The sequence below is a fragment of the Marinomonas sp. TW1 genome, from assembly GCF_001625355.1.
Classification (GTDB): Bacteria; Pseudomonadota; Gammaproteobacteria; order Pseudomonadales; family Marinomonadaceae; genus Marinomonas.
This window is the reverse complement of the sequence record NZ_JSEE01000021.1, coordinates 1-53,170: the sequence shown is the minus strand read 5'-3', so window position 1 is coordinate 53,170 and position 53,170 is coordinate 1. Positions and strand designations below refer to the sequence as shown.

Here is a 53,170-nt window from a genome sequence, read left to right as displayed (position 1 = left end):
CCGAACTCAGCAGTGAAAAGCGCCATCGCCGATGGTAGTGTGGGGGATCCCATGTGAGAGTAGGTCGTCGTCAAGCTTTAAATTAAGAAGCCCTGATAGGTTATCCTGTCAGGGCTTTTTTACGTCTATAGCAACATCAACATGGACTTGATGTTAATTAGGTCGTTGAACCACCTAATCCCACCTCGAACTCAGCAGTGACTCTTTATTCGCCGCAGGCGCTCGCCATGCCGATGGTAGTGTGGGGGATCCCATGTGTACCCAAAGGGCATAAATATCGTCAAGCTTTAAATTAAGAAGCCCTGATAGGTTATCCTATCAGGGCTTTTTTACGTCTGGCGTAAATGTTGGTCGTCGTTAAATCCCAACCTCTGAAATCCTCACACACAACACGATCCCAACCAGCGACGCCTTGCGTCACTGCCGTCGTCAGCGGCTTACGCTGCTTGGGATCTTGCTCATCTAGTTACATGCATGTCAGATGGGCTCAAGCTATCCGATATGATGTTTTGTCGACAAAGCAAGTCTCTTTGTTCCTTCCCCTTATGTCTTCAAGGGGAAGGGATGGGGTTAGTTCAGCAACCTTTATCCAATCACATTAACTGCAAGGCTTGCTTATTTTGTTAGCCTAGCCCGTTTTGTTCTTTTACCCGATCAAATACTGTACTAGTATCAAACAGATAGAAAATTTGTTACCGAAATAACGCGCAAGGTAAAAAGTACAAACGCGCACGCTCGTTTTGATCGCTCACTTTTTCGGGGAAGGTGAAAAACTTAAACCATTTCAATGTATTAAATAGTTTTGAAAAATATCCCATCAGCGTCAACACGCATGCGCACTATTAAAAATGTTAAGCATCACGCAGAGAGGATTACATGTCCGAGGGATTGACCGAATCAGAAAAATTTGTGAACTCTATTAGTGAGAGAGCTTTTCTTAATCTTTGGACTCATCCAAATCCAATTGGGAAGAAAGGAAAAGAGCTCTGTGATTGTTTAATCGTCTGCGGAAACCATATCGTTATTATTTCTGTGAAGGATATTAAGTACAAAGATACAGGGGATGAAGCGGGCTGGAAGAGGTGGACTAAGGCAGCAATAGATAAATCGGCTTCTCAAATATGGGGTGCTGAAAGGTGGCTAGACTCTTCAGTAGAGTTCACGAGGCACGATGGCCGAAAGGTCGAATTGCCGCCAAAAGAAGATCGAATTGTACACCGTGTATCTGTATCACTTGGAGCTCAGCGAAGAATACCCACAAAGTCAGGAGATCTGGGTTATGGAATCGTACATGTTTGCGATGAGTTTAGCCTTGGAGCAATTTTTGGCCTGCTGGATACGATCACGGATTTCGTTGGTTTTCTGAACGAAGTTGAGGCTCTAATAAACAGAGCCAATATAGTTTTCAACGAGGGTGGGATCGAAGACTTATTGGCAATCTATTTATTAAATAATCATTCACTCCCTTACGAAGAAGCTGAGTTACTAATAATAGATAATACGGTTTTTCGAGGGTTCGTAGACTCTGATGATTATAAAGCTATCCAGAAGTCCTATAAGGATTCATATTTTTGGGACAAGCTGATCGAGCATTTTGTTAGTGACCTTCTTACTGATGGAATGTTTGAATATGGCACAAATCAGGTCACTGATAATCAGCTGGCTCTTGTTCAAATGGCCCTCCAGCCGCGTGGTCATAGAGCAGATCTAGTCGATGCCTTTTCTGAGTTTTTACAGAAACCAGAGTTAAAAATTGCTGCAAGAGTATTATTGGCGCACAAAAACACGGCATTTGTATTCCATGTAGGGCCAAGTAGTGATCGAGAAGCTAGAGTCCAAGAGCTAGGTTTAAGGTGTTTAGTGGTAAGAGGTCGTGTCCCTGATGTCAAAATTGTAGTTGGTATATCGAGAGATAAGCTGGGGCCATCAGAGGTTGGCTACTCTCATGATATTGTTTATGTAGACATCCCAGAGTGGAATGATGATTTTGAAGAACAAGTAACTGGAATACAAAAGGAGCTGGGTTACTTTGAAAACGCATTCTGGGCTAAGAGGCCAGAAAATGCCTAACAAGACGCTGCTGTCGGAAAAATTTTCCGCTGCGCTCCAAATTTGCCGTAGTACGCGGCGTTATGTAATACAGGAAGTATTGTGGAAAACTGCAAATATTGCTTGAAAGAAGAAGCTATTGAAAACTCTCATATCATACCTTCATTCGTGTTTGAATGGATTAAAATGACATCGGCCACGAAAGTTATGAGGAGTGCTGATAATCCGAACCTTAGGGTCCAAGATGGCCAGAAATCTGCTCTTTTGTGTTCTGTTTGTGAAGGGAAGTTCGCAAAAGTGGAAGAACTCTTCAAGAAAGAGTATTTCTCAAAGGTGGCAAATTACAGGAGTCTATGCCCAGAGGAGTTGGATATAACTCCCAGCATAATTAAGTGTATTTATATCATTGCATGGCGTTCGTTAGCTGATGCTGTTTACTTCCCTAGAGATCATCAATATACAGATGAGGAGTTTCTACAATTTCCATCTTTACTTGATGAAATTAAAGACGCTATTGAAACAGGAAGCTTTTCTAAGTTCAAAACACATGTAATCCCTTGTACTAAGGAAGTTCTAACTAAGTTAGGGTTACCTCAAGTTCCTTGGCATCATTATGAAAGAAGTGTCACTGCAGAGCCGAGAATTTGGGATAACTGGGAGCGTTTTATTTTATATATTCAGATACCTTTCAGTATTATAGTTTTCGAAATAGTTCCTAATGAAGATGATGCTTGGGTAGGAACGCAGCTTGAGGGAAGAAGTAAAATAAAACTAAGTGAAATTGAGTCTGTCCCATCGTATCTTGCTACTCAGGTAGAGCATTTCTATCAAGCTTTTGTTGATGCAAAATCCAAGCTTTCTGATACCCAATTAAAGAAAATACAAGACGATGTTAGTAATGCAGGTCCAAACAATGGTTCCTTCAAAACGATGAAAAAATCTTGGTAGTGTTACATCACAAACTGTCAATTATTCGGGCCTTATGACCCCCTATCTCTCTAAATCTGAACAATGGCTTTAATTACAGGTGAAAGCCGTTCTGTTTTCACCTTCTTTCGATCTGTTTCCTTCTCAACTTATGAAACTTACGTTCTAGTGCCCCTAGCTTATTCACAAGGATAGGTTGATCACGGGAGTGTCTGATTTTAATATCATGGCTCTTTGACGAAAATGAATAGGGTACGGCGAATGGTTTTGTTCTTTCCGGCGCAGCAAGATTTGGACTGCATCAGTCAGCAAGGTCTGATTCTTGGCAAGATTAAGTTTGATGGTGTGAAGGAGGAATATGCTTTTCATCCCGATAATGCGTCTGTGTCGTTAACTGAGTCGGAAAGGCTGAGTATTGCGCAACGGCTGTCGATACTTTGTTCTGGTGCCAGTTCGATTCCCATGCAGGACGATGATTGATTGGTTATTGGTTGGTTCCGCGTAAGATAGGTGCTTGAGGCGTTTTATGTCCCCAGAAATATTTGTTAAGCGCAGCTTGGCGGCTAAGTCTGTCGTGCGTGCTGAGGTAATCCAATCCTTGTGGAGTGGCTATGGTGAGATTGTGCGCTACCAAGTGTCTGGGGCGCAGGACAATCTTACTTCGGTGATTGTGAAATCGATTCGTTTAGATCAAGTCATGGCGCATCCGCGAGGCTGGCAATCAGACTTGTCCCATCAACGTAAACAAATCTCTTATCAGGTGGAAGCAAGGTGGTATCGCCATTGGGCGCCTCGTCTGTTAGACGCGGCGCGAGTGGCGGAATGTTATGCCGTGCAGGAGTCCGATACTGAAATATTGCTGTTACTGGAGGACTTGGATACATCGGGTTTTAGCCATCGTCATCATCAGCTGACTTGGTCCGCTTGTTTGCCTGTTTTAGATTGGTTAGCGAGCTTTCACAGTACTTTCATTTCAACCGGAATGGCTAACAATGACGAACGGGTGGACGATAAGGGGTTGTGGGCGCGAGGCAGTTATTGGCATCTGGAAACTCGCCCAGATGAATGGCAAGCCATGGCGGAAGGCGAGTTAAAACGTCAGGCCAGCGTGATAGATGAAACATTAAGAAAGGCGAATTTTCAGACCTTAATACATGGTGATGCTAAGGTGGCGAACTTTTGCTTTTCGGCGTCAGGTTCAGAAGTGGCGGCGGTAGACTTTCAATACACGGGGCAAGGAATTGGCGTGCAAGATGTGGCGTATTTTCTTGGCAGTTGTTTGGAGGAAGTCAGTTTGACAGACCATTTCGCTTTTTTGTTAGAGCACTATTTTGCCGAGTTAACGCGCTGCTTAGTTGCACAAGGTGAATCGCCCGATTTTGCCTCTAAGGTTGAAGCGGAATGGCGATCTTTGTTTGAGCTTGCGTGGGCTGATTTTCATCGCTTTATTCTGGGTTGGAGCCCAGATCACATCAAGAACACGCCGTTCAGTCAAATGATGACCGAACGAGCTCTGGCCTCATTACGAACGTCGTAAAGCGCGATTCGTCTTGGCTGTGGCTTGGGCCGCTAAAGGATCGTCAGGCCAAGGGTGCTTAGGGTAACGACCGCGCATTTCCTTTTTAATCTCTGGGTAAGCGTTTTGCCAAAAGAAAGGCAGATCGTGTGTCACAGCCAAAGGCCTTTGGCCAGGGGACAGTAATTCTAAGGTGAGGTTTTGTCCTAATACTTGCGGTGTGTGTGTCATGCCAAAGGCTTCTTGCAGCTTCACGCTGAGCTTAGGAGGCGATTGTTGATAATCAATTTTATGCTGATGGCCTGATGCCACGGCGAGGCGTTCTGGAACCATCTTCTGGAGGCGGTTTTGTTGTTGCCAGTCTAAGGTGTTTAATAAAATGCTTTTGAGATCCAGCTTATCCAGTGCATGTTGTGTCGTCACGTTCGCTAAATAGGGCGCGAGCCATTCCTGCAATGTTTGCAATAATACTTCATCGCTCAAATTTGGCCACTCGGCTTGATGATCATGTTGGGCGGCAAAGTGGATTCTGGCTCTCAGTTGATCACAGTCTTGGTGCCAGGGTAACACCGCCAGTCCTGCTTGTTTGATGTATTGGCAAACGGCGGTGGTGACGGCCTCTGCAGGAAGTTGTGATGACGCTTGGCGTTGCACACAGAGTTTGCCAATCCATATTTGTTGTTCACTGATCAAACGAGCGTCTTTTTTCGACCAAGCAAGGTGGCTTCTCTCTTGCAATAGGGAAGGCTGATGCTCAGCCAAAGCCGCTAAGTTTAGAGGCTGAGACAAGTAAATTTGGTCCTCTTCATGGCCTTGATGCCCGCCAATGTCGAGCGCCACTAGATAGTCGGATTGCGCATTGCTATCGGTTTTGTCCAAGTTGGCGAGACGACCATTGGCCAGTTTGTAGCGTACTTTTTGATCAGACTTCCCTTTAGCGTCGCCTTGGCGCTGTGCGATGCGATCAAAAAACGCCGCGGCCAAGAGCAAACCTAATGCGTCCTCTTCACTGATGTTTTTCGTTCGAGTAGACACGTTTATTGAAGCGCAGCGATGACGCCATTGTTTAATTGATTGTTGGTAAAAATGTTTTGGCTTGTGAGCGGTCAGCTTCGTGTCGCTCTGAGTCAGCCACTGTAGACGCATGGTAAAGTCGCTGCCTAGGTTGGACATAGGGTCGCCTTCGCTAAGTAATGCGCATGCTTGGCAAGCTAGGTCGCTGTGCCCCCATTGTTTCGCTAAGAGTAGCAGGTGCGCCAAGCGCGGCTCTAGGTTGAGTTGACTCATGTGTTCGCCATGGGCGGTGAGCGTTAGCGCCTCTGCCTCAATAGCGTGTAATTGGCGCAAGGTATCTAATGATTGCTGGAAATGGCCTTCTGGTGGTGGCGAGATCCAGTCGAGTTCTAACCTGTCTTGAATGCCCCATTGGGCTAGATTTAAGGTCAAGGAACTGAGTTCCAAGCATTCAATTTGTGGTTGAGCTTGGGCCGCCAATCTATGTTGTTGCTCTTCGCTCCACCAACGATAACAAACCCCAGCCTGGGTGCGCCCAGCACGACCGGCACGTTGAATGGTTTCCGCTTGGGTGGCTCTTCGAGTGTGCAAGCGAGTGGTGGCGGTATTGGCATCAAATCTGGCTTCACGGCTCAGTCCGCTGTCGACCACGACACGAATGCCCTCAATGGTTAAGCTGGTTTGTGCAATGGCCGTGGCTAAGACTATTTTGCGTTCAGGCTCATTGGTCGGGGAAATGACTTTTTCCTGCTCCTGTAGGCTTAAATCTCCATATAAAGGCAAGATAGATAAATGGACTTGGTCTTTTAGTTCTTTGTTCAAACTCTGATGAACTTGGCGGATTTCTTTTTGCCCTGGCAGAAACACCAGAATATTGCCGCTTTGTTGGCGGTATGCGCGTAGGACTAAGCGGCTGACTTCATCAGTGACTTCGGCGATTTTCAGCGCTTTATTGTCATATATCACCTCTACTGGGTAACTGCGCCCAGCACTGCTTAGGGTTGAGCAGCCAAGGCGTTGTTCGAGAAGCGGGGTGTCTAAAGTGGCAGACATCACCAGAAGCTTGAGAGGGGCCTCATCACGATAGAGTTCGCGGGTTTGCAGGCACAAAGCAAAGGCCAGATCAGAGTGGAGGTTTCTTTCGTGAAATTCGTCGAAAATAACCAGAGCAATGTCACTTAAAGAGGGATCGTCCTGCAACATGCGAGTGAGAACGCCTTCAGTCACCACTAAAACTTGTGTGTCTTTGCTTTCTTTGGTGTCGTGACGGATACGATAACCAATGCGTTTACCAAGGGGTTCTTGCAAGCTGTCCGCTAGACGTTTGGCAGCGGCTTTCGCGGCCAAACGACGGGGCTCCAACATGATGATTTTACGTCCTTTCCGCCAAGTTTCATTCATTAAAGCAATCGGCACTACTGTGGTTTTGCCGGCACCGGGAGCCGCTTCCAAAATAGCTTGATCTTGCTCGGCTAAGGTTTGCAATAAGTCCGGCAGAATGGCGTGAATGGGTAAAGAAGATGTCATGTTAGAACCTTTGTAATGGTGGCCACATCATAGCGATTTTTACGTTGCTTTTCAGCTAGGGGGTGAAGGCATCTTCTGAGCAGAAGAATGAAAATCTTTTGTATTAAAATATTTCACGCGTTTCTAAATTTAATTAATTTTACTCAAGTTGTTGTGCAGGTATAAGATGCGTCTTGTTCTGAGATTAAACAACATCGCAATGGATGCTTAATGAGGCCATTAAGCAAAATACAAAACAGGATTCGATCACCATGAGTAAAGACATTATTTTTACGATTAACAGCGAATGTCTCGATGAAAATTATCAGCCTTCTGACAGCACTCGAGTCACGACGAATTTTGCGAATTTGGCAAGAGGTGAGCGCCGTCAAGCGAACTTACGTAATGCGTTAAAGATGGTGAATAATCGCTTTAATGCGTTAGCACATTGGGATAATCCTAATGGCGATCGTTATGCTGTTGAGTTAGACATTGTCTCGGTTGATATGGACATTGCCAATAATGGACACGCTTTTCCGGCGATTGAAATACTGAAAACGACCATTTTTGATCACCAGACGAATAAACGTATCCAAGGCATTGTCGGCAATAATTTTTCTTCTTATGTGCGTGATTATGACTTTAGTGTCTGGCTATTGGAGCACAATAAGCATCAGCCCCAATTTAGTATTCCGAAGAATTTTGGTGAGCTGCATGGCAAGCTCTTTCAGTGCTTTGTGAATTCAAGTGATTACAAGGCGCATTTTAATAAACCGCCGGTGATCTGCCTGAGCGTGTCGGACAGTAAAGTGTATCGTCAAACGGATAACCAGCATCCTATTTTGGGGACGGAATACTTAGCCAATGAGGCTTCCTTGACGGAACAGTATTTTAAGCAGATGGGTCTGCAGGTGCGCTATTTCATGCCGCCAAACAGCGTTGCTCCTTTGGCTTTTTATTTCTTTGGTGATCTGCTGAATGACTACACGCATCTTGAACTGATCAGCACCATTAGCACCATGGAAACCTTCCAGAAAATCTATCGTCCTGAAATTTATAATGCGAATTCGGTGGCGGGGAAATGCTATCAACCCAACCTGAACAACGCAGACCATTCAGTTACTCAGATAGTGTATGACCGAGAAGAACGAAGTCAATTAGCCAATGAACAAGGCAAGTTTGCGGAGGAGCACTTCATCAAACCTTATCAGACAGAACTTGCCCAATGGTTGGCTCAATAATCTGGTTTTAAATTTACGTCTACAATACGGCCGCTTTTATTATGAACACAGACACGAAAAAAATATTACTCCCTACGTCCACTGCTGGCAGCTTACCAAAACCTGCTTGGTTAGCTGAACCTGAGACACTCTGGTCACCTTGGAAGCTACAAGATGAGTCATTAATTGAGGGCAAACTCGATGCTCTGTGCGTGTCATTACAAGAGCAGCAGCTGGCGGGCATTGATATTGTCAGTGACGGCGAGCAAACACGCCAACATTTTGTCACCACTTTCATAGAGCACCTTAATGGTGTTGATTTTGAAAAACGTCAAACGGTTCGAATTCGTGATCGTTATGATGCCAGCGTGCCGACCGTGGTTGGACCAGTGAGTCGTCAAAAGTCGGTTTTTGTTGATGACGCTAAGTTTTTACGTCAGCAAACCAAACAGCCGATTAAATGGGCTTTGCCTGGCCCGATGACGATGATTGATACACTGTATGATGATCATTATAAAAGCCGTGAAAAACTTGCTTGGGAATTTGCCAAAATCCTCAATCAAGAAGCCAAAGAGCTTGAGGCCGCTGGCGTTGATATTATTCAGTTTGATGAGCCAGCCTTTAATGTGTTTTTTGATGAGGTCAATGAATGGGGCGTGGCGACATTAGAAAGAGCCATTGAAGGGCTAAAATGCGAAACGGCGGTGCACATTTGTTATGGCTATGGCATCAAAGCCAATACTGATTGGAAAAAGACATTAGGGTCAGAGTGGCGACAATATGAAGAGGCTTTCCCTAGGTTACAGCAATCGAACATCGATATTATCTCATTGGAGTGCCATAACTCACATGTACCAATGGATTTACTGGCACTGATTCGTGGCAAAAAAGTCATGGTTGGTGCCATTGATGTGGCAACCGACACCATTGAAACCCCTGAAGAGGTTGCCAATACGTTACGAAACGCTCTTCAGTTTGTCGATGCCGATAAACTTTATCCTTGTACCAATTGTGGCATGGCACCGTTATCTCGATCCGTAGCAAGGGCTAAGCTAAAGGCGTTAAGCACCGGTGCCGACATCGTTCGAAGAGAGCTTTTAAATTCAGATAAATCGGTTTAATTACGCTTAGCGAATACTATTACGTCGCTTTGGGATGGCGGCCAATCGTGAGGTTAAATCGGCGTCTTCACGTTCGCCCAAAATATCGCTGACTCGGTGAGCAATGCCTTGATAAGGCTGAGCAAAGGTGGTGAGTTGATAGGCCTGCCAGGCGGATTGAGGAATATCGTCAAAGCCAAGAATGCTTATGTCATCAGGGATCGAAAGATTGAATTGATGTCGGGCGGTATCCATAAAGCCGCAGGCGACTAAATCGGTAATGCAAAAATAGGCATGGTTAGGCTGGTGGTTGGGCAATAAGGCTTGGGCTGCCTGTTGTCCATCTTCGTAGTTGGTGTTATCACCTCGCCAGATCGTCACTTCGAATCCTTTGGCCTGAGCCGCGCTAATAAAAAAGTGTTCTCGGGCTAACAGACTAGGCGTGCCCTTGTTCGAGCTAACCAAGGAAAGCGTTTGGCAACCTGCTTGTTGGAACAGTGTAACGGCTTGTTGCATGGCATCGGCATAGTCGATTTGAATGTGGTGGGCGTTTTCGACTTCATCATTACAGTTGATCATGATGACTTTTTGACCTGAGTCGACACAGGTTTGAACCAGTTCTTGTGGAGGGGTTCCCGACATAACCACACTGGCGGATGCTCGATAATGCAGAGCGCGACGCATGGCGTCATCGGCACTGCTGGGCTCCGAACTGGCGTTGATCACCATCACCATACGTCCGTCTTGCTGTAGTTGCTTAGTGAGGGCGTCGAGCAACAGGTTGTGGTAGGGCTTGTCTAAATTGGCGGCCAGTAGGCAAACGGGACGACTTTGTTCTTTCGAAATGCTGCGGGCTAAATGGTTGACGTGATAATTCAGTTCCGCCGCAGCGGCCAGCACTTTTTCTCTGGTTTTGGCAGAGACGCTGGCGCCGTCGGTAAAGGTCCGAGAAACGGCTGAACGAGATACGCCAGCCAGACGAGCGACTTCGGCAGCCGAGGTGGCACGACTTTTTTCAGGGCTTTTGTTTAGGGGCATTCACGAGCTCTCTTTGGGCAAATATGGCTGCAAACGTTTCACTTGTTCTGCGGCCCAATGAGCAGCATCGACCAATACTTGTTTGGGTGCTTCGGGCCATTCTTCTTTAATCAATTGTCTGGTTTCACGTATGTGAGCGATGGCGGCTTCTAAACTGGGATAAGTTTCCGTTTCATCCAAATGCAGCAAAAGCGCCGTTAACGTCACTGAACGGCTGCGTCCACCGCGACAATTGATCAGTATATTACCAGTTTCGTTCCACGGGTAGCTTTCTTTCTTTGGCAGTTCTTGGTCAATCAAACTGCGCAATTGATAATAACCTGCCAGCATCATTGGGTAAGGGTTGCCTGGACCATCGACAATCCCTAGTTTGTAGTAACGAACGGGTGACCAGCCAAAAGGTAAGGCCTTGCTGACAGGGTCTTGTTTGGTGACTAGGTTAATGTCCAGATTGACGGCGCAATTAAACACAGTACCAATGCCATGCTGGCTTAATAACTCAGGGTCGGAAGCGGCCTGTTTATTGCCAATATAAAGGTCGATGTTACGGCCAAGAAAGTTTTTATGGATTAGATGAAGAGGGGCTCGTTGTGCGTCGGCCTCACGAAAAATTTGTTTTATATCTAGGGCGTTTGAAGTGGTCATGATGGATCCTTTAACGTTAAATTTGGAAAGTTAACTTGCTGTACCTGTTTCGCGATGGTGGGGGCGCAAGCGAGCACGGGGCCGGTTTCTAATAGGTGAGATAAGCGGTTTGGCCAAGTACCGACTTGCCCACCCGCTTCTTCGACCATCAACATACCGGCAATGCAGTCCCAACTGTTCATAGAGGGTTCCAGATACGCATCGGTTCGCCCTTCAGCTACCCAAGCTAAGGCCAGTCCACCAGAGCCGCCTCGGCGAATGCTGGCACCTTGTGACAGCAAAGTCTCTTGTGCCGCCAAATACGCTTGAGTGGGTATTCTGGTTGACCAACCAAGCTCAACATGGGCTTGAGTCATATCGGGCGTGGTGGCAACCGAAATGGGTTGGTCGTTCTTCGTGACACCTCGACCGCGCTGGGCAAAGTACCGTTCTTGTGAAACCGGTTGGGCAATGGCCGCCAGCTGAGCTTCACCGTCGAGGCAAAAACAGACAATCACGCAAAAATGGGGAATGCCACGAGCAAAGTTAGCGGTACCATCGATGGGGTCGATGACCCAAGTGGCCGGTCCTGGTGTGCCGCCACCTTCTTCACCTAGAATGGCATCGTCAGGAAAATGGTGTGCTATTTCGTTACGAATGAGACTTTCCACGGCTAAGTCTGTTTCGGTTAGAAAGTCTTGGTGGCCTTTTAGATCATAGACACCGGCGGCCCGATTTAAGTAGCCTTCTAGTGCTCGTGCAGAGGCTTTTTGAATCAATTCTTTTAAAAAATTGGCGCGTTGTTCGATATCGTTAAATGTGTTCAAGGTAATCCTTTATAAAGTTGACACAGGCTCAATCATTGGCCTGTGCCTTACAGGTGATGCTAGATGAACGTGGGCTCATCGTTTCTTAACAGTGTTTACAGTTGTCCGGCACGTGCCAGCGCCCAAAGATCTTGCCAATCTTGGCGGCTTGCCCAGTCCTGTTGTGCCGTCGCTGGGTTGTATTTCATCAGTTGATCAAGGTACGCCGCGACGCCAGAAGGCTCGACAGATGGGATCTCATTGTCCACATTGGTGGAAATTTTGCCGTCGATGGCTTGAGGGTTAAAACCTTCACTGGTCAACATGTAATGCACAAATAACTTAGCGGCATTAGGGCTATCTGTCCCTTTGGTGATCATCATGAATTTAGGGTAAAGCAGGCCAACCATGGGTTGCATTGACGCGCAGATGCCCAATTTCATGCCATTTTTGTTTTCACGATATTTCGCTGAAGACATGATGCCAATGAAGTTTTCTTTGGTGTCTGGTGCGCCTACTGCGGAGGCGACATCACCGTCAGAATTGGTCAGTAGTGGCTGGTTTTTTGCCAGCGCCACGACGAAGGCCGCTGTGGCACTATCTAGATCCGTTTTTAGGGGCTTTCCATAGTGAGCTTGATAAGCGTCGGCAATCACCTTGTCATGGTGCATAGCAAATTGGTTGAAGAAATCCGTGTACATGGATTTGTTAAGAGGGTCCGGCATGGTGACATGACCTTTCCACTTAGGGTCGGTCAGAGCCCAAATGTTATCGACCGGGCAGCTGTCGTTTAGCGCGGTGTTGTAAGACCACACAACGGGCGAGTTGGAAACCACCAAAGGGTCACTAAACGGAGCAGGGATCTTAGTTTGCATGTCTTTTGGTAAATAGCTGTAGGTATAACCCGTTGCCAGTAATTGCGCGTCGGCTGCAGGCACATCTGAAATAATTACCACGTCAGATTTGACGTTATTGGCTTTGGTTTCGCTTAGTACCATTTTGATGCTGGCACCGGCTTTGATCTTGGTGCCTGTGGTTTCAATGCCGTATTTTTTAGCAAACGCCGCCGCCTGTTTTTTGATTTTACCGGTCGAATCGTAGACAGAAAGCGCAGGTTCTGACTTTGCCGCTTTGATTAAGGCATTAAGATCGAAATCGTCCGCGATGGCTGACGTCGAAGCAAGCGTGCCGACTAATAGTAGGCTAGGGATGTTGCGAATCATGAGATGTCCTCAATTTTGGGTTGATTAAAAACAGGCGAAATTCGGTCCGCAGCAGTGCGGTAGGTCTTAGCCTTAGGGGTTAGGGTTAAGGTTAAGGGTTTACGTTTGCCATCGGTGTCGAATAAATGCATCGCATGGCTGGCAACATTCAAATAGGCTTGTTCTCCACGTTGCCAACGTGGTGGTATTTGGGTGGTATGAACTAGGTGAGAAGGCATGGTGCTCGTGTCATCTTGGGCCATAGTGAGTTCAATGATCCAAGCACCGCCAGTTGGTAATATGTCGCTTATTGTCACAGGAACACCGGACAGTGAAGCCTCTTTACTCAGTAGCAAACCTTCTGGGCGCAAGCCAAGTAACGCGCCTTCAGTGAGTGACGTTGAAAAGCCAGCTTGCTGCATTAATTGCTGTGCTGGTTTGGTCTCTGCCGAGATCATATTAATGGGTGGGTTACCAATAAATTCCGCCACAAAACGATTAGCAGGGCGTTCGTAAATGTCATCCGGTGTGCCGATTTGCTGGAGTGTGCCCTTGTTCATAACCGCGATCTGAGTCGCCAAGGTCATGGCTTCCCACTGATCATGCGTTACGAAGACAATGGTGGTACCGAACTCCTGATGCAGGCGTGTTAACTCAGCACGCATGGACAGTCGAAGTGATGCGTCGAGGTTGGATAAGGGCTCATCTAATAACAAGATGCCTGGGTTCATGGCAAGGGTTCGTGCTAGGGCAACACGTTGTTGTTGACCGCCAGATAGTTGCGCCGGGTAGCGGTCTTCTAGCCCTTCTATCTTGAGCATCGTGATCATCTCAGCAACGAGTTTTTTACGTTCGTGGGCAGGCAACCCTTTTAAGCGCAAACCAAACTCAATATTGCGTGTGACCGTCATATGAGGCCATAAGGCATAAGATTGGAAAACCAACCCAATATGGCGCTTTTCCGCCGGAATAAAGAGGCCTTTCGCGACGTTATCTAGGACTCTGCCATCCGCCACAATTTCGCCATCGGTTAGGTGTTCTAGCCCTGCAATCATGCGCAGTATCGTAGATTTTCCACAGCCAGAAGGTCCCAGTACACACATAAACGCGCCATCTTGAATCTCCATAGACACCTGATCTACTGCCGGTGGATGACCCTTGGTGTAGTATTTCGAAATATTGTTTAAAGTAATATTTGACATAGTATTAGCTCTCCAGACCTTGAGCTAAGCCTGTCCCAGTGAGGCGATTGATGAGGATGGTGCCGAATAGGGCAATCAAGGCAATCATCAAGACGACAGCATTAGCGGCTTGGGTGTAGTTGAAATCAATAAGACGGATTGAGAACGTCGTAAGTACGTCGGTCGCAGGCACCGCCAGGATAATGAACAGACTGACGCCTTTAATACCGGAAATAAAAGGCATTAAAACGGCCGTCACTAAGGCATTACGTTGAATGGGCAGAATGATAGAGAACATACGTCGTAACCAGCCTGCGCCAGCGACTCGTGCACTGTCTTCCACGTCACTGCCAAGTTGTGTCATGGCGGAAATGCCTGCTCGACTGGCAAACGGCATTTGGTCAGCGATTAACGCAAGGAAGAGGATAATCGGTGTACCGTATAGCGCTGGAATAGGGCCATGAGGGACGGCGAATAAGGTGAGAAAAGCCGCTGCAAAGGCAATGCCGGGTACCAAATAAGGGAAAAAGGTGATTTGGCGCAATGATACGGAGACAAATTTTAAAGGTGAGCGCAACACAATATAGCCGGTGAGTAGCCCTAGAATTCCAGCGCAGATAGAGGCACTGCCGACTATGCTGATGGAGCTCCAAGCGGCGTTCCAAAACTCGGATGACAAGAGAATACCGTTGCGTAATGCCACCGTGTCTAGGTTGGTGCCGATCCAATAATCTAAAGTAAAGTTTGACAGTTCGAAGCGACCTGGCAAATGCATGACGGTTGATAATGCCAGTGCGCCCAATGGTGCAATGACACCAATAAAGACCATGATTAATGCCAATAGGGTGGCAGGCCACTGTAGCCAGCCGAGTGATTGACGACGTTCCATGGCCCCTTTTGAGCCGATAATAGCAAAGCGTCTGGCTTCGCGCATCATCCAAGTATCCAGTGCTAAGGTGGCAATACCGACCACTAAAATGACGCCAGCAAACACCGCCGCCACACCATTTTGTTGGGTGCCTATGGCGCGGTACAGTGAGGTGGCGAGAGTATCAAATTGCACCGGTAGACCAAGCACGTAGGGGACGGAGAATTCACCAATGGCGTCGGCAAAAATCAATAAGGCCGATGACATCAATGCCGGACGCATTAAGGGGAAAACAATCGATAGGGCCACTCTGCCTCGACTGGCTCCGAGCATTTGTCCGGCTTCTTCTAATTGGCTGTCTAGGCGTCTTAAGGCATTGCCGACTAATAAGATTACGAACGGAATGTAGTTGAGCGTCATAATAACGATGGTTGGAAAAGCCCCATAGGACACCCAATCCGGTAACTGATAGCCCATGGCTTCGGCCCACCCCGGCTGACCACCAATCGTGGCGTTTTTAAACAGAGTGGTCCATGCCAAAGCAAAGGTCCAAGCCGGGAGCATAAAAGGGATGATCAAGGCAGTTGATAACCAGCGACGTCCCATGAGATTGGTGCGTACGAGCAGCCAAGCCAAAATGGAACCAATGACCATGGAAAGCAGCATTGAGGTAATGGAAACCAGTAAGGTATTCCATAAAGGCTTCCAGAAAATAATAGAAGACATTCGCGAGGCGAAGACGCGTTCTAGGTAGTACCCCGTCATTTGACCTGCGTCACTGCCAGTGCGCATTTCATCACCAGTTTGGACGGTGAAGACTTCAAACAGGATATTGATGATGGGGGCTGCAATTAACCAAGCGAAAACAAATAATAGTCCCAGACCAATCAATAAAGTCGGGTCGCATTTTGCGATCACAAGTCGATGTCGCCATTTTTGCAGTGGTGATAAATGGGGCGAATGGGATATCTCGGTCATGTCATACTCAAGTTCAAAAAACGAATGTTGAAACCTAAGATAGAGACCTTCTATGTCAAAAAGATGACATTTTGCAACTATGTGCAAAATAAATATAAATAGCGTTAAGAGACGTGTTTAAACGATATAAAGCGAGATCAATGAAACAGGGATGGCGCGGAAAGTAAGGCGAGAAAAATGGGCAATGTTAGTATGGCGGATGTTAGATTAGCTTATTAACGAAGCTTAACTTTAGGTTGTGCAATGCTAATGTCTGTTTGACAGGTAGCGATACAGGGTAAAAAATAACCTTCTGCCTGCTCTTTGGTGGTGAGGCCTCGTGGTGTTTTCGTGCCATAGTCTATTTCTCCTGTTAACAGCCTTGTTAAACAAATGCCGCAGACGCCGTTGTCACAGGCGTGTCTAATGGGCACTTGTTGAGCCAATAAGGTTGTGAGAATAGTGTCTTCTAAAGCACACTCTAGGTCGCGAGGAGGATGCAAAAAGCTGAGCTTAATGTGTTTCATCTGGGGCAAGATGCTTTTCCTTCTGTTAATCTTCTATTAACTTTAACATGATAACAGTACTGCAGCGGTGCCGTGAGGCAATTGTGCATCAAACAATAATGACAACGGATCCTAATCAATACAATGACAGAGCCAAGTAAAAAAACCTTATTGGTGGTTGATGATGACCAAGATATTCGTCAACTATTGTGTGATGCGTTATCACAGAAAGGCTATCAAGTGAGAGAAGCCGAAGATGGCCGTCAAATGTGGGCGCATTTAGAAGCGGAAACGGTCGATTTGGTATTAATGGATTTGTACTTGAAAGAAGAAGATGGTCTGAATTTAGCGCGTGAGGTTCGTGAGCGCTTTGTCATGCCCATCATGATGCTCACTGGGAAGGGAGATGAAACCGATCGGATTCTGGGATTAGAACTGGCCGCGGATGATTACATGATGAAGCCCTTCAACTTGCGTGAGTTGACCGCTCGTATTCATGCTTTATTGCGTCGTTCTTTTCAAGCGCCTCCCGCCGACGTTCATGCGGTTAATCAAGATCATGAATGTTTGCGTTTTGGTTCATGGGTATTGGATCTCACTGCGCGTTTGTTACAAGATCAAGAGGGCAAATTGGTCACTTTGACGTTGGGGGAATTCTCTTTGCTGGAAGTGCTGGCACGTCACCCAGATCGAATTTTCACTCGTGAGCAATTGATTGAACAAAGTCGAGGGTTAGAAACCGAGGTGTTTGATCGTACCGTCGATGTGTTGATTTTGCGCCTTAGACGTAAAATCGAATCCAACCCGAAAACCCCTGAATTTATTAAAACACAACGTGGTCTTGGGTATTTCTTTCAAGGCCCAGTGCGAGCCAGCTGATGCGCTTTGTCAGTATCCGTCAAAAAGCCTCTTTGTCTATGTTGGCCATCAGTGTGGTGGCTTTTTTCATGATAGGCATAGGTTGGCAATCCATGCGAGTCAGTGAAGCCACTTTATCTGAATTTGAATCTGAGACCCTTCCGGAAATTAGTACCTCGCTCACCTTAGCGGAGGGCGTGGCTCAGCTAGCTGCGATTGCGCCTTATACCGCAGGTTCTGGGCGTCCTTTTCAACTGCAAACGGAATCTGAACGAATTCATCGTCGTATTGTTGAGTTACGTGGCGTCGCTGATAGCTTGATGGATTCAGAGTTTCAGGTGGACATAGATAAGCGCTTAGATGACTTACAGGCGACCTTAGAGGAGTTGGTTGCTTTAGTCAGAGAAGAGCTGTATCTACGAGAAGACGGCTTAGCGCAGCAGTTTCGTATTCGTCAGTTATTGCCCTCTACCAACAGGGTCGATATCTCCAATCAACAGGGGTTAACTTGGTTATTGCAATTATTAGAAGCGCCCAGCTTGTTGCCCGAGCGCATTGCCAATACCTTGAAACTGTCTCAGCAAGGTGCGGATGTGACGCGCATTACACAAGATTTATTGCGGGCTCATCAACGCTTAAATGATATACAGGAAAGGAAGAATTACCTGCTTATTGCTATTCGGGCAAAGTCCGAGCAGCTGAGTCAGCAAGTGAGTGATTTTGTGGGCGGTTTACAGAAAAAAGTGAGTCGTCAGCGTCAGGATGTTTCGTCTTTTGTGGCCACTGGGCAAAATTGGATCATTGGGATTTCACTGTTTCTATTGTTAGGTCTGGCACGACTTTATTGGTACAGCCAGCGTATGACCAAAGACTTAGGTGTGGTGACCAACAACATGGAACAATTGTCTTTAGGAAAAGTGGATTCTAAGCGGGCTTTGATTCGCCGCAATGATGAAATTGGCACCTTGGCGGATACCTTTGATGTTTTTCGCCAAGATGCCTTGCGACGCATAGAGGTGACGGCCGAGTTATCAGAGCAGAAGCATTTGCTCGAAACCATTTTTGACAATATGAATGATGGTTTGAGTGTGTTCTCAGCCAAAGGTCAGCTGGTGGCTTGGAACCTAGGCTATCAAAAGTTATTTGATTTATCCGATGACGATTTGCACATTGGTATGCCGATCAATGAGGTGCAAAACCTGATCAATCGCGGGGAGCATAAAAACCTTAACCTAGAAAACCAGCAAGTACATATGGATGAAGTGAACCAGTCACGTCATCTCAAAGTGCAAAGTTTTGAACGTCATTTTGATTCCGGCAAGATTATTGAATTTCGCTCTAAGCCTATGCCGGAAGGTGGTTTTGTGACCCTGTATACGGATTTAACAGAGCGTAAAAGTGTGGAAAGCCAGTTAAGACAGGCTCAGAAGATGGAGATGCTTGGCCAATTGACAGGCGGCGTTGCCCACGATTTTAACAATCTTCTGGCGGCGATCATGGGCAATTTACAAATGTTGTCCGATTCTCAACCACAATCGGCTGATCAGGCAAGGTACATAGACAGAGCCTTGGTGGTGGCAGAGAAAAGCAGTAATTTGGTACAGCGGTTATTGGCATTCAGCCGGCGTCAGCAACTCTTTCCTGTGTCGATTGCTGTGGATGATTTGATTGAAGGTATGTTGGATCTGGTGGAGTACAGTGTTGGATCTCATATTCAGGTCGACCGTGAGTTGCAATGCCCCAATGTGTTCAGTTTGATAGACCCATCGCAACTTGAAAATGCACTTTTAAATCTGGCCTTAAACAGTGCCAGTGCCATGCCGGACGGCGGGCGTTTGGCCTTTTCGACCAAAACATGCACTTTGCCAGATAGTGATACGCCTGCTATCCGTATTCGTGTCGAAGACTCGGGCGAGGGGATTTCCGAAGACGTAATAGGTCGTATCTTTGAACCCTTTTTTACCACTAAGCCGGTGGGCAAGGGCAGTGGTTTAGGTTTGAGTATGATTTACGGCTTCGTAAAGCAAAGCGGTGGTGAAATTAAAGTCACCTCGGAACCTGGTAAGTGGACTCGAGTGTGTTTATTTCTACCGCAACAATTGCAGCCTGTGGCGATTGCTGATCAAACCATAGAGCCGCAGGTGGCAAGAATCCGTCTACTAGAACAGAGTTTAGTTTGGCTAGTGGAAGATGATGAAGAAGTGTGTCGAGTGATGCGCGAGCAATTGGAAAAAATGGGACTCATCGTGCAGACGTTTGATTGCGCTGAAACCGTGCTAATGGCACTACAGAAAGCGATTTTACCTGAAGCCATCGTGTCAGATGTGAATTTATCGGGCACGATGAATGGCGTGGCGTTAGCGCATCACATAAAAGAGCAAGAACATGCTTTCCAAGGGGATATTTTATTAATGTCTGGTCTGCCAAAAGATGAGTTAGAACAAAAATATCATCTAAAAAGTAATGATTTGTTTATTTCTAAACCCTTTACAATCAAAGAGTTAGAGAAAATCTTTCAGATCAGTCAATGAAATATTACAAATATTACAATAAAAATTGAAAATTGAAATTATTCGTTAGTTTTTACACTTCATATTATTGGCAAGGAATCAAAGGTTCCTGAGTGGCATCAATGCCAATAATAAAAACAAAAGATTGGAGTTACAGAACAATGAAATTCATGAAGCAATTTTCTGCTAAGAAATTGGCGTGCTTGATCGCTGCAACCAGCTTATCCAGCGTAGCGGTAGCCGAAACCCCTATCATAGGTTTGATCACCAAAACCAATACCAACCCATTCTTCGTTAAAATGAAAGAAGGCGCACAAGCCAAAGCACAAGAGCTTGGTGTGGAATTGCGTACTTTTGCTGGCCGTTACGACGGCGACAATGAAACCCAAGTACAAGCTGTTGAGAATTTAATTTCAGCGGGTGCGAAAGGCATATTGATCACGCCAAGTGATACTTCTGGCATTGTCCCTGCTATTCAAAAAGCTCGTGATGCCGGTTTGTTGGTCATCGCTTTGGATACGCCTTTAAGCCCTGCGAGTGCCGCGGACATGACGTTTGCCACTGATAATTTTAAAGCCGGTGAAATGATTGGTATGTGGGCAAAAGCGAAAATGGGCGATAAGGCCAAAGACGCGAAAATTGCTTTATTAGATTTGAATAGCAGTCAAATTACTGTTGATGTAGCGCGTGACCAAGGTTTCTTAAAGGGCTTTGGTATTGATCTAAAAGACCCGCGTCGTAATGGTGATGAAACGGATTCTCGTATTGTTGGTAATGATGTGACTCAAGGGTCAGAAGAAGGTGGTCGCCGAGCGATGGAAAACCTACTTCAAAAAGACCCTGAAGTGAATTTGGTATACACCATCAACGAACCAGCTGCCGCTGGTGCTTATGAAGCGTTGAAATCATTCGGTCTGGAAAAAGACGTGCTGATTGTTTCTGTCGATGGCGGTTGCCCTGGTGTAAGTAACATCCGTGATGGCGTGATTGGCGCAACCTCCATGCAATTCCCTCTAAAAATGGCCTCTGAAGGGGTGACTGCGATTGTTGAGTTCGCTAAGTCGGGCTCACGTCCAACCGCTTCTGATGGCTTGGACTTCTTCGATACAGGGGTTCAGCTTATTACAGATGAACCAGTCAAAGGCGTGCAATCAATCAGCTCGAAAACGGGTTTGAGTATGTGCTGGGGCTAACCCCGTTTCAATGGTAGTTGGGCAAAAAGAAGGTGCCCGCTTTTGCCGTTAGCCGTCATGGGCTAACGGCTGTTTTCCTGTCTGGAGTAGTCTATGAGTTCAACCGACACAAAACCCTCATCGCCTGTGCTTGAGCACGATAAGGTGGCGGATCAAGCGCAAACGTATGTCGCCAGTTTCGAACATCGTGCAACCTTATTAGAGCGTTTTAAAAAGTTTCTGCATCATTATCCTGTTGCCGCACCAAGCATTGTACTGATCCTTGCTATTGTGGCCTTTAGTATGATCATTGGCGGCCGCTTCTTACACCCATTTAACTTGTCACTGATTTTGCAGCAAGTGACCATCATTGGTGTGATTGGTGTTGCACAAACCCTAATTATTTTAACCGCGGGTATCGACCTCTCAGTTGGTGCCATTATGGTGTTGTCGTCTGTGGTGATGGGACGGATGGCAATGGACTATGGCTTTGAAGCCTGGTTGGCATTATTGATTGGTATTGGTGTGGGTGCCGTTACTGGATTTATCAATGGTTTGCTGATTACTCGTATGAAATTGCCGCCATTCATTGCCACCTTGGGTTCTTGGAATGTGTTTTTTGCGTTGAATCTTTGGTACTCCAAAAGTGAAACCATTCGTTCACAAGACATCAGTGCTGCGGCGCCTTTATTACAGTGGTTAGGCGAGACGGTTAACGTTTTCGGTGCCAGATTAACTTATGGTTCTCTGCTGATGTTGGCACTGTTTTTTGTCATTTGGTATGCCTTAAATTGGACCTCTTGGGGACGTCATGTATATGCCACCGGAGATGATCCAGTCGCGGCGAAATTAGCCGGTATTCGCACGGACCGTATTTTATTATCTGTATACATCTTAGCGGGTGTTGTGTGTGCGATTGGCGCTTGGGTATTAATTGGTCGTATCGGATCGGTCAGTCCACAGGCAGGTTATACCACTAACTTAGACAGTATTACCGCCGTGGTGATTGGTGGCTGTAGTTTATTTGGTGGGCGAGGCTCTATTTACGGTACGCTGATCGGAGCATTAGTTGTTGGTGTGTTTCGTAACGGATTGGCGCTCGCTGGTGTGGATGTTTTATGGCAAGAATTCACCGTGGGTATCTTGATCATCGTCGCCGTTGGTGTCGATCAGTGGATTCGAAGAGGGACAGCATAATGACAGTCGATTACAACCAAACACCGGTTTTGCAAACGAAAAACTTAGTGAAACGCTACGGCAGTGTCACTGCAATCGATCATGCGGATTTTGAACTTTATCCTGGTGAAATTCTGGCCGTCATTGGGGACAACGGTGCGGGCAAATCGTCTTTGATCAAAGCCTTGTCAGGGGCTCTCACCCCAGATGAAGGGGAAATTTTCTTGGATGGTAAACCAGTGCATTTCAATTCGCCGATGGAAGCCAGAGCTCTGGGTATCGAAACGGTTTATCAGAACTTAGCCGTGTCACCTGCGTTGAATATTGCCGACAACCTTTTTCTTGGTCGTGAGTTGCGTAAACCAGGCATCTTGGGGTCAGTGTTTCGCATGCTGGATAAGAAAGAAATGGAAAAGCGCGCCCGAGAAAAAATGGCCGAGCTAGGTTTGATGACCATTCAAAATATCAGCCAAGCGGTTGAGTCACTATCGGGTGGCCAGCGTCAAGGTGTCGCGGTAGCTCGATCCGCGTTGTTTGGTAGCAAGGTGGTGATCATGGATGAGCCGACGGCAGCGCTGGGTGTTAAAGAATCACGCCGCGTACTCAATTTGATCAAAGAGGTACGAGACCGTGGTTTACCGATTATCCTGATCAGTCATAACATGCCTCATGTGTTTGAAGTCGCGGACCGTATTCATATTCACCGTTTGGGCAAACGCACTGCGGTGGTGACACCCGAATCACATTCCATGTCGGATGCCGTTGCGATTATGACTGGGGCTATGGAAGTCGATGAATCCGAGAGTGCGGCTTAATTTGGCCTCATTGGCTTTGGCGTGATTTCGTGATGACAAAGGACATAAGGTAAAAGCGTGCCAGATTAACATTAAGCCTCTGTTTTGTTCTTATGGTGAGTAAGGCAAAATAGGGGCTTATTTTATCTGCCATGTTAGAGGGCATTTCATGAAAGCAATCATCAATCTTATTCGCTGTGGTTTTGTGCGGCTGCGTACAAGCTGGATGGTGCGTCGTGTACTGCCTAGTGGTATAGCTGTGTTGCTTTGTGCGACCTTAGCCTTACCTATTTCGTCTCAATCTTCTGAACCACAACCTCTTAGATCCATCGGCATTAGTGTGGCGGATTTAGGTAACCCTTACTTTGTTAAGTTAGTGGATTCCGCAACCAGCAAAGCTCAAGCTTTGGCGAACGGTCCGGTTAAAATGCTGATTCGTTCCGATGCTTATGATTGGCAAAGACAGATAGAGCAACTCAACGATTTCATTGAACAAGATGTGGATTTAATTGTGTTAACCGCCGCCGATGAGTACAAGGTGGCGCCGGTTGTCGCTAAGGCTCAGCGTGCGGGGATCAAAGTCATTGCGGTGGATGTGAATGCCGATGGCGCGGATGCCACCATCACAACGGACAATGTTCAAGCCGGTGTGATTGCATGTGAAAGGCTAGCGAAGAAAACCGGTTATCAAGGCAATTTTGTGATCATCAATGGCGTGTTAGTGTCGTCTGTGATTGAGCGTGTGGCGGGGTGTAAATCCGCCTTGAATAAGTACCCTAATATTCGTCTGCTCAGTGACCGCATGAATGGTACGGGCAGTGTAGAGGGCGGAATGGAAGCCATGACTTATCTAATGGAAGAGTACGATCATATTGATGCGGTATTTACTATTAATGACCCAACTGCTCTGGGGGCACTCAGGGCGGCAAAACAAGCTCAGCGTGATGAATTTGTATTGGCCTCGGTCGATGGGGCCCCTTTCGCTGAAGATCTGATTAAGCAGCCAGGCAATCCTTGGATTGCGACAGCGGTTCAGCGACCAGTGCAAATGGCTGAGACCGCCATTGAAATTGGCATGGACTTGTTAGCCGGTAAAGACGTTCCTCAACGGTTTATTTTGATCCCAGCGGTATTGGTCGAGAAAAACTAGCTTACGACCTGATTGGCCTTTCCATGTAACAATAGTAAGCTATTGTTCTTCATCATAAAGGGCAAAAAATGGACTCCTCATCTGTCGTTACGCAAATATTTAATACGGTCTTTCCTCTGACCTGTATTGTTGTCATTGCTTTTCTGTATGCGCGAGTCCGTCCAACGGATATGACGGTCGCTAATCGCCTTAACATCAGCGTGTTTGCACCGGCGCTCATCTTCTCTGTTATGGCTTCCAAAGAGTTTCATATTGCTCTCTATTTAGATTTGATGCTGGCGGCAGCCGTGGTGGTACTCGGTTCAGGGTTATTGGTGTGGCCGTTGTGTAAGTGGTTAAACGTGTCGCCAAAAACCTTAGTGCCACCAATGATGTTTAATAACAGTGGTAACTTAGGAATTCCGCTGATTTTATTGGCCTTCGGTGAGTCTGCTTTGCCAATTGCCGTGGTGCTATTTCTAACCGAAAACTTACTGCATTTTACCGTGGGCATATACCTCCTGAATCCAAGATCCAATCCGCTCAATATACTGAAAATGCCGATGATCATTGCGACCATGTTAGGCCTAGTTTGGAGCCTACAAGGTTGGCAAGTTATGCCTGCCATGAAGGTTACAGTGGATATGCTAGGGCAAATTGCCATCCCATTAATGTTGTTTGCATTGGGTGTACGCATGACCAGTGTTGATTTTAGCCAGTGGCGATTAGGGGTCATTAGTGGTTTTTTATGCCCATTGAGTGGATTGATTGTGGCTTTTGTATGGCAAGCAACAGTGGGCGTGTCAGAGGAATACTTTGGTTATTTACTCCTGTTCGCATGTCTACCGCCTGCGGTTTTGAATTATATGGTGGCTGAGTTATACCAACAAGAACCCCATAAAGTGGCGTCGATCGTATTAATCAGTAATTTAATGAGCTTAGCGATTGTGCCATGCGTGTTGTTTTATGTGCTTTAACAGAAGAGCCCACTACAGAAGATAAGCTGAAATAAGAAAAAACAGCGCATTTGGCTAAAAAACGTTCAATTTTTTATGCTTGAGTTGGTTTTGTGTCATACTTAGAGGCTTTCAGCTTATCGTAAGGAGGCTCAAGTGAAATCCGATCCTGAAACCTTGTTAAAGAGTCACGGAGAGCTTGTACAGTCTGATACCTTAAAAGTGAAGTCCCATGTGCAACGATCACAGGAAGATTGGATTCTCCATACTCTGATGATTGAAGGTTATGACGTGCCATTTCGCTTTAAACGCCAAGGGAAATATCGAACCTTGCGCGGTGCTCGTGTCAACTTGACCTACTATCCGGCACAGGAGATTGTGGCTGGTATCCCCGTTGAAATCATGAAAGTCGTTCGTGTTAAACGGACCTAATTTGCTCGTGTGAGCGCTTATTTCTGCTTTAAATCCTAATGATATGAACTTAATATGACTGCGCCTGTCTTTGAAGCGGGTACATAAGATTGATTATTAGGTGAAATTGTCATGGGAATGAGTCGTTCAAGTAACTGGCTAGCTTTGATGAAACGCGTTGAACGCAGTGTTTGGTTTCAAGGTTTTATCATCAGTATTATTATTGTTGCGGCATTAACGGTTGGGGCGAAAACCTATTCGTTACCCTATGGTGTAGAAGCGGCCATCAATTATTTAGATGCCTTTATTACCGTTTTTTTCCTCGTTGAGATCAGTTTGCGTTTTATTGCATGCGACGATAAGAAACGCTTTTTCCGTGACCCTTGGAACATTTTTGATACCATAATTGTGGTGGGCAGTTTAGTCCCCGTATCTGATACGGAAATGATCTTGGTAGCGCGTCTATTGCGTGTATTTCGTGTTTTACGTTTGGTTTCCATCATTCCGGATTTACGCTTTTTGATTAATGCCTTATTAAAAGCCATTCCGAAAATGGGCTACATTGCCTTGCTGATGTTTATTATCTTTTATATTTTTGCTGCGGTTGGTTCCATTTTCTTCCATCAAGTGAATGAAGATTTATGGGGTGATATTGCGATTTCCATGTTGACCTTGTTCCGCGTTGCGACGTTCGAAGACTGGACAGATGTGATGTACGAGACGATGACTGTGTACCCATTCAGCTGGATCTTCTATATTGTCTTTATCTTCCTAATGGCCTTTGTGTTCTTAAACATGATGGTGGGTGTGGTGTTGGATGTAATGACTCGGGAAACCGCGCAAGAAGAGCACGAGAACCAGGAAAACCATCATCAGGCTTTGGTGACACAAATAGCCGAATTGCAGGCTCAAGTCGCTCGCTTGGCGGATAAAATCGACGAGCAACAAGATCGAAAAGATTAGACGTTCATTTCAAGGTGATCGTTAAGTGGCGCGCTGGTTAACTTTCTTGAGCCAGCGGCCACCGAATGTATTGAGCATTAATCCAAGCAGTACAATTAAAATCCCCATCCATTGCATCATACTGACGGTTTCAGACAGGAAAATCTCCGCTGAGGTGAGGCCGACAACGGGTACGCCTAAGGTTAACGGTGCCACGGTTGCCGCAGGGTAACGAGACAGTAAATAACTCCATAGACCATAACCCGCTAAGGTTGCAAACAGCGATAAATACGCCAGCGTCGCAATGGTTTTTAGATTCAGATTGACGATATTGCTCCACATAACATCGCTGCCATCGATGAAATATGCACAGATAAAGAAAGGCACTGGCGGCACCCAGCTAGACCAAACAATCAGGTTTAAATTGGCATCGTAACCTTTTCGACTGATGATTTTGGTGAATATATTGCCCAGCGCCCAGCTGGATCCCGCGGCTAAGGTCAAGCCAAAGCCAAGGGCCGTCATGGTGGAGTCTTCATTGTCTAATCCGATCACCGCTAAACCACCAATCGCAATGCCAATCGCAAGTACTTGGTAGGGGCGAACGGTTTCTTTCAACAATAAAATAGCGAACAGCAGTGTGAAAATGGCCTGAGATTGCAGGACCAAAGATGCAAGCCCTGCAGGCATACCAAATGACATGGCGCTGAATAAAAACGCAAATTGTCCGAAGTTCAATGACAAAGCATAACCAATACACCAAAGCAGTGGCGTGTTGGGGCGAGAAAAAAAGAAACAGCCAATCATACCGATGACGAGGAAACGCAATCCGCCTAACATCATCGGTGTGAGTTCATCTAACCCCCAACGCATGACGATAAAGTTAAAGCCCCAAGCGATGATAATAATCAACGCCAAAAACATATCTTTGCGAATCATGTTGTTCCCTTAATCGTACCATGGTGAGGCGAAAAGTAAGCCAACCACTTTACGTGTTTTCGATACGCTTGCACATGGACAGATCAAGGAAGAATGAAGGACACAGATTGGGAGTGCTTTCTTGAATGGCAAAAGGCACCGTATTCATTTTCCATTTTATGTATTGATAGAAGAGATACCCCATTCTTTCACACCGGAATATAGGCTAAATTGACAGAGTTCCGAGCAAGAAGCCGAATGTCACACACATTCAATTTGCCTTATAAAAATAAAGACGTCACAAGAGCATCAGTATTATGCGTATTTTAGTAGTAGAAGATGACCGTATTTTAGGCGAAGCCATTAGCCAAAGAATTAGTCGAATGGGGCATGGTCTTGATCTTGCCCAGACCGGTTTACAGGCAAATCAGATGTTGGCCTTGCAAGAATACGACCTTATTTTATTAGATCTAAATTTACCGGATATGACAGGCCATCAAATTTTACAGAATCTGCGCAAAAAGCACTCTAATACGCCTGTGATTGTGTTAACTGCGCGTGACGGAATTAAAGATCGTATTGAATTATTGGATTTAGGTGCTGATGACTATATGACGAAGCCAGTGGACTTTGGCGAGCTTGAGGCTCGTTGTCGTGCTTTATTGCGTCGTAGCCAAGGACAAGCGCAAAACACTATAGAATACGGCAATGTCAGTTTAGATCTTCAAGCATGTTCGGTAACCGTTGACGGTAATCTAATTGACCTAAAACAACGAGAGTTTCGTTTATTAGAGGTGTTTATCAGCCACACTGGGCGGGTGTTAAGCAAAGAGGCCTTGATTGAACATATTTATAATTTTAATGAAAACCCAAATCCAAGTGTGATTGAGATCTACGTAGCACGCCTACGGAAATCGTTGCAAGACAGCGACATTAATATCAGAACCATTCGCGGCTTAGGTTATTTGTTGGAAAAACATCATGACTAAGGCGACCACATCGATTCGTCGGCAATTGATCCTAATGGTTGCGACGGTGCTGATCGTCATTAACGTTGTGGCTCTTTGGGGCGCACACATTTATGCAAATAAAGCGGCAAAAGAGTCTTATGACAGGCTTTTATATGGTTCCGCTTTGCAGATGGCTGAAAACATCACTATTTTAGACACGCAAGTTTTTATTGATTTGCCCGTTTCTGCTTTTGAAACCTTAGCGTTGTCTGCCTCTGATCGTGCGTTTTATGCCATTATGAATGGGCAGTATCAGGTGCTAACAGGCTATAAAGACCTTCCCAATATTCCATTTACCCAGTTACTTCAGCAATCCAGTGAAAAAGAAAAGTTCATCCCCATTTATTATGAAACCATGTATCACGGTGAAAAGGTGCGTTTCGTTGCGTTAGGGAAGCGTTTGTTAGAAGCGGACAGTGTAAACGATGTGTTTATAATCGTCGGGCAAACATTGGACGCACGCCGTGCAGCTGCGACGGAAGTCAGCCAAATGGCACTACAGTTTGTGGCCTTATTTTTCGTTATTACTTTGCTCTTATTGCTTTTCGTTATTTGGCGAATATTGCAGCCATTACAAGCGATCAAACAAGCGATTACCGAACGCTCTCCCCAAGAATTATCGCCGTTGGAAGCCAAGGTGCCCAGCGAAATAGCGCCTTTATTAAAGAGCATTAATTACTTTATGGCTCAGTTGGATAATACCTTAAGCCGTTTACAACGTTTCACCGCAGAAGCCGCTCATCAGATACGAACGCCTTTGGCTGGTCTGAATTCGCAGGCGCAAAATGCGATAGATGAAACCGATGAAACGCTGCGTCAAAAACAACTGCAACATATTTTAGAAAGCAGCAATGTATTGACGGGTACGGTCAATCAGCTTCTTAGTCGTGCAACCTTGACTCATCGTTATCAGAGTCATCCTTTTAGCCCTGTGTCATTGGACCATGTGATCAAAGAGACTTGTCGCGAGCTGGTGGTGTGGGCACTAGAGCGACAGGTTGAAATTGAATATTTAGGCGACATCCAGGTGACGATTAACGGTGATGAATTTGCACTAAAACAGATGCTGCAAAATATCATTGAAAATGCCATTAAATACAGTCCGAAGGGCAGTGTTGTGGAAGTTGAGCTAATGGCGATAAACGAGCGGCCTGATGCTTCGATTAGGTTACAAATTCGAGATCAAGGTGTTGGTGTTCCAGATAAAGATAAAGAACACATTTTCGAGTATTTCTATCGTAGTCCTGATAATTTTGCCTCTGGTTCCGGAATTGGTTTATCCATTGCCAGAGACGTCGCAGAGCACCATGATGCTAGATTTCATTTAAAAGACAACCAGCCAACCGGATTGATTGTAGAAGTGATTTTTCCCCAACAAAAAGGGCTTTCTTATGAGAGTTAGTTGTCTACTGGGGCTTTGTTTAATCTTGTTTAGTCACATGGTATTGGCTGGTGCGGCACAATCAGGAACGTCTATTATTTTTCCAAGTTTGAATAAACAACCAAACTTGGAAGGCGAAGTGCTCACGGTTTATGGTGCTGTAAATCATCGGGTAATCTCACCTTTGTTTCAGGCATATCAAGAGACATACCCGAATGTAGCGATACACTATATCGAATCGAATACTCGTGATCTCTATGAGCAATTTCTTTCAGAGCCGAATACTCGACCGGACGTGATGCTTAGCCCAGCCATGGACCTGCAGTTTAAGTTAGCAAATGATGGCTACGCCTTGGCTTATGATTCGCCAGAGCTTAGTCATGTCCCTAAGGATTCACATTGGCGAAGTGAGTTGTTTGGCTTTACTTACGAACCCATCGTGACGGCGATAAACACAGATATTTTAGCTGGGGAAGCATTGCCGCAGAGTCGCGAACAGTTATTGAATTTGATCCGCAGTAAGAATCATCTTCTAGACGATAAAATTGGTTTGTTTGATATCCAGCAGTCAGGTTTAGGGTATTTAGCGTGGGCCTATGATGGACAGCAATCTCGCAGTTATGGGCGATTGTTAGAAGCGTTTGGAACGCATCAAGCTCAGCTTTATACAGACACGGCATCTATGCTCGACGGGCTTTTGAAAGGCCAAATTTTCATCGCTTATAATCTGGTTGGTGCTTATTCCTATCAATGGACACAAAAGTATTCATGGATAAAAACCATCATGCCGACGGATTATACGACGATCATTATGCGCACGGCATTCATTCCTCGTGATGCTCAACAAGTGACCTTGGCGAAACGTTTTATCGACCTTTTATTATCTCCAGAAGGGCAGCATATACTGGCGAATCAATCCGCTCTTACGCCAATAAGTACAAAGGTTGAAGGCCCATTTAGTCGTGATGAGCTGAGTAAGTTACCGCATGGCATTTTTCGTCCAATTCCTTTAGGACTCGAATTGCTGATTCAAACCGACGATGCGAAAAAAAGGCTTATTTACTCAGAATGGCGTGATGCTATCCAGCCAGTATTGAATCGAAAAAAATAGAATTCATTGTGTTGTTGCTAGCTATGAAAGGTTCATGAAAGGTTTGTTGATTAAAGTGCTAATGCAAACAACAAAAATAACAATGGAGAATCCCATGTTGAGAAAAATCTTTGTAGCAAGTGCTTTGTGTGCCACTCTGGCGTCGACTTCTGTTGTTGCCGCTGAGCGTGTCTCGATCGGAACGGGTGGAACGGGCGGTTTATTCTATGTGATTGGCGCAGGTATTTCTGAGACGCTGAACAAGCACATGGGGAACACCACCGCACGAGCGGAAGTAACGGGTGCCTCCGTTGAGAACAACCATCGTGTTGCAGCAGGTCAGATGACACTTGGGTTGTCTTCTTCCTCTACTCTCTTTGAAGCTCAGAGTGGTGAAGGCCCATTTAAAGTGAGCGGTCCATTGGATGTTGCCGGTATTGCGTATTTATATCCTGCTGTACTGCAAGTGGCGACGATCTCCGGCAATGGCGTTGATTCTTTTGAGCAGTTAAAAGGTAAGCGTGTCAGTATGGGCCCTCCGGGCAGTAATGCGGCTGTATTAGCCACACGTTTACTACAAGAATACGGTGTCTTTGAGGACATTACTCCGCGCTTCCTTTCTTATAATGAAGGTGTCAAAGCCTTGGTTAACGGCCAAGTAGATGCAACGGTTGTACTCGCGGGTGCACCAACTTCCTCCTTGATTGATCTTGATTCGCAAACAGACATGAAACTCTTGTCTGCAAGTGTTGAGAAGTTAGATCATTTGATCCAGAAGTACCCCTTCTATCAAGCTTACTCCTTACCTGTCGGAACCTATCCAGATCAGACGAAACAAGTGGTGATGATTAATGATCCGGCGATCTTGTTTACGAGTGGTAAAGAGGATCAGAGTAAGATTTATGGCATCACCAAAACCATTTTTTCGAATCTAGATGAGTTAGGTAAGATTCACCCGCAGGCAAAAGCAATATCATTAGACACTGCAAGGCATACTCCTGTTGCCTTGCATCCAGGTGCGAAAAAATATTATGACGAAGTAAGTGGCAAATAGGAGCGTCATTATGTTGAACTCAGGTTCCAGCAATGGCTTTCAAAGCTTGCTCCTTGAATCAAAATTCGCTGGTGGTAAGGAACGTCTAGCAGTCTCTTTATTGTTTAGTGTGATCGCCGCTGGAATCGCGGGTCTTGTACTTTACGGCGCGTATTATGGTGGCATCACCGCGCTGCTATTGAGATCGTCGTTTTTCTCTTTAGTCGCAGCCGCAGCCATGCTGTTTTATGCACTGAAATACAAAAGTGTCGCGGGTCGTGGAGCGTTTTATCTATTGGCTCTATTGGCGTTAATTCCAGGGCCTTACTTGTGGCATTACTACATTGATATTGTCATGCGTGGTGCTATGTCAATTGAGCAAGATAGGTTTGTCTTTATTGCTCTCATTGTGGTGGTGTTTGCCTTTGTTCGTATCGCGGTAGGCCGGGCGTTGATTATCTTAATGGCGCTGGCTTTTCTCTATGCGTACTTTGGCTATTTGATTCCCGGAAAATACGGCCACGGTGGCTATGACATTAGCCGTTTAACCTCAACCCTGATGTTATCGACGGAAGGCGTTTATGGTGTGCCAATGGGCGTCGCCGTTGAGTATATTTTCCTATTTGGTTTGTTTGGAGCCATTTTAACTAAGATTGGTACGGGTGAGGTTTTTGTTGATTTAGCCCGTGGTTTGACGGGGCGCGTGCAAGGTGGCCCAGGTCTGTCTGCGGCTTTGTCTAGTGCCTTGCTTGGTTCGCTTAATGGTAGTGCTGTCGCGAACGTAGTGACCACAGGTACCTTTACCATTCCATTGATGAAACGTGTGGGTTACAGCGCAAAATTGGCTGGTGCGATTGAAGCGGCCGCGTCTTCGGCGGGGCAGATTATGCCGCCAGTTATGGGCGCTGCGGCTTTCCTGATGGCGGAAATGATTGGGATTCCTTATGCCGAAGTTGCAATGGCGGCCTTGGTTCCCGCGCTTTTGTATATTTTAGCCTTGATGATTTCGGTCCGCCTTGAAGCTGGACGTCTTAACTTAGCAAGAGACACAGAAGCGGGCTTACAGTTGTTACTAAGAACGCTCAGAACGAAGAGTTATCTTTTGCTTCCATTGGTGGTTTTGATCGGTCTGATGATTTCAGGCAAGTCGCCGACTCAAGCGGCTGTTATGGGGATTCTCGCTGGTTTGTTAGTATGTCCTTGGAAAAAAGCCACTCGTATAAATGCACTAGAGCTTATCGCTGCTTGTAAAGACACCTTGTCTTCCACGTTACCAATCGTGGCTGCCGTGGCTGCCGCAGGGGTGATTATCGGCATATTGAATCTTACTGGCATGGGCTTGATGTTGTCAGGTTTGATCATTGAGCTGGGCGACGGTAATTTGTGGGCTGTATTGTTGCTGACCGCATTGGCCTCTTTTGTTTTAGGGATGGGGTTACCGACATCGGCGGCGTATTTATTGCTCGCAGTATTGGTTGCGCCTGCGATGACGCAATTAGGCATGGAAACCTTGTCAGCACATATGTTTATTTTCTACTTTGGTTTGGTGTCAGCAATAACGCCTCCTGTTGCGTTAGCCGCCTATGCCGCTTCTACTATTTCTGGAGCAGATCCTAATGAGACGGCGATTGAGTCCATGCGCTTGGGTTTTGTGAAACTCTTGGTGCCGTTCTTGTTTGTCACCATGCCGGGAGTGTTGTTGATCGGAACAACAGCCAGTGTTATCGCGGCGATCTCGTTTGCGACCTTGGCAACCACCTCAATGAGTATCGGCTTTTCTGGTTGGTTACGTGAGAACTTATCTTGGCCTACTCGGTTAGGCTATGTGGTCGCAGCGGTATTAATTGCTTGGCCTGCGTCCGCAACGGATACGTCTATCGCAATAATGGGCGCTCGTACCATCGGTATTGTATTGTTTGCAGGGTTGTTGTTGAAAGCAAGCCTGCAAACAAAGCCCAACGCCATGAAAGCCAACGCTTAATAGTTAAGGGTATTAAGTAAACGACATAAAAAAACGCCCATTTATCTGAATGAAATGTGCGTTTTTTCAACCGTTCTTATGATGATTTTGGCTGTTTAAGGCAACCCAGTCATCAGTAGTTTAATGCCATATGAGACACTGACTAAGGTCACAAACCCGACTAGGTAGAAGAGCAAAAACCATTGCCACGATTTGAGTTTGGCGATTTTGTCTTTCAGGTTTTTTAATGGCATTAGTAACCCTCCTGATAATCTTCCACCTTGCCAGAAAAAACACGATAACCCCATAAGGTATAAGCACAAATTAATGGTACGAAGATGCAAATACCGGGCAGCAAGAAGAGTAAGCTGCTGTCTGGCGATGCGGCTTCCATAAAGGTGAGTTGTCTTGGTATCAAATATGGAAACAAACCGACGACAAGACCAGCAAAGCCCAGTAAAAATAGGGTAGCGGCATACCAAAAAGGTCGACCTTCATGATGAAGGGTTCCGGTAGCGTGACTGTTCAGATCTTTCCAAGCCAAAACCGCGACCACCAAGGTGATGATAGGTAAGGGCGATAGCCACAAAAAATTCAAACCAGAAAACCACCGTTGACGAATGTCTACTTGGCTCGTTACTGTCCATAAACTCACGATTATCATGGCTAAAATAGTGATCAACAAGAGTTGTTTGCCGAGTTTCGCGGCGTGCTTTTGAATGCGTCCACGACTTTTCATAAACAAATAACAAGCGGCTAATAGAGCATACCCCGCCATGACTGCAAAACCAGTTAATATAGAGAAAGGCGTTAACCAATGCAGGCTGGATAAGCTGTCGACACCGACGGGTGCGCCTTGAACGATTGAGCCTAGCAGCATGCCTTGGCAAAATGCCGCGATGGCAGACCCCGCGCTAAAAGCGAAATCCCAATAAGGTCGAGAGGTATCGGACTTAAAGCGATACTCAAACGCCACGCCTCGAAAGATCAACGCAAACAGCATGAGCATGATAGGCAAGTAAAAGGTTGAGGTAATGCCAGCATAGGCGGCTGGAAACGCCGCAAACAACACCACACCACCAAACACCAACCAGGTTTCGTTGCCATCCCAAACGTGTGAAATAGAACGCATTAAATGGTCGCGCTCGCCCTCTTGGTTAAACCAAGGGTAGAGAATGCCAATCCCTAGGTCGAAGCCATCGAGTAACACGTACATAAAGATGGCAAAGCCTAAGACAAGGAAGTAGAAAAGAGCCAAATCCATCATTTATCTCCTTGCTCTATTGTTGGTTGATCTTTTGTTTTCGGTTCAGTCGATTGCTGTTCTTTCGTTTTTAGCGACTTCACCCAAGCCAATGCGTAGCCCGGTGCTTTCATACCAATCAGTTGCTGCTCTAATGTTTCCATTGATGGTGGCCCTTTCTTAATCAGCTTGCGCATGAAATAGAGGTAAACGCCAATGAGCAAACTGTAAATGATGACAAACATGGTTAAGGTAAAGAGCACGCGTTCTGCAGGAAGCGGCGATACAATCTCGGATGTTCTAACAAGGTTGTAGACAATCCAAGGTTGACGACCGATTTCCACCACATACCAACCAGCTAACACCGCTATGACACCCATAGGGGTAAATAATGTTACAAGAGACAGGAAGGCTTTGTTTTCATACAAGCGACCTTTACGACGTAATAACAGGGCGAGTAACGCGATGCCGATCATGCCGAACCCAATACCGACCATGACACGGAAAGACCAAAACACTAATGGCACGTTCGGTCTGTCTTCTGGTGGTACCGCTTTTAGGCCTTGCACAGCGCCATCCCAAGAGTGAGTCAGGATCAAGCTACCTAGGTTTGGAATACCGACTTCATAATCGTTCGACTCGCTTTCCATATTTGGCATGGCGAATAACAATAAGGGAACGTTTTCTTCTTCTGCTGGCCAAATGCCTTCCATCGCCGCCAATTTAGTTGGCTGATGTTCTCTTACGTTCAAACCGTGCATATCACCAATCCAAGCTTGCAGAGGCGTTAACACCAAGGCAAACCACATACACATGGACAGACCTTTTTTCGCAAAAGGAATGTTTTTCTTTTTCAACAAATAATAAGCGCTAATACCAGCCACCACGAAAGTCGCGGTAATGAGTGACGCCACCACCATATGAGTAAGGCGATACGGCATAGATGGGTTGAAGATCACTGATATCCAGCTTTCGACTTCAAACTTGCCGTCGATGATCTTGTAGCCTGTTGGTGTTTGCATCCAAGAATTCGCCACAATGATCCAAAAGGCTGAAATCCAAGTACCTACCATCACGGTGAGTGTCGCGAAGAAGTGCAATTTTCGACCCACTCGTTGCCAGCCGAACAGCATGACCCCAAGGAAACCAGCTTCCATGAAGAACGCGGTCAGTACTTCGTAAGCCATCAATGGCCCAAGCACCGCACCGGTAATTTCCGAGAATTTGGAGAAGTTAGTACCAAATTCATAGGACAAAACAATGCCAGACACCACGCCCATGCCAAAGGTAATCGCAAAGGGTTTGATCCAAAACTTGGCCAGCTGTAAGTAATAAGGGTTGTGCGTTTTAAGCCATAAGCCTTCCCAAATGGTGATCAGCGTCGCCAAACCTATGGTGATGCTGGGGAAAATAATGTGAAAGCTCACCGTAAAAGCAAACTGTATGCGAGATAAGATGGCGACGTCGAGGTCCATAATGGCTCCCTTAGGTGTAAGTCAGTGTTAAGAGATATTGGTGAAAATTAGGCGTTTCTCTTAACGCTTCGCGTACGTATTTGCTGTAAAGCCAGAGGCAAGAGTGCCAAACCTACAATGCTAAAAAGTGCGATGATTTCGGTCATGAAAAAAACAGTATTCATTGTGTGTGCCCCATTAATGCGAAAAAGATTGAGATAGATCAATTTGATTGTCTTTTAGATAGCAATCCGTGGGCCAGTTTTTGATTATATTTAAGCTTATGATTTTAAAGGATTATTTTTTAATTTTGCACGAAGTGTAAAATAGGTTTACGATTTTTATCTCTTTAGGTGTAAACGAGGTTTACGATTTGACCCTTTCTCTCATGTTTGAAGTGGCCATGCTGATTTCCAGTGTGTGTGGTGTGCTGGTGGCGGCTTGGTTGTTATGGCGCGCTCGTAAACAGGGTGATTTACAGGCCTTGGCCGGTTTTGCCATTATGATGGCGATATGGTGTTTTGGTCATGTTGTGCTGTTTCAAGGTTATGAACAGATCGGGATTTATATCATTTTGGCGAATCCTCTTATGCCAACTTTCTTTCTGCACTTTGCCATTCGATTTGTGAATTCCGGTTCGGTGCATGAGGTCATGTTAGATCGATTACTGCAAGTGATACCTTGGTTTTATCTCACCAGTCTTGCGGTGGTGTTACAAAGCTGGTGGATGGAAGCGGGCGATGCCATTAGTACGTTAGACACACGTTCGTTCTTCATTTTTACCGAGGCAGGTACTTGGAATCTTGCTTATACCGTATTGATTGGCATGTTGGCCCATGGTGTTTTGTTATTTGGTTGGTATTGTCATTCCGGTAATAAAAAGCGCTCTATCTTAGCCATGTTTGGGGTCGGTGCTTGGGGCTTGCTGCTAGCGACAAGTTTTGTGTTTCCTTCCTTTGGTATTAGCTGGTTTCCTTACCCTATGTTACTGCTGCCGACCTATTTGTTGTTGTTGGTCTACGCCGTGGTGCGTTATCAAATTTTATCGGTGAATGCGTTTGCCAATCGGGCCTTGCTTTGGGTTGCCATGATGTTGGTGATTCTCTGTGTCATCGCGGTAATCAGCGTGGTGTCTGGACGTATAGGTTTACAGGCGTTAGCGAATGTACCAAGTTGGCAATTGTGGTTATATTCTTTGCTGATGTTGTTGGTTGCCGCTGTGATTTACCAGCCACTAAATCGAGCCATTTCACGTCTTATTTATCCTGGTACACAACTGAATGAAGCGGTATTGGAAACCTGGTCAAGTCAATTAAAAGAAGCGCAAAGCTGGCCTCATTTGATCAGCATTGGTGAGCGCTTACTAGCAAAACAGATCCGCCAAAGTATTCACATTCAGCTGGTTATCGAGGATGAACAGAATTCGCAGGAATCGTCTTCACAGAGCAAGGCTAGGTTGGCAATACAGGTTTATAAAGTGGCGTCGGACTGGCGTTTTGTTTTATTAGGTTGGGAAGATGCTAGTCCTGGTATGCGACTAACCGCTGAAGTCTTTGGCTCATTGCTCTCAACCAGCTGTGGTTTATTAGAGCATTCCTTAGCCTTGGCAAAAGCTGAGCGAAAACGCCTAGATCAACAGCATCTTGTTGAATTGGGAAGCCTATCAGCCGCGATGGCTCATGAGTTACGGAACCCATTGAACATTATTGCCATGGCCGCCTACGATGCGCCTGCTGAAACACGACAACACATTCAAACCCAATTACAACGAGCGGATCGTTTGGTCAGCGACATGTTGGTGTATTCGGGGGGGCTGACGTTACAAAGGAGCAAGGTGCCACTGAACGCCTTAGTGACGACGGTTTTATCACAAGCTCAGTTAGACGGTGTTCACTGTCAGCTCAACATAGATGACGACATTGAGCTGGAAGCGGATTCGCAGCGCTTGCAGCAAGTCTTTATCAATCTCATCGATAACGCGGTGGCGTTTTTGCGTAACCAAGCGAACGCTAAGCTTGTTATTGAAGCCCGTATTGAAGAGGGCGCGCAAGCGGATTCCAGCAAGGTGATGATTCAGGTACATAACAATGGCCCAAGCATTGATGAACCGTTACAAGGAGACGTGTTATTCCAACCTTTTGTGACTAAGCGGGCAGGCGGTAGTGGTTTAGGGCTCGCCATTGTGCGTCGTATTGTTGATGCACATGGCGGTGAAATTCATCATAGACAACATTCGGATTGGCCCGTCACCTTTGAATTGATCTTGCCGCAACAGGCACCTACAGGAAAAGACTCCCATGACACAACATAAAATTCTCTTAGTCGACGACGAACCCGCGTTTCGTGAATTGGCGAGTCGTTGGTTAGCGAATCAAGATTATCATGTAAAAACGGCGGGCGGTTTAGATGAAGCCCGAAGTGCATTAGTGTCGTTTGATGCAGACTTGGTGCTATTAGACTTGTCCATGCCGCCGCATTTTGACCCGCAAGTAACGCTTGATGCCATGGACGATTTCGCGGGTCGCCCTGTCATTATTATCACGGGCCATGCGGATCGGGATTTAGCATTAAAAGCGATTGAACTTGGTGCATGGGACTTTATTGCCAAGCCGATTGATCCTGATATGTTGGCCGTAGTGGTGCGACGAGCGATTACCAAAACCACGTTAGAAAAAGAAGTGGCGACCCTGAAAGAAAATCGTAAGCAAATTGAGGGCGCGGCGGCTTACATTGGGCAATCGATCGGCGCGCAAAAAGTCAGAGCGCTCATTGAACGGATTGCGCCAACCGATGTACGCGTCTTGGTTACAGGGCCATCGGGGACGGGTAAAGAAGTGATTTCGCGCACCTTGCATGACTTGAGCCATCGAGCGAATCAGTCGTTTGTGTCTGTTCATTGTGGCGCGATTCCGGCCGAATTATTAGAAAGTGAGTTGTTTGGTTATGTGAAAGGCGCGTTTACGGGGGCGGAAAAAGACAAAGTGGGTTTGCTGAGTTTGGCGGATGGCGGCACCTTGTTCTTGGACGAAATCGGTGAAATGCCGTTGCCGATGCAGGTGAAACTGCTACGAGTGTTGCAAGAAGGCACCTTCTTTGCGGTTGGCGGGCGAGAGCAAAAGCATATTGATATTCGTGTTATTTCAGCAACCAATGCGGATTTATTGGAGAAAGTTCGTGAGGGTAGCTTCCGAGAAGACCTGTATTATCGGATCAAGGGTGTGAACATTGAAACGCAATCTCTTGTTGAGCGGTTAGAGGACGTGCCGGTTTTGCTGCAAGCTTTTTTATCTCGTTTGCAAAGTCAGCAAGCCAAGAATTTACAGCTGAGTCCTGACGCTGTGCAATGGTTTCGCGACCAAGCGTGGCCCGGTAACGTAAGGGAACTCAAAAATGCCCTTGAAAGCGTAGCATCTATTTGCCCTGAAGGCATGATCTCCATGGATGACATTCAGCTCTTGTACCCAAATATGCAACGCTCCAGCGCTTCCATTCCGTTATCGATCAGCGGCGCAACATTAGATGAACAAGTCAGAGAACTTGAAATCCGACTGATTCATCAAGCGCTAGAAACTTGCCAAGACAACCGAACTCAAGCCGCAAAGCAGCTTGGTATCTCACGACAAGGGCTAATCAAGAAAATAGAGCGATATGGTTTGTAAGTTGTTCTTATTATTGGAATAAATCAGTATTTTTCACTAGACATAATAGCAATTGTCCTATCAGTGGTCATAGCAGTTGCTTTATCTACTTGTATATTATGACTCTGTATTGTTTTGACATGCAGAATGTTGTTGAAGCTGGGATCGCTTTTATAGAGATCTCTCCAGTCTGGGGCGACACTCATGCTAATCAATTTACTTCCAGTAATGACTCTAGTTATACAATTGGGAGGGAGATGAAATAAGTTCATAAAATCAGCTTGTCTAATCACTGATTTATTATGGCGTTTATATTCATAATCATTTTTCAATATCAAGTCCCATTTCCCTGAGCTCTCATGGTGACCACGCTTTTCATCTTTTGGCACTGGGAGATATTTAACTATACGGACTTCTTCTTCATAAGCCCATGATGTGTGTTTATTTAGAAATGCAGCTTTAGCTGCTAAATAATTTTCAGGTGAAAAAGTGCGATATGGTACAATTTTAGAATCTATTATTTGTTGAACGCTTTTATAGTTTGGTTGAGATGTTGTATAAATAACATCTCCATAATCTGCAGGAACTGAGCATAAATCTGAACTATCGAATCCAGCTTTTTCCGTGTCTATTTCAACAACACAGCCAGAATGGGCGTTACCATAATGGGACCACATAAGTAGGTTTAATGGAGTTCGTGTTAACGACAAAATGACAAAGTTTTCATCTATGTCTTGTCTAAGGTTCCAAGAGTGGAACGATTTTTCTGAATTCTCTAATCCTTCTGGTGCTTCTGGAAATGGTCCCTCAAATGGGTCGTTAAAATCAGACATTCGAGCAAAATGAATTGATTTACCTTCAATGATTTTAACTGCAGTATCAAGTGTTGTGTATTTGTATAATTTCACTGCTTCAATCCCCTATAATTAGTACTTCCTAATGTCGGTTGTCACTCAGTAATGATAACGACACTGAACAATGTAGAGAGTATTGCCATGGACGCTGTAAACCAATCGATGCTCTCTATCGATTCGTCTTGACCAATAGCCTGACCAGTTGTGCTTTAAAGGTTCTGGGTCACCTAGGCCTTCAAAAGGTTGGCGGGTCACATCTTTGATGAGAGTGTTGATCCGTTTCAGTATTTTTTTATCTTTTTGTTGCCAATAAAGGTAATCGCTCCATGCGTTCTCAGCCCAAGATAAAATCATTCTTCAATCAATTCTTTTATCTGTGTTTGACCTGCTTCCACTTCGGCAATGGCGTCATTTAAACGAGATGCATTTTTGGGGCTGGCCATAAGATAGGCGGTTTCTTCATACGCTTGAAAGTCTTCTAAGCTTATTAATACCGCGGGCTTTCCACCTTGGCGAGTGATGATCACGGGTTTGTGATCGTCGTTTACCTTGTCGAGCGTGCTGGCAAGGTTTGTTCTGAATGCAGAATAACTTAACGTATCCATAATAGACTCCTTAAGATAAGTACTGATTATTGTACTTGTACTTATATTTGTACGCAATGTTCTTCTAGGTGAAAAACTCAGGGTGTGATTAAAGAAACAAAAATACAGAGAGCGACTTCTCGCGCTGGCGCTGAAGCAAGCGTGTTGCTTGTTTCTAACTCAGTCTAATCCAGCACAACCTAACTCATTGCCTTAGTCGTTTTAACAACTCATCATTTTTTAACCGGCTTGTTGATTGAGTTTCTGGCTCAGAAAGTCCAAAAAATATTGAACCAGCGTCGGCTGTTTGCGACGTGACATCACTTGTAATTGCAGGCTGCGTTGTTCGAGAGAGTCCGCTTGAATAGGCCGTGTACATAAGCCGTCATGTTGAGCACGACGTTCAACACTGAGCTTGCCACATAGAGCAATGGCATCTGAGCTGGTAGCGACAAAGCTATAGATGGCTCCCATCGCATTACTGTTGAGAGTGGGGATGATATTAATACCCTCAAGGTGACAGGCAATGTCAAACAGGTAGCTGAGCGTTGTGCCTGATTCAGGGAGGGCTAATGGGTACTCGCTTAAGTCTTTCAAGCTCAAGATGGCTTTGCTTGCCAAAGGATGAGACGTGGGCAGTAAGGCATGAATTGGCGAGGGGACTTGTAAAGCGACCTCGACGCCTTGTTCAGGCTGTAAGCTAAACGTTAGCGCGATGTCTACTTTCCCTTCTTTCACCAGCTGAGTGGCTTTCGCTGACTCGACGACTTGCAGTGAAAACAATGCGCTAGGATAGGTCTGGCGAAATTGGGTCATGGTATTCGGTAGGAAATCCCATGCCATGCCTTCAGGGCAGGCAATGGCGATGGATTGTTGCTGAATGCTTGTCACTCCGCGCATTTCAGCTAATACGTTTTTCAGTTCCAAGGTATTTCGTAATGAGTAGGTGTATAGCACTTCACCTGCTGGAGTTAGGGTCATACCACGGGCTTTGCGTTCAAATAAACTAAGCTGTAGACGTTCTTCTAATTGGGTGATTTGACGACTTATGGCTGATACGGCGACATGCAACTCTTCAGAAGCGGCGGAGAGAGAACCGGTTTTCGCCACAGAGTGGAAATACTTTAGTGGAATTTCATGCATTAGCTTTCTACAAAATCGAATAATTGGTTGCGTAATTGATAATTGTGGTAAGTCAATCACCATCTTAAGCTAAAGCCAATAGATAAATCGACCATTTAGGAGAAAACATGCAGCATTCATCCTCTGAAGAGCGCCAGTCAGCCCTTCAATATGCCGTTCAAAATATAGAAAATGGCCGTTTTTTTGAGACGTTATCGCGTCGTGTGGCTTATCAATCTGAAAGTCAGAATCCTAATGCGATGGATGAATTGGCGAATTACCTTAGCCAAGAAATATTACCCTACTTAAAGAGTATGGGCTTTGTTTGTGAGATCTTTGATAACCCTATTGCAGGTGGTCCTCCTCTATTGATTGGTCAGCGTATTGAAGATCCTGCTTTACCAACTTTATTAACGTATGGGCATGGTGATGTTACTAATGGTCAAGCTGAACAATGGCAAGAAGGCACTCATCCTTGGCAGTTAACTCAGCATGGCGATCAACTGTTCGGTCGTGGCACGGCAGACAATAAAGGGCAGCATACCATTAACCTAATGGCCTTGGAGGCTGTTCTAGCCGCTCGCGAAGGAACATTAGGTTACAACCTAAAAGTGCTGTTTGAAATGAGTGAAGAGGTTGGATCAAAAGGATTAGAGCGGTTTTGTGAAGAGCACAAAGAAGCATTGGGTGCCGATATTTTTTTGGCTTCTGATGGCCCTCGCTTAAATGCTAAAACGCCAACGATTTTCTTAGGTTCTCGTGGCGTGTGCCAATTCCGTTTACGTTGTGATACCGCTAATGGGGCGCGTCACTCTGGTAACTGGGGGGGCATAATTACCAATACGGCGATTCGTTTACAGCATGCTTTAGCTACGCTGGTTACTCCTCATGGTCGGCTCATCCCTGACTGTTTGCGAGCACCACAACCTGAAGGGGTAACGGCAAAAATGATGCAGTCTTTGCCTGTGGGGGGATATCCCGGTGACCCAGAGTTAAATGCTAATTGGGGTGAAACGGCACTGTCTGTTGGGGAAAGGTTATTTGGTTGTAACACATTGGAAGTGATCGCGTTGGGCGCGGGGGATATTCATAAGCCGATTGGGGCGATTCCTGATGTGGCTGAGGCGGTATGTCACTTACGTTTAGTCCCTGGCACGGATTGGCAAAACTTGGTGACCAACTTATCAACGTATTTGGCTGAGCAAGGCTTTGATGACATCGACGTCCTGTATGAAGGTGGGTATAACGCCACGCGTTTAGACCCAAGTCATCCTTGGGTGAACTTTGTTCAATCTTCCATGGCGCTGTCTTTGAATGAAAATGTCACGGTACTGCCGAATTTAGGCGGAACCATACCAAATCATTGTTTTGCCGATGTGTTGGCCCTGCCAACGGTATGGATGCCTCACTCTTATCCTTCTTGTAAACAGCATGCACCTGATGAGCATTTGTTAGTCAGTGTGGCTGAGCAAGGTTTGGCGGCGGCCGCTGGTCTTTTCTGGGATTTGGGTGAACACTGGCCTGCAGCGCGATAGGGGCAGCAATGGACTTCTTAATGTATTTGCTGCTGGGAGCCTGTTCAGGCGTATTGGCAGGATTGTTTGGTATCGGCGGTGGGTTGGTCATCGTTCCTGTCTTAGTGTTTAGCTTTACGGCGCAAGGTGTTGCTCATGATGTGCTGACTCATTTAGCGGTGGGCACTTCATTGGCGGCGATCTTGTTTACTTCGATTAATTCGGTCTTAGCTCATCATAAACAGCAAGCTGTGCTGTGGCCAAAAGTAACATGGCTTGGCACTGGGATCTTGTTTGGTAGTGCGTTTGGCGGTGTGACAGCGGCTTATATTCCAGGCGACTACTTGCAAAAAATCATTGGTGTTTTTGCTGTGCTTATGTCACTACAAATGTTCTCTGGTTGGCGTCCTGCTGGTCAAGCCTCCTCTTTGTCGAAACCCGTGATGACCATTTCTGGTGGCGTCATTGGTTGGGCATCGGCTATTTTTGGGATTGGTGGTGGCTCGTTAATGGTGCCTTTTTTAACTTGGAAAGGGGTGGACATTAAAAAAGCGGTTGCGACGTCCGCCGCTTGTGGGTTGCCGATTGCGTTTTCTGGTGCCTTGTCTTTTATGTACATGGGCTGGCAGAAAGCGACGTTACCGCAATACAGCATGGGTTTTGTGTATTTACCTGCGTTATTCGGCATTGCTTTGACCAGTTTTTTCTTTGCTCGTCTGGGCGCGAAACTGGCTCATCAACTGCCTCCTGTTATGTTAAAGCGATTGTTTGCTCTTTTATTGGCTTTGGTTGGCGCCAATTTTTTATTGTGAAAAAGATGTGCGCCCATTTTTAATCTGTTGTCCTCCTAAAGCATTTGCCTTGTCAGGCGTGCTTTAGTTTTTGATCCTCATTCGGCTTGCCGCCCTATGAGGATTTTTTTATGGTGAAGCGTAGAATCATTAGCCTGCTTGTCTGGGAATGGTTGCAGGCCGTCATGTTAGGTCGGGAGCGTTGCTAATAAAAAGCCGTGCTGGGCACGGCTTTGTTGTTTCAAGAGATGTTTAGCCAATGCTAAAGCGTTTACGAATCGCAATGAGAGAGAACAGACTGACAACGCAGGTAAACAGTAGGTAATAGCTTGGCGCTAATAAATCGTCCGTAGCGCTGATGACCCATACTAATAAAAAGGGAGTGAAGCTACCAAATAGGGTGGTACTGATGTTGTAACTTAATGCCATGCCAGTGGCACGTACCTTAGTTGGGAACAGTTCTGACATGAGTGCAGGTAAACCGCCAAAATACATGGCTTTGAGAATACTTAACCAGAACAACACACTTGCCAGCATCAGCAAGGTAGCGTTGTTTGACAGTAATACGAAAGCAGGGTAAACCGTCAGGAAGAACAACAAACCTGCGATCATCATCAAACGAGTACGGCCCATTCGATCGGATAAGATACCAATAAAAGGCGTTAATAAAGTCAAGACGGTATAACTGATTAACGTGCCTCCATAACCAATGGAGTTGCTTAGCCCTAGATATTTGGTCGCGTAGGTTGGCATGAAAATGATGGAGTAAGTCACAGAGGTAGACAGTACCATCGCGCCTATATTGCAAAGGATGGCGCTTTTATTGTTGTCGAATAATTCAAATAATGGCACTTTGGCTTGTTCTGTTTCTTTAAATTCACTCGCTTCTTCTATGTGCCGACGAATATACAATCCCACTGGGCCAATCAATAATCCGAATAAAAATGGAACTCTCCAGCCCCAACTTTCTAATTGATCTGTTGTTAATGCCGTCGTTAAAAGTAAGCCAAAGCCTGCGCCCAGTAAGCCACTGAGGCCCTGACTGGCAAACATAAAGCTGGAAATGAAGCCTTTACGCTCTGGGTAATGCTCCACCAACATCGCCGTGGCGCTACCGAACTCACCACCGGCAGAAAAACCTTGTAGTAAGCGTGCCAGCAAAATACCGAACGGAGCCAGTAAACCAATTGCTTCATAGGTTGGCATGACGGCAATTAGGAAAGTCCCTGCCATCATTAGCCAAATAGTTAATAGCATGGCAGCCTTACGGCCCACTTTATCAGCATAGCTGCCGATCACGATGGCACCTAATGGGCGAATTAGATACGACATGGCGAATGTGAACAATGCCAACATCAGAGATAAGGTTTCGTTATCCGTTGGAAAGAAGAGTTTAGAGATGGTGCGAGCAAAGAAAGCGTAAACGATCAGATCGAACCATTCCAAAGCATTACCAATGGATGATGCCACGATCAGCTTAACCAGTTTTTTGTCGGCTGGTTTGTCCACGGGTGCTGTTGTGTCTGAGTAAGTATCGGACATGAGGGGACTCCACAGTTTATTTAGTCATTATGTCAATTATCGATACTATGAAGTCCCTAGGTTTTGCACAATTATTCATTTTTTAAGACAACTTTGCCTTTATTAGAAAGCTTGATTGACCATTTTAGGTGCACTTGAGATCAGAACGTTTCACTTTGTTTAAGCTGATGTGGTTTTTGTTATGTCGACGGTACAGGTCATTTCCCCATCCTGAACACGCACGTTTATTGCTTCGCCTTTTTTAACATCCTTAATAGAGCGAATCACCTGTTCGTCTTTACTGGCAATCGCGTAACCGCGCGATAAGGTGTTGAGCGGACTGACTAGATGGAGCTTGTCTATGATGCGGGCAAAGTGAGTTTGTTTGCTGGTAAGGTTATTGCGTAGGGCAAGGCTCAAGCGGGTATTCAAGTCGTTAATTTTGGCTTTGTGTTGAACTAAGGTTCTGTTTGGGCTTTGGTTAAGCAGTCTTTGATGAATATTGTTAGTAAGTACTTGCTGCTGTGTTAGCTTTTTGTCTATCGCTTGTTTTAGTTGTTTTTGCAACTGTGATAGCTGGCGCTGCTGTTGCTCAATGCGTTCTTTTGGATGGCGAATACGTTTGATCAGAAAATCGAGTTGCTGGTGGCTCTGCTCCAGTTTTTGTGACAAACGTGAAGTGAGTTGTTTTGTGTGTTGCTCAATCTGACGAATCAGATGGGCTTTATCTGGGCTAAGTAACTCAGCGGCTGCCGTTGGTGTGGCGGCACGAACATCAGCGACGAAATCGGCAATGGTGAAATCGGTTTCGTGACCCACTGCAGATACGATTGGTGTTTGCGCATTAAAAATGGCTCTGGCTAATGCTTCGTCGTTAAAACTCCATAAGTCTTCCAGCGAGCCACCGCCTCGACCGAGGATGATGGCATCAAAGTGTCCACTGGCGTCGGCACGGTTTAGTTGTTTCAGTAGGTTGGTTGCCGCGTCTTGACCTTGTACCAACGAAGGCAAAATAGTCAGCTCGGTTAATGGAAAGCGACGACGGAAGGCTATGATCATGTCGCGGATAGCAGCACCTACTGGTGAAGTGATGATGGCAACGCGTTCTGGTCGGGTTGGCAACGTTTGTTTGTGTTTGGCGTCGAACAAACCTTCTAGCTGTAATTGCCCTTTTAATCTTTCGAACGCTTGTTGCAAAGCGCCTTCACCAGCGGATTCCATGCTTTCTACGCTCAGTTGGCAATCGCCTCTGGGGCCATAGAAGGTTACCCGAGCACGTAAGCGAACGAGGTCGCCATCTTTAGGGCGGAAACGCACGGCGAGATTCTTGCTTTTGAACATGGCGCAACGAATCTGAGCACGATCGTCTTTCAGGGAAAAGTACCAATGACCTGAGCCGGGTTTTGCCAGATTAGAAATTTCACCTTCGACTAAAATCCACGGCAAACTGGCTTCTAAAAGTTGTTGGATCTGTCGATTGAGTTGTGAGACGGTAAAAGCGGTTTCTTGTGAACTCGTTGTTGTAAAATTTTTCATCAATCTCTCGTGGTTTTGATTTACCGACAGCAACTATTGGAGTAGAATTACTTGCCATCTTAACACCCTTGTTGGCATTGGAAACTCCCCATTATGTTACGAATCGTGCAAGAAGCTTTAACGTTTGACGACGTATTGCTCATCCCCGGCTATTCCGAAGTTTTACCTAAGGATGTTAGCCTTAAAACCAAGATCACTAAAGACATCGAATTAAATATTCCGCTTACGTCTTCCGCAATGGATACGGTGACTGAACACCGTATGGCAATTGCATTGGCTCAAGAAGGTGGCATTGGCATTGTGCACAAAAACTTGACCATTGAAGAACAAGCTCGCGAAGTTCGCAAGGTAAAAAAATTCGAAAGCGGCATTGTTCGTGATCTGGTTACCATTAATCCAGAAGCCACAGTCAATGAGCTGATGGCATTAACGTCAGCAAACAGCATTTCAAGTGTGCCTGTTGTGCAAGGTTCTGACCTTGTTGGCATCGTCACCAGCCGTGATGTTCGCTTCGTTAAAGACTTCGAAAAAACCGTTGCTGATATTATGACGCCGAAAGAGCGTTTGGTGACGGCTTTGGAAGGCGCATCTTCTGGTTCTATTCGTAAACTATTACATGAAAACCGTATCGAGAAAGTTTTGATCGTCAATGATCAATTCGAACTACGCGGCATGGTCACAGTAACGGACTTCAACAAAGCGACGACTTACCCAAATGCTTGTAAAGACGAGCAGGGTCGTTTGCGTGTTGGTGCGGCTGTTGGTACAGGCGCGGATACGGAAGAACGAGTAAAAGCCTTGTCTGACGCTGGTGTGGATATTGTGGTTGTTGATACCGCGCATGGTCATTCTAAAGGCGTGATTGATCGCGTTCGTTGGGTAAAAGAAAACTACCCACACATTCAAGTAATCGGTGGCAACATTGCCACAGCGGAAGCGGCGATTGCCCTGGCTGATGCGGGTGCTGACGGTGTGAAAGTGGGTATTGGCCCAGGTTCTATTTGTACAACGCGTATCGTTGCGGGTGTGGGTGTGCCACAGATCAGTGCGGTGGCTAACGTTGCTGAAGCCATGAACCCTCGTGGTATTCCAGTGGTTGCAGACGGCGGCGTACGTTTCTCTGGTGACATTGCCAAAGCCATTGCGGCAGGCGCAAGCGTGATCATGGTGGGTGGTTTGTTGGCAGGTACCGACGAAGCACCAGGTGAAGTGGTCTTGTTCCAAGGGCGTTCATTTAAAGCTTACCGTGGTATGGGCTCATTGGGTGCCATGTCACAATCTCAAGGTTCAAGTGACCGTTACTTCCAAGACTCTAGTAGTGTTGAGAAGTTGGTGCCAGAAGGCATCGAGGGTCGTGTGCCTTCTAAAGGGCCAATGGTGGCCGTGGTTCACCAATTGATGGGCGGTGTTCGCTCTTCCATGGGCTACACAGGTTCTGCTGATATCGAGACAATGCGAACCAAGACACAGTTCTCGAAAATTACTGGCGCAGGTATGCGTGAGAGTCATGTTCATGATGTGACCATCACCAAAGAGGCGCCGAATTATCACGCGGGTTAAATCGCTGATAATGGCTGGTTAAGATGGGGCGTACAACACGCCCCATCTTTATTTACTGCTTTCATTTTTTAATTGATGACTTCTAGATAAAAGATTGGCTCTTTTGGCTAGAGTGAGAGGAATGGCTAACCATGTCGCAAGATATTCACGCTCATAAAATTCTTATTCTTGATTTTGGTTCTCAATATACGCAGCTGATTGCGCGTCGAGTCCGTGAAATCGGTGTTTACTGTGAAGTTCGTGCTTTTGATATGACAGATCAAGAAGTAATCGACTTTGATCCAAAAGGTGTCATCTTGGCTGGTGGCCCTGAATCTGTGCCTGAGCCGGGCTCGCCGCGTGCTCCTGAAGCGGTTTTCAATCTAGGCGTGCCAGTATTTGGTATCTGTTACGGTATGCAGACCATGGCAGAGCAATTGGGCGGTAAAGTTCAAGGTTCTGAAATACGTGAATTTGGTTACGCACAGATTCGTAAACACGATGGCCCGTCTCTGTTTGATGATATTCAAGACCATGTGGCGAATAATGGCATTGCCTTATTGGACGTATGGATGAGTCATGGTGACAAAGTGGTTGCGATGCCAGAAGACTTTACTTTGATGGCGTCGACGGACAGCTGTCCTATTGCGGCAATGGCGAACGAAACGAAGAAATTCTACGGTGTTCAGTTCCACCCAGAAGTAACGCACACGTTACAAGGTGGTCGTATTCTGTCTCGTTTTGTTGTGGATATCTGTGGTTGTGACACTCTGTGGACACCAGCGAATATTGCACAAGACGCTATCGAACGTATGCAGGCGCAAGTGGGTGATCGTAAAGTGCTATTGGCCTTGTCTGGTGGTGTGGATTCCTCAGTTGTTGCTGCCTTGCTTCATAAAGCGATTGGCGATCAGTTAACTTGCGTATTTGTAGATAATGGCTTGCTTCGTTTGAACGAAGGCGATCAAGTGATGAAGATGTTCGCAGATAACATGGGTGTGAAAGTTATCCGTGTTGACGCAGAAGATCTATTCCTTGGTAAGCTGGCTAGCGAAAATGATCCTGAGAAAAAACGTAAGATCATTGGTAATACTTTTATTGAAATCTTCGATGAAGAGTCATCTAAATTAGACGGTATTGATTTCCTTGCGCAGGGTACGATTTACCCTGATGTAATCGAATCTGCAGCATCTAAAACAGGCAAAGCGCATGTTATCAAGTCCCACCATAATGTGGGTGGCTTGCCTGATGATATGAAAATGGCTTTGGTAGAACCACTACGTGAATTGTTTAAAGACGAAGTGCGTAAGTTGGGTCTAGAGTTAGGTCTGCCGTATGACATGGTTTACCGTCATCCATTCCCAGGGCCAGGTCTTGGTGTTCGCATCTTGGGCGAAGTGAAAAAAGAATACGCCGATATTCTTCGTCGCGCGGACGCTATCTTCATTGAAGAGCTACGTCGCTCTGGTTGGTACGATAAAACCAGCCAAGCCTTTGCCGTCTTCTTGCCTGTTAAATCGGTTGGTGTGGTAGGCGACGGTCGTCGTTACGAATACGTGGTAGCGCTTCGTGCGGTTGAAACCATCGACTTTATGACAGCGCGTTGGGCTCACTTGCCATACGAATTGCTAGAAACGGTTTCTGGTCGCATCATCAATGAGATCGAACACATCTCCCGTGTGACTTACGATGTGTCGTCTAAGCCGCCAGCAACCATTGAGTGGGAATGATCTGGCCAAGTTAGTGGTTTAATGAAACGGCTCTCTTATTATAAAGAGGGCCGTTTTTGTTTGTGCGATGAATACAATAGTAGAGGTAGTCGATGGAGTTTCCTACGACCTTAATAGAAGGGCGTTTACTTAAGCGTTATAAGCGCTTCTTGTCAGATGTTCAGTTGCCAAATGGTGATGTCGTGGTAGCGCATTGTCCTAACACGGGGTCAATGAAGCGATGCCAGCAGGACAATGCTCGTGTTTGGCTATCTAAGAGTGATAATCCAAAGCGTAAGCTGGCTTATACTTGGGAATTAGTCGAGGTCGATGAGACGCATCTTGCTTGTATCAATACAGGATTACCGAACAAGCTGGTAGGTGAGGCCATTGCTAAAGGGGTTGTGGCAGAGCTCTCTGGTTACTCAGAGCAAAAAGCGGAAGTGAAGTATGGCGAGAAGAGCCGTATCGACTGGCTATTAACCAGCATGGATGGCGAGAAGTGTTATGTAGAAGTGAAAAACGTCACCTTACTAGAAGAAGATGGCAAAGGGTATTTTCCTGATGCTGTGACAGAAAGAGGACGAAAGCATTTGAACGAACTGATTGCGATGGTGGAGCAGGGTCATCGGGCGGTGTTATTTTTTTGTGTCAGTCATACGGGGATTGATCAAGTATCACCTGCTCGACATATCGACCCGGCGTATGCCGATGTATTTGAGTTGGCGGTGTCAAAAGGTGTGGAAGTCTTAGCGTACAAAGTGGATATCACAAACAAAAAGATGGAAGTGTCTCATGCCGTTGCAGTTTGCTGACGATGGTGGCGAAGTATGGTCAATTCATCGTCAATAAAATAAGCGGTTTGAGTCCTTGTTTCAGTAAATTGTCTATTGAGGGTAGGTACTGTCAAAATTCCCTTACTTCTCTTTACGTTATGAGATGAAGTGCAAGTTGATTGTGGGCTTTCTGGATCAAACTGGGAAGCCAGTGCTGGGTGCTTTTTTTATGAATTTGTCTTGTCTAGTATCACTCCCATGGAACGAGATAGTTCCTGATCGAGCCCTAAACTAGGTCTTGAAAATTTACCAACAAATGGAGATTACGTTATGAAGACATTCACTAAATCAGCTCTAACACTATTTACTGCCGCTGCACTTTCAACAGCTGCGTTTGCAAATGAAGATGCTTTAGCTGAAGCACAGTCTCGAGTGGATGCCATTGCATCACAATTGGAAAGCATGGGCGCTGAAGTAGATTCAACTGTTGACCTGAATGAAGCGGCAACACCAATTGAAAAAGAAGCGGCACTTAGCGCTAAGTATGACGAGCTTCAAGCACAACTTGAAAGCCTGCAAGCACAAACTGCAGAGTAAAGGCGCCTATTATTAGGATCGTCTATTGAACAGGAGCCACTCTAGAGAGATTTAGAGTGGCTTTTTCTTGTTAAAGGCTTATTTTTGTTTGTTTTTTATACGATTTTGGTGTTTTAGAATGCCTATACAATAAAACTTAACCAAAACATCAAAAAAACGAAAAAAACAGTTGCACTAAATCTGTAGATCCTTAATATACGCCCTCGCTGACACGGACAGGGCTTCACTCTCTAAGAGAAACGAAGTGGCTTAAGTGTAACGGCAACGCTCTTTAAAATAGATAATCAGATAATTTGTGTGGGCGCTCGCTAGGGCTTCAAAAAAGAAATTGAAGTCTTACGAGAGTCAAACACGTCAATTCGCTTTATTAAGTAAAATTGTGAGTGTTTCGAATTTGAGTGAGCAAGCTTTTTAACTGAAGAGTTTGATCATGGCTCA

At 45.8% G+C, this 53,170-nt stretch carries 46 protein-coding genes and 1 rRNA gene; 29 read left to right on the top strand and 18 right to left on the bottom strand.

What is annotated here, in order from left to right; all coding sequences use genetic code 11:
- The 5 genes from rrf to OA79_RS16830 all read left to right on the top strand — a co-directional run.
- Nucleotides 1-76, top strand: a 5S ribosomal RNA gene (rrf, locus tag OA79_RS18625); the annotation flags it as partial.
- 800 nt (nucleotides 77-876) lie between these two features.
- The gene (locus tag OA79_RS16845; protein ID WP_063334380.1) at nucleotides 877-2,070 is read left to right on the top strand and encodes a hypothetical protein; all 1,194 of its coding nucleotides are present in this window, start codon (nucleotides 877-879) and stop codon (nucleotides 2,068-2,070) included.
- 81 nt (nucleotides 2,071-2,151) lie between these two features.
- Nucleotides 2,152-2,997, top strand: coding sequence for a hypothetical protein (locus tag OA79_RS16840; protein WP_231908902.1), 846 nt, complete (start codon nucleotides 2,152-2,154; stop codon nucleotides 2,995-2,997).
- Nucleotides 2,998-3,237: 240 nt separating this feature from the next.
- Nucleotides 3,238-3,456 carry a hypothetical protein gene (locus OA79_RS16835; protein ID WP_063334378.1) on the top strand — a complete coding sequence of 73 codons (219 nt, stop codon included), beginning with the start codon at nucleotides 3,238-3,240 and terminating at the stop codon, nucleotides 3,454-3,456.
- A 46-nt stretch (nucleotides 3,457-3,502) separates the two neighbouring features.
- Nucleotides 3,503-4,513: a phosphotransferase gene (locus tag OA79_RS16830; protein WP_063334377.1), complete on the top strand. Its 1,011-nt coding sequence runs from the start codon at nucleotides 3,503-3,505 to the stop codon at nucleotides 4,511-4,513.
- Here the strand turns inward: OA79_RS16830 and hrpB are convergent.
- Nucleotides 4,499-7,033: an ATP-dependent helicase HrpB gene (gene hrpB / locus OA79_RS16825; protein WP_063334376.1), complete on the bottom strand. Its 2,535-nt coding sequence runs from the start codon at nucleotides 7,031-7,033 to the stop codon at nucleotides 4,499-4,501. The genes OA79_RS16830 and hrpB overlap by 15 nt on opposite strands.
- 251 nt (nucleotides 7,034-7,284) lie before the next feature.
- On the opposite strand from hrpB, the gene OA79_RS16820 reads away from it, so the two are divergent.
- Together OA79_RS16820 and OA79_RS16815 are read left to right on the top strand one after the other, a co-directional pair.
- Entirely contained in the window at nucleotides 7,285-8,253 is a 969-nt protein-coding gene (locus tag OA79_RS16820) for a DUF1852 domain-containing protein (protein ID WP_063334385.1), read from the top strand.
- A 41-nt stretch (nucleotides 8,254-8,294) separates the two neighbouring features.
- On the top strand, nucleotides 8,295-9,353 hold the full coding sequence (locus tag OA79_RS16815) for a methionine synthase (RefSeq protein ID WP_063334375.1): 1,059 nt from the start codon (nucleotides 8,295-8,297) through the stop codon (nucleotides 9,351-9,353).
- A 6-nt stretch (nucleotides 9,354-9,359) separates the two neighbouring features.
- Here OA79_RS16815 and OA79_RS16810 read toward each other — a convergent pair whose 3' ends face one another.
- The 7 genes from OA79_RS16810 to OA79_RS16780 all read right to left on the bottom strand — a co-directional run bounded on the left by OA79_RS16810 (nucleotide 9,360) and on the right by OA79_RS16780 (nucleotide 16,535).
- The gene (locus tag OA79_RS16810; protein ID WP_063334374.1) at nucleotides 9,360-10,370 is read right to left on the bottom strand and encodes a LacI family DNA-binding transcriptional regulator; all 1,011 of its coding nucleotides are present in this window, start codon (nucleotides 10,368-10,370) and stop codon (nucleotides 9,360-9,362) included.
- Nucleotides 10,371-11,015, bottom strand: coding sequence for a dual specificity protein phosphatase family protein (locus tag OA79_RS16805; protein WP_063334373.1), 645 nt, complete (start codon nucleotides 11,013-11,015; stop codon nucleotides 10,371-10,373).
- Complete coding sequence (locus OA79_RS16800) at nucleotides 11,012-11,821, bottom strand: inositol monophosphatase family protein (protein ID WP_063334372.1); 810 nt, start codon at nucleotides 11,819-11,821, stop codon at nucleotides 11,012-11,014. Before OA79_RS16800 ends, OA79_RS16805 begins: the two co-directional genes overlap by 4 nt.
- Before the next feature lie 95 nt (nucleotides 11,822-11,916).
- Nucleotides 11,917-13,023, bottom strand: a complete 1,107-nt coding sequence (locus OA79_RS16795; RefSeq protein WP_063334371.1) for an ABC transporter substrate-binding protein — start codon at nucleotides 13,021-13,023, stop codon at nucleotides 11,917-11,919.
- Complete coding sequence (locus tag OA79_RS16790; protein ID WP_063334370.1) at nucleotides 13,020-14,204, bottom strand: ABC transporter ATP-binding protein; 1,185 nt, start codon at nucleotides 14,202-14,204, stop codon at nucleotides 13,020-13,022. Before OA79_RS16790 ends, OA79_RS16795 begins: the two co-directional genes overlap by 4 nt.
- 4 nt (nucleotides 14,205-14,208) lie before the next feature.
- Nucleotides 14,209-16,029, bottom strand: a complete 1,821-nt coding sequence (locus tag OA79_RS16785; RefSeq protein ID WP_063334369.1) for an ABC transporter permease — start codon at nucleotides 16,027-16,029, stop codon at nucleotides 14,209-14,211.
- Between the two features lie 215 nt (nucleotides 16,030-16,244).
- Nucleotides 16,245-16,535, bottom strand: a complete 291-nt coding sequence (locus tag OA79_RS16780; protein WP_231908904.1) for a 2Fe-2S iron-sulfur cluster-binding protein — start codon at nucleotides 16,533-16,535, stop codon at nucleotides 16,245-16,247.
- Between the two features lie 123 nt (nucleotides 16,536-16,658).
- Here OA79_RS16780 and OA79_RS16775 point away from each other — a divergent pair, with 123 nt between their 5' ends.
- The 9 genes from OA79_RS16775 to OA79_RS16735 all read left to right on the top strand — a co-directional run bounded on the left by OA79_RS16775 (nucleotide 16,659) and on the right by OA79_RS16735 (nucleotide 26,483).
- Complete coding sequence (locus OA79_RS16775; RefSeq protein ID WP_063334367.1) at nucleotides 16,659-17,393, top strand: response regulator; 735 nt, start codon at nucleotides 16,659-16,661, stop codon at nucleotides 17,391-17,393.
- A complete protein-coding gene (locus tag OA79_RS16770; protein ID WP_063334366.1) occupies nucleotides 17,393-19,903 on the top strand; it encodes a PAS-domain containing protein in 2,511 nt (836 codons plus the stop codon). Before OA79_RS16775 ends, OA79_RS16770 begins: the two co-directional genes overlap by 1 nt.
- Before the next feature lie 149 nt (nucleotides 19,904-20,052).
- Nucleotides 20,053-21,075: a sugar ABC transporter substrate-binding protein gene (locus tag OA79_RS16765; protein WP_063334384.1), complete on the top strand. Its 1,023-nt coding sequence runs from the start codon at nucleotides 20,053-20,055 to the stop codon at nucleotides 21,073-21,075.
- A gap of 93 nt (nucleotides 21,076-21,168) precedes the next feature.
- The gene (locus OA79_RS16760) at nucleotides 21,169-22,251 is read left to right on the top strand and encodes an ABC transporter permease (protein WP_063334365.1); all 1,083 of its coding nucleotides are present in this window, start codon (nucleotides 21,169-21,171) and stop codon (nucleotides 22,249-22,251) included.
- On the top strand, nucleotides 22,251-23,045 hold the full coding sequence (locus tag OA79_RS16755) for an ATP-binding cassette domain-containing protein (RefSeq protein ID WP_063334364.1): 795 nt from the start codon (nucleotides 22,251-22,253) through the stop codon (nucleotides 23,043-23,045). The genes OA79_RS16760 and OA79_RS16755 overlap by 1 nt, the downstream gene beginning before the upstream one ends.
- Before the next feature lie 148 nt (nucleotides 23,046-23,193).
- A complete protein-coding gene (locus OA79_RS16750; protein WP_082825513.1) occupies nucleotides 23,194-24,174 on the top strand; it encodes a substrate-binding domain-containing protein in 981 nt (326 codons plus the stop codon).
- A gap of 68 nt (nucleotides 24,175-24,242) precedes the next feature.
- Complete coding sequence (locus OA79_RS16745; protein WP_063334363.1) at nucleotides 24,243-25,130, top strand: AEC family transporter; 888 nt, start codon at nucleotides 24,243-24,245, stop codon at nucleotides 25,128-25,130.
- 135 nt (nucleotides 25,131-25,265) lie between these two features.
- Complete coding sequence (locus OA79_RS16740) at nucleotides 25,266-25,541, top strand: hypothetical protein (protein ID WP_063334362.1); 276 nt, start codon at nucleotides 25,266-25,268, stop codon at nucleotides 25,539-25,541.
- A gap of 111 nt (nucleotides 25,542-25,652) precedes the next feature.
- Complete coding sequence (locus tag OA79_RS16735; RefSeq protein WP_082825512.1) at nucleotides 25,653-26,483, top strand: ion transporter; 831 nt, start codon at nucleotides 25,653-25,655, stop codon at nucleotides 26,481-26,483.
- Nucleotides 26,484-26,504: 21 nt separating this feature from the next.
- Here the strand turns inward: OA79_RS16735 and OA79_RS16730 are convergent, their stop codons facing one another.
- Nucleotides 26,505-27,401, bottom strand: coding sequence for an EamA family transporter (locus tag OA79_RS16730; protein ID WP_063334360.1), 897 nt, complete (start codon nucleotides 27,399-27,401; stop codon nucleotides 26,505-26,507).
- Between the two features lie 296 nt (nucleotides 27,402-27,697).
- Here OA79_RS16730 and OA79_RS16725 point away from each other — a divergent pair, with 296 nt between their 5' ends.
- The 5 genes from OA79_RS16725 (at nucleotide 27,698) to OA79_RS16705 (ending at nucleotide 33,875) form a co-directional block, all read left to right on the top strand.
- Entirely contained in the window at nucleotides 27,698-28,369 is a 672-nt protein-coding gene (locus OA79_RS16725) for a response regulator transcription factor (protein WP_063334359.1), read from the top strand.
- Nucleotides 28,362-29,792, top strand: coding sequence for a sensor histidine kinase (locus OA79_RS16720; protein ID WP_063334358.1), 1,431 nt, complete (start codon nucleotides 28,362-28,364; stop codon nucleotides 29,790-29,792). Before OA79_RS16725 ends, OA79_RS16720 begins: the two co-directional genes overlap by 8 nt.
- Complete coding sequence (locus OA79_RS16715) at nucleotides 29,782-30,882, top strand: ABC transporter substrate-binding protein (protein WP_063334357.1); 1,101 nt, start codon at nucleotides 29,782-29,784, stop codon at nucleotides 30,880-30,882. Before OA79_RS16720 ends, OA79_RS16715 begins: the two co-directional genes overlap by 11 nt.
- A 94-nt stretch (nucleotides 30,883-30,976) precedes the next feature.
- Nucleotides 30,977-31,915 carry a TAXI family TRAP transporter solute-binding subunit gene (locus tag OA79_RS16710; protein WP_063334382.1) on the top strand — a complete coding sequence of 313 codons (939 nt, stop codon included), beginning with the start codon at nucleotides 30,977-30,979 and terminating at the stop codon, nucleotides 31,913-31,915.
- Between the two features lie 10 nt (nucleotides 31,916-31,925).
- On the top strand, nucleotides 31,926-33,875 hold the full coding sequence (locus OA79_RS16705) for a TRAP transporter permease (protein ID WP_063334356.1): 1,950 nt from the start codon (nucleotides 31,926-31,928) through the stop codon (nucleotides 33,873-33,875).
- Between the two features lie 95 nt (nucleotides 33,876-33,970).
- On the opposite strand, the gene OA79_RS18295 is transcribed toward OA79_RS16705, so the two are convergent.
- From OA79_RS18295 to OA79_RS16695, 3 genes are read right to left on the bottom strand one after another with little or no spacing between them, the layout of a single operon-like run.
- Entirely contained in the window at nucleotides 33,971-34,108 is a 138-nt protein-coding gene (locus tag OA79_RS18295; protein WP_156486289.1) for a hypothetical protein, read from the bottom strand.
- The gene (gene cydB / locus OA79_RS16700) at nucleotides 34,108-35,121 is read right to left on the bottom strand and encodes a cytochrome d ubiquinol oxidase subunit II (RefSeq protein WP_231908901.1); all 1,014 of its coding nucleotides are present in this window, start codon (nucleotides 35,119-35,121) and stop codon (nucleotides 34,108-34,110) included. Before cydB ends, OA79_RS18295 begins: the two co-directional genes overlap by 1 nt.
- Nucleotides 35,118-36,572 (bottom strand): cytochrome ubiquinol oxidase subunit I, encoded by a 1,455-nt coding sequence (locus OA79_RS16695; protein ID WP_063334354.1) that lies wholly within the window; start codon nucleotides 36,570-36,572, stop codon nucleotides 35,118-35,120. The genes cydB and OA79_RS16695 overlap by 4 nt, the downstream gene beginning before the upstream one ends.
- Nucleotides 36,573-36,924: 352 nt before the next feature.
- Between OA79_RS16695 and OA79_RS16690 the strand changes: the two genes are divergently transcribed.
- Nucleotides 36,925-38,862, top strand: a complete 1,938-nt coding sequence (locus tag OA79_RS16690; RefSeq protein ID WP_231908900.1) for a sensor histidine kinase — start codon at nucleotides 36,925-36,927, stop codon at nucleotides 38,860-38,862.
- Nucleotides 38,849-40,210: a sigma-54-dependent transcriptional regulator gene (locus OA79_RS16685; protein ID WP_063334352.1), complete on the top strand. Its 1,362-nt coding sequence runs from the start codon at nucleotides 38,849-38,851 to the stop codon at nucleotides 40,208-40,210. Before OA79_RS16690 ends, OA79_RS16685 begins: the two co-directional genes overlap by 14 nt.
- Nucleotides 40,211-40,233: 23 nt before the next feature.
- Here OA79_RS16685 and OA79_RS16680 read toward each other — a convergent pair whose 3' ends face one another.
- From OA79_RS16680 to OA79_RS16665, 4 genes are all read right to left on the bottom strand, one after another.
- On the bottom strand, nucleotides 40,234-41,097 hold the full coding sequence (locus OA79_RS16680) for a DUF2971 domain-containing protein (RefSeq protein ID WP_063334351.1): 864 nt from the start codon (nucleotides 41,095-41,097) through the stop codon (nucleotides 40,234-40,236).
- Nucleotides 41,098-41,142: 45 nt separating this feature from the next.
- Nucleotides 41,143-41,397, bottom strand: a complete 255-nt coding sequence (locus tag OA79_RS16675; protein WP_063334350.1) for a Txe/YoeB family addiction module toxin — start codon at nucleotides 41,395-41,397, stop codon at nucleotides 41,143-41,145.
- Nucleotides 41,394-41,648, bottom strand: coding sequence for a type II toxin-antitoxin system Phd/YefM family antitoxin (locus OA79_RS16670; RefSeq protein ID WP_063334349.1), 255 nt, complete (start codon nucleotides 41,646-41,648; stop codon nucleotides 41,394-41,396). The genes OA79_RS16675 and OA79_RS16670 overlap by 4 nt, the downstream gene beginning before the upstream one ends.
- Before the next feature lie 219 nt (nucleotides 41,649-41,867).
- Nucleotides 41,868-42,770, bottom strand: coding sequence for a LysR family transcriptional regulator (locus OA79_RS16665; RefSeq protein WP_063334381.1), 903 nt, complete (start codon nucleotides 42,768-42,770; stop codon nucleotides 41,868-41,870).
- A gap of 107 nt (nucleotides 42,771-42,877) precedes the next feature.
- Between OA79_RS16665 and OA79_RS16660 the strand changes: the two genes are divergently transcribed.
- Together OA79_RS16660 and OA79_RS16655 are read left to right on the top strand one after the other, a co-directional pair.
- Nucleotides 42,878-44,284, top strand: coding sequence for a M20 family metallopeptidase (locus OA79_RS16660; RefSeq protein ID WP_063334348.1), 1,407 nt, complete (start codon nucleotides 42,878-42,880; stop codon nucleotides 44,282-44,284).
- A gap of 8 nt (nucleotides 44,285-44,292) precedes the next feature.
- Nucleotides 44,293-45,075 (top strand): sulfite exporter TauE/SafE family protein, encoded by a 783-nt coding sequence (locus tag OA79_RS16655; RefSeq protein WP_063334347.1) that lies wholly within the window; start codon nucleotides 44,293-44,295, stop codon nucleotides 45,073-45,075.
- A gap of 231 nt (nucleotides 45,076-45,306) precedes the next feature.
- On the opposite strand, the gene OA79_RS16650 is transcribed toward OA79_RS16655, so the two are convergent.
- The gene (locus tag OA79_RS16650) at nucleotides 45,307-46,596 is read right to left on the bottom strand and encodes an MFS transporter (protein WP_063334346.1); all 1,290 of its coding nucleotides are present in this window, start codon (nucleotides 46,594-46,596) and stop codon (nucleotides 45,307-45,309) included.
- 159 nt (nucleotides 46,597-46,755) lie between these two features.
- A complete protein-coding gene (gene xseA / locus OA79_RS16645; RefSeq protein ID WP_063334345.1) occupies nucleotides 46,756-48,111 on the bottom strand; it encodes an exodeoxyribonuclease VII large subunit in 1,356 nt (451 codons plus the stop codon).
- A gap of 93 nt (nucleotides 48,112-48,204) precedes the next feature.
- Here xseA and guaB point away from each other — a divergent pair, with 93 nt between their 5' ends.
- From guaB to OA79_RS16625, 4 genes are all read left to right on the top strand, one after another.
- Nucleotides 48,205-49,671, top strand: a complete 1,467-nt coding sequence (gene guaB / locus OA79_RS16640; protein WP_063334344.1) for an IMP dehydrogenase — start codon at nucleotides 48,205-48,207, stop codon at nucleotides 49,669-49,671.
- A gap of 131 nt (nucleotides 49,672-49,802) precedes the next feature.
- Nucleotides 49,803-51,380 (top strand): glutamine-hydrolyzing GMP synthase, encoded by a 1,578-nt coding sequence (gene guaA, locus OA79_RS16635; protein WP_063334343.1) that lies wholly within the window; start codon nucleotides 49,803-49,805, stop codon nucleotides 51,378-51,380.
- A gap of 92 nt (nucleotides 51,381-51,472) precedes the next feature.
- Entirely contained in the window at nucleotides 51,473-52,174 is a 702-nt protein-coding gene (sfsA, locus tag OA79_RS16630; RefSeq protein WP_063334342.1) for a DNA/RNA nuclease SfsA, read from the top strand.
- 291 nt (nucleotides 52,175-52,465) lie between these two features.
- Entirely contained in the window at nucleotides 52,466-52,732 is a 267-nt protein-coding gene (locus OA79_RS16625) for a hypothetical protein (RefSeq protein WP_063334341.1), read from the top strand.
- The last annotated feature ends 438 nt before the right edge of the window (nucleotides 52,733-53,170 follow it).

Bases quoted from the DNA above. Each gene is read 5' to 3' on its own strand.
- OA79_RS16775 (WP_063334367.1), top strand. From the start codon at position 16,659: ATGACAGAGCCAAGTAAAAAAACCTTATTGGTGGTTGATGATGACCAA.
- OA79_RS16715 (WP_063334357.1), top strand. From the start codon at position 29,782: ATGAGAGTTAGTTGTCTACTGGGGCTTTGTTTAATCTTGTTTAGTCAC.
- hrpB (WP_063334376.1), bottom strand. From the start codon at position 7,033: ATGACATCTTCTTTACCCATTCACGCCATTCTGCCGGACTTATTGCAA.
- OA79_RS16785 (WP_063334369.1), bottom strand. From the start codon at position 16,029: ATGACCGAGATATCCCATTCGCCCCATTTATCACCACTGCAAAAATGG.
- OA79_RS16735 (WP_082825512.1), top strand. From the start codon at position 25,653: ATGGGAATGAGTCGTTCAAGTAACTGGCTAGCTTTGATGAAACGCGTT.
- OA79_RS16660 (WP_063334348.1), top strand. From the start codon at position 42,878: ATGCAGCATTCATCCTCTGAAGAGCGCCAGTCAGCCCTTCAATATGCC.
- OA79_RS16675 (WP_063334350.1), bottom strand. From the start codon at position 41,397: ATGATTTTATCTTGGGCTGAGAACGCATGGAGCGATTACCTTTATTGG.
- OA79_RS16845 (WP_063334380.1), top strand. From the start codon at position 877: ATGTCCGAGGGATTGACCGAATCAGAAAAATTTGTGAACTCTATTAGT.
- OA79_RS16665 (WP_063334381.1), bottom strand. From the start codon at position 42,770: ATGCATGAAATTCCACTAAAGTATTTCCACTCTGTGGCGAAAACCGGT.
- OA79_RS16755 (WP_063334364.1), top strand. From the start codon at position 22,251: ATGACAGTCGATTACAACCAAACACCGGTTTTGCAAACGAAAAACTTA.
- OA79_RS16695 (WP_063334354.1), bottom strand. From the start codon at position 36,572: ATGGACCTCGACGTCGCCATCTTATCTCGCATACAGTTTGCTTTTACG.
- OA79_RS16705 (WP_063334356.1), top strand. From the start codon at position 31,926: ATGTTGAACTCAGGTTCCAGCAATGGCTTTCAAAGCTTGCTCCTTGAA.
- OA79_RS16835 (WP_063334378.1), top strand. From the start codon at position 3,238: ATGGTTTTGTTCTTTCCGGCGCAGCAAGATTTGGACTGCATCAGTCAG.
- OA79_RS16670 (WP_063334349.1), bottom strand. From the start codon at position 41,648: ATGGATACGTTAAGTTATTCTGCATTCAGAACAAACCTTGCCAGCACG.
- cydB (WP_231908901.1), bottom strand. From the start codon at position 35,121: ATGATGGATTTGGCTCTTTTCTACTTCCTTGTCTTAGGCTTTGCCATC.
- OA79_RS16780 (WP_231908904.1), bottom strand. From the start codon at position 16,535: ATGAAACACATTAAGCTCAGCTTTTTGCATCCTCCTCGCGACCTAGAG.
- OA79_RS16760 (WP_063334365.1), top strand. From the start codon at position 21,169: ATGAGTTCAACCGACACAAAACCCTCATCGCCTGTGCTTGAGCACGAT.
- OA79_RS16710 (WP_063334382.1), top strand. From the start codon at position 30,977: ATGTTGAGAAAAATCTTTGTAGCAAGTGCTTTGTGTGCCACTCTGGCG.
- guaA (WP_063334343.1), top strand. From the start codon at position 49,803: ATGTCGCAAGATATTCACGCTCATAAAATTCTTATTCTTGATTTTGGT.
- OA79_RS16650 (WP_063334346.1), bottom strand. From the start codon at position 46,596: ATGTCCGATACTTACTCAGACACAACAGCACCCGTGGACAAACCAGCC.
- OA79_RS16685 (WP_063334352.1), top strand. From the start codon at position 38,849: ATGACACAACATAAAATTCTCTTAGTCGACGACGAACCCGCGTTTCGT.
- OA79_RS16750 (WP_082825513.1), top strand. From the start codon at position 23,194: ATGAAAGCAATCATCAATCTTATTCGCTGTGGTTTTGTGCGGCTGCGT.
- xseA (WP_063334345.1), bottom strand. From the start codon at position 48,111: ATGAAAAATTTTACAACAACGAGTTCACAAGAAACCGCTTTTACCGTC.
- OA79_RS16815 (WP_063334375.1), top strand. From the start codon at position 8,295: ATGAACACAGACACGAAAAAAATATTACTCCCTACGTCCACTGCTGGC.
- OA79_RS16820 (WP_063334385.1), top strand. From the start codon at position 7,285: ATGAGTAAAGACATTATTTTTACGATTAACAGCGAATGTCTCGATGAA.
- guaB (WP_063334344.1), top strand. From the start codon at position 48,205: ATGTTACGAATCGTGCAAGAAGCTTTAACGTTTGACGACGTATTGCTC.
- OA79_RS16805 (WP_063334373.1), bottom strand. From the start codon at position 11,015: ATGACCACTTCAAACGCCCTAGATATAAAACAAATTTTTCGTGAGGCC.
- sfsA (WP_063334342.1), top strand. From the start codon at position 51,473: ATGGAGTTTCCTACGACCTTAATAGAAGGGCGTTTACTTAAGCGTTAT.
- OA79_RS16830 (WP_063334377.1), top strand. From the start codon at position 3,503: ATGTCCCCAGAAATATTTGTTAAGCGCAGCTTGGCGGCTAAGTCTGTC.
- OA79_RS16810 (WP_063334374.1), bottom strand. From the start codon at position 10,370: ATGCCCCTAAACAAAAGCCCTGAAAAAAGTCGTGCCACCTCGGCTGCC.
- OA79_RS16720 (WP_063334358.1), top strand. From the start codon at position 28,362: ATGACTAAGGCGACCACATCGATTCGTCGGCAATTGATCCTAATGGTT.
- OA79_RS16795 (WP_063334371.1), bottom strand. From the start codon at position 13,023: ATGATTCGCAACATCCCTAGCCTACTATTAGTCGGCACGCTTGCTTCG.
- OA79_RS16770 (WP_063334366.1), top strand. From the start codon at position 17,393: ATGCGCTTTGTCAGTATCCGTCAAAAAGCCTCTTTGTCTATGTTGGCC.
- OA79_RS18295 (WP_156486289.1), bottom strand. From the start codon at position 34,108: ATGCCATTAAAAAACCTGAAAGACAAAATCGCCAAACTCAAATCGTGG.
- OA79_RS16765 (WP_063334384.1), top strand. From the start codon at position 20,053: ATGAAGCAATTTTCTGCTAAGAAATTGGCGTGCTTGATCGCTGCAACC.
- OA79_RS16725 (WP_063334359.1), top strand. From the start codon at position 27,698: ATGCGTATTTTAGTAGTAGAAGATGACCGTATTTTAGGCGAAGCCATT.
- OA79_RS16625 (WP_063334341.1), top strand. From the start codon at position 52,466: ATGAAGACATTCACTAAATCAGCTCTAACACTATTTACTGCCGCTGCA.
- OA79_RS16655 (WP_063334347.1), top strand. From the start codon at position 44,293: ATGGACTTCTTAATGTATTTGCTGCTGGGAGCCTGTTCAGGCGTATTG.
- OA79_RS16790 (WP_063334370.1), bottom strand. From the start codon at position 14,204: ATGTCAAATATTACTTTAAACAATATTTCGAAATACTACACCAAGGGT.
- OA79_RS16730 (WP_063334360.1), bottom strand. From the start codon at position 27,401: ATGATTCGCAAAGATATGTTTTTGGCGTTGATTATTATCATCGCTTGG.
- OA79_RS16745 (WP_063334363.1), top strand. From the start codon at position 24,243: ATGGACTCCTCATCTGTCGTTACGCAAATATTTAATACGGTCTTTCCT.